Below are 50,242 nucleotides of genomic sequence, written 5' to 3' on the forward strand. Positions count from 1 at the left end.
CGCGCTCCCCCGATCCGGCCTTCCCGCTGCGGCGGGGATTGCTGCCCAGCGCCTGCACGCCCAGGTCGATGCCGACCAGTTCGTGCCGGTCCCGCACGGCGCCGTAGACGATGACGCCCGCCCACCCGTTCTGCGAGAACCGCTGGGCCATGTTGCCTTCACGCGGAGGCACCTCGCCCCGGCCGCGGACACACGCGGCATCCGGCCCGGTGCGGCGGTGCCCCACATGTGCATCCACTCACCGCTAGAGCAGGGGACGGCGTGCGCCGTCGGCCTGTCGGGCGCCAGGGCATTGCGCAACAAGGACGCGTGGTAGGCGCCGCGCGCCACGACCCCCCAGTTGCCGTGACGACAGGCACGCCAAGTCTCCGAGTCATCTTCGCTCGGTCCGTCGTCCGCAGGCCACGGTCCTGGAAAATCCATCCAAAGACTCATGGTTTTTTGCCTTGCAAAGTACCGCTTGAAGGGTTACAGTCGTCGTGTCAGCCATCACAGCGCAGTGAGGATTCGAGAGCGAAGATGACCCAACCCCTCGGGATTACCGACTGCCACGTACACATATTTGAACCGACGAGGCACCCCTACCAACAGCGGCGCTCGTACACTCCTGGTCGCGCGGGAGTATTAGCACTGCACAATCATCTGCACCGGGTGGGGGCGGATCGAGTTGTCCTCGTCCAGCCCAGCGTGTACGGGAGCGACAACAGTGCGATGCTCGGGGCCTTGAAGGAATTAGGCCCCTCGATGGCCCGCGGCGTAGCCGTCATCGACCTAACCACGACAGAAGAAGAACTCGAGATTCTGGCTGCCACCGGAGTACGCGGTTTGCGCCTCAATGTCAGCGCGGACCCCCAGAGGACACCCTTGAACTTCGCTGATGAATTGAGGGCGCTTCTTAACCGCACGGCCCCAAGTTCACTCCTGGTAGAAATTTTTGCTGCGCCTTCTGTTCTCGCGGAGGCGGCGCAGGTTATCTCGGAGTCTCCGGTCCCGGTGCTGCTGGATCATTTTGGGGGCGTTCGCGCTACCCCTACAGGCACCCTCGAAGGAGCCGAGACTGTTCTCGATCTTTACGCGCAGCCGCAGGTTTGGGTCAAACTCTCCGCACCGTATCGCGTGGGCCAGGAGCACGAGGTGACAGATTTGTTGCCGAGTTTCGTCCAGACGCTTACCTCGGTGTCGCATGAGCGTCTGGTCTGGGCCTCGGACTGGCCGCATACCGGCGGCGGGCAGGACCGTGCCATCCGAAACCTGGCTCAGGTTGAACCCTTCCGCAAATATGATGCCGCAGCCTCGGTGAGACAAGTCTCGGAATGGATAGCGGCACCGGAGGCAATCAAAGCAATATTCAAAGAGAATGCAAAATCACTGTATGGCTTTCCTCAAGATTGATTAGAACAAACACTACAATTTATTATAGATCAGCATCAAGGATGAAGATGTCTCAGAATAATCCTCCGGATAATGAAGTGCCCCAAAGGCCCCCCGATGCGATAAAGCACGGGCCTGATTGGCGGTCCCGCTGGTGGAAAATCATGGATCTTGACATGGGAATCATCCCAATTCCCATCTACTTGCTCATGATCATTTTAATGATTTCCTTCACGGCTATCAACGGAGTAACCGGTGAACTGGCCTTTGTTATTGGGATCGCAACAGTCTTCGCATTTACCCTGGGCGAAATTGGCAACCGAGTTCCCGGCATCAGACACATTGGCGGTGGAGCGGTTATAGTCACGTTCCTACCCTCATTATTGGGATATCTCAACCTCATCCCAGCACCGATGGTCGACAGCGTCGGAGACTTCTTCACGAGTAGCAAAATACTCAACCTATTCATCGCCGCCGTCATCGTGGGCAGTATTATTTCCATGAACCGCTCGGTCTTGATCAAGGGATTCGTCAAGATCTTTGTACCACTCGTGGCCGGAACAATATTGGCGGTAATGCTAGGGATGCTATCTGGTCTGATTCTTGGAATAGGTCCGCACGATACCTTCTTCTACATTCTGGTGCCGATCATGGCCGGGGGCGTCGGCGAAGGTGCAATACCATTGACTTTAGGGTATTCTCAAATTAATGGGATTGATCAAGGGGAGCTACTGGCACGCATCTTACCTGCCATCATGGTTGGGAATCTCACGGCAGTGGTCTGCTCTGGTCTTCTGAATCTGCTGGGTCGTCGCGTGCCAAAGTTTAGCGGCGATGGAGAACTCGCACCCACCCCCGTCCGCCTCGATGAAGATCCGGAGGCGAAGCTTCAGGGAGTCGACCTCATTAAGGCAGTGGCCGCCGCGGCCATGGTTGCCGTCTCCCTTTATCTTGTAGGCGTTCTATTCAACGAACTACTTTCATGGCCGGCTCCAGTCGTCATGCTTTTCCTAGCCGTGGCGTTTACTTTGGCTCATCTGGTCTCACCTAGAATCAAGGCCGGTGCCGCTTTCGTATACAAATTCGCCATCACCACAATGGCGTTCCCGGTCCTGTTTATCTTTAGCCTTACCCAGACACCGTGGGAAAGCCTAGTTGCTGGATTCACCCCGGCCAACCTGATTACCATTGTCCTGACAGTCATCGGGATGGTCAGCGGCGGGTTCGTAGCCGCGAGGTTTGTGAAGCTGCACCAAGTAGAAGCCGCCATGGTCACGGCTACCCATAGCGGGATGGGAGGCGCAGGGGACATCGCAATCCTTACAGCAGGAGGACGCATGCAGCTCATGCCCTTCGCCCAAATCGCTACCCGGATCGGAGGCGGAATTACCGTGGCACTAGCCTTGATCCTTTACTCAGTGATTGGGTAAACCTCAGATACGCCCCTACGCTTCATACCTTGGCGAAATTTCACTCATCAGGAAATCTAGGAAAAGGATATTGTCTCATGAAAATTCTCGTACTCCCCGGGGACGGCATCGGACCAGAGATCTCGGCGGCAACCCTCCAGGTCCTAGAACACTTGAACTCCTCTCGGAGCCTGGGGCTGGAATTCGAAACCGAGCAGATCGGCCTTGCGTCGCTCGCCAAGGAATCGACTACCTTGCCACAGCGCGTCATGAACCGCATCCCCAAGGTGGATGGTGTCATTCTGGGCCCCGTGTCCCATTACGACTACCCTCCCCGAGCTGAAGGTGGTATCAACCCGTCAGGCGAGCTGCGTACCGTATTCAAGCTCTACGCCAACGTCAGACCGTGCCGATCACGGGATGATCTCAGCATTCTCAAGAACCCCATGGACCTGGTAATCGTCCGAGAGAACACCGAAGGATTCTACTCGGACCGCAACATGTTCGCCGGCTCCGGAGAATTTATGCCCGATGAGGATTCGGCGTTCAGCATCCGCAAGATCACTGCCCGCGCTAGCGAACGCGTCGCACGCACTGCATTCGAGCTGGCAGCATCCCGAAAGAAGAAGGTCACTGCCGTACACAAGGCCAACGTTCTGAAACTCTCCGATGGCCTCTTCCTTCGACAGGTGCGCAAAGTCGCCCAGGATTTCCCAGAAGTGGAGTTGGAGGAACTCATCGTCGATGCTGCGGCCGCTCATCTGATTCGCAGGCCTCAGACCTTCGATGTGCTCGTAACCACCAACATGTTTGGTGACATCCTCTCCGATGAAGCCTCCGAGCTCTCTGGAAGCCTCGGGTTGGGCGGCTCTCTCAACGCGGGTACTGACATCGCCGTAGCGCAGGCCCAACATGGATCGGCCCCGGATATCCAGGGACAGGGCATTGCCAATCCCACTTCCCTCATCCTTTCCGCAGCGATGTTGCTCGAGTGGCATGGGCGTAGGGCGAGCGATCCTCGACTGATCGCCGCGGCGACGGAGATCGAATCGGCGGTGGAAGCCACGCTGGAGGACCCCGGTGCCCGCACCCGGGATATCGGCGGAACTTGCGGCACCGAAGAATTCTCGAACCGGGTTCTCAAGCACCTCAAGACTTTGGCGAAAAGCTGACCTCCTGGACCAGCCATAAATTTCCATTACGCCTCGTTCGCTTTTTTATATAGAATTTTTGAGAGAAAGAAACAAGATGCCCACTTCAATGAATCCAGCCACCGGCACAGTCCTCGCGGAGTACCCCGACCACACACAGGCTGAAGTAGAAACTCGGCTGGAGATTACGCACCAAGCTTCCTTACAATGGCGGGGGACGCCGGTGGCCGAGCGTGTTCAGCTGCTTACAACCATGGCAATTGAATTGCGCCATAACCAGGAAACTTATGCTCGACTCATTACTGAGGAAATGGGCAAGCCAATCGTCGAAGCCCGTGCAGAAGTAGCGAAGTCTGCTTTGACTCTGGACTACTATGCAGAGCATGCCGAACGTTTCCTCGCCTTCGAACCGATCGAGTCTGATGCTGCCCTGAGCGGAGTTCAATATGATCCGCTTGGTGTCGTGCTGGCAATCATGCCCTGGAACTATCCCTTCTGGCAGTTCTTCCGTTTCGCGGCTCCGGCGTTGGCGGCGGGCAACGCCGCGCTTCTCAAACACGCTGCGAATGTGACTGGATGCGCTTTGGCAATTCAAGAGATTGTTAACAAAGCAATCACTCGAGTCTCTGCGCCATCGGGGCTGTTCAACACCCTCGTCATCCCTTCGTCGGCGGTTAAGGGCATCATTGAGGATCCTCGCGTCGCTGCGGTGACCTTGACCGGATCGACGGAAGTCGGTGCCATCGTGGCGTCCCAGGCTGGCAGCGTCCTGAAGAAGCAGGTGCTAGAGCTCGGAGGATCGGATCCGTTCCTGATCCTCGCCGATGCGGACCTAGAGCTCGCTGCTACGACCGCGGTATCGTCTCGGTTCAACACCACCGGTCAGTCGTGTGTAAATGCCAAGAGGTTCATTGTCGACGAGACCGTCGCCGACGCCTTCGTGGAGCTCTTCGTCGAGAAGACCCGCGCGCTGGTAATCGGTGATCCCTCGGAAGAGGCGACCCAGATCGGGCCGCTGGCCCGCACCGATCTTCGGAACGCTCTACACGAGCAGGTCCTGCGGACCATCGAGCAGGGAGCAGATCTTCGGCTCGGCGGTGAAGCATCGACTGAACCAGGAGCCTATTATCCGCCGACCATCCTTGACCATGTACGTCCCGGCCAGGCCGCCTTCGATGAGGAAACTTTCGGCCCCGTGGCCTCGGTAACGCGAGTTGCCGATGACCGGGAGGCAGTCATGCTGGCCAACAGCAGTGAATATGGGCTAGGAGCGACGATCTTCTCTTCAAACATCAATAAGGCACGCTCTCTGGCGAGCCAGATCGACGCTGGAGCTGTGTTCATCAATGGCAAAGTTGCCTCCGATCCGAGACTTCCATTTGGCGGAATCAAGCGATCCGGATACGGCCGAGAACTTTCTTCCCAAGGAATCCGCGAGTTCACTAACGTCAAGACCCTCTGGATTGGAGGACTGAAATGACCGTTCCTTCCTCGTTCGACAGCCTTATACTGCGTCCGAATGAGTTGCCCTGCAAGGACCGCGGGGGTGGAGCTCGGACCGTCCCGTTGGTGACCTATGCTCGAGGCGGCACCACCTTCCTCAACGGCACAACAATATTCGAGCCCGGAGCCCAGATCGGCCACCATACACATAACGTAGTGGAATCGGTCGTTGTCATTTCGGGCAAGGCTATTGTTGACATCGATGGCCAGCGGGAGGAGTTGGCGACTTTCGATACGACCTTCGTCCCGGCAAACATCCCACATCACTTCGAGAACGCTTCCGAGACCGAAGAGATGCGGATTCTTTGGACATACGCCTCCGTCGACGCGACACGAACTCTCGTCGACTCTGGAGAGCAGGGGCGCATCGACGGAGAAGCAGATGCCAGCGAAGTATCCGATCCTCCGTTGCCGGCCGCTACTGCAGCCGTCATCGAAGTCGTAAACCTGCATGTTCGTCCCGGAGCAGAAAGAGCCTTCGAGACCGCGGTTGCCCAGGCTGGATCAATATTTCAACATGCTGCAGGAGCTCGCACTTTCGAGCTGGTTCGTCAGGTCGAGGACCCGCAGCTGTACCGGTTGAGCATCCGTTGGAGCACTCTCGAGGATCACACCGAGGGGTTCCGAGGCTCGGCCGGTTTCTCAAGATGGCGTGAGCTTGTTACACCTCACCTGTCTTCACCGCCGCAAGCTTCTCACTACTCGCACGTACTGACGGCCTTCTAGGGCAGCGTCTCACGCGAGGGGTGCTCTGCCCCCGCTCACCGTTGGTGGGCGGGGGCAGAGCATCCTGAATTTAATCCTGTCGTGTCGTCTTCTCAGTACCCACCGTTCGCAGATGGCTGGCCAGGAAGCGTGATGCGTCCTTGAGATGCCCGCCCAGTACGAGGTCTGCCAACCGTACGTGTTCAGCACACCTAATCGCGGCACGTCCGGGGACTAGCGTCTTACGGTACTCGATGAGTCGGCGCAGTTTATTGATCCGGGCAATTGACTCTATGAAGAATTCATTGTTGGACCCGGCGATGATTGTTTCATGCAAGTGTGAATTATGGTCGAATAGTTCGGGTCCGGAAACTTGGTGAATGCGCCCATCGACCAACGCCTGCTGCTCGGACCGCTGGGCGAGCAGTTCTCCTCGGTCCACCCGATAGCCAGGTTCGAGAAGCGCCGCCGGTTCCACTAACTGACGAAATCGGTAGCTGTCGGCATAGGATTTCGCGGAGGTCAGCGCCGGAAGGAAACGCCAACCATACCCGGGATTTGGTTCGATCCAGCCTTCTAGAGATATTCGTCGCAGGATATCGGAAATTTCCGAGCCTGAGAGATTGTACCGGCGCATCAATCCCCGCTCAGTCACCTGCTCCTCGAGGATTCCATCCAATCGATCCTGAGCGATAGACGTGTATGCTCGCGCCACCCGTTGTCCAGGATCTTCTAGTGACAGGTCATCCGGTATCCGCGCAACTACATAACCTCGGTCCGTACGGTTAACTACACCAGAATCTTCCAATCCACCTAGAGCTGCCCGGATGGGAGTGCGCGATACCCGTAGCATGTTAGCTAGGGATCGCTCTACCAATCGCGTGCCTTCGTCCCAGCGTTCCTCTCGGATAAGGCTCACGATTTTCGCCTGTAGCGAATCGACCAGGGCCGTGGTGCCCCGTCCTGCGTCGGGAGAACTAGTTGCTGGGATGATTGGACTTGGATCCATAAGCCTTATTTAACCACCTTCCGCCCCAACTCTGCTGCGTCATCGGTTGATTGCGCTTCAGGGTTGGGGCGGGCGGGAGGTCATAAATCTCGTTGATCAGTTTCCCGGTGTATCCGATGGCTTCTTCGAGCTGGAGTGGTCTTTGGCGTCGGGATGCTCTCTAGGGTCTTCTACCTGCGAGCCAGGGGCCGCCGGTACGGCTTCTGCCACCGCTTTGCCTTCCTGTGGATCTCCCGAAGCCGCGAGCCTGGCATCGTCCGTCAGGGATCGTGCAGCGGAGGCGCGGTTTCGCAGCGAAAGCGCAGTGATGACTATGGCACCGACAACAAGGAGTCCGTAGAGAGCGATGGTCAATGGGGATGAGACGAAGAACCAGGCATCGCCTTGCCCAACGCTGATAGAGCGCCGGAACTCGGTCTCGGCCAGGGGGCCAAGAATAACGCCGATCAGCACAGGGGCTAATGGCATGTCGAAGCGCCGCATGAGGAACCCAAGAACTCCGAGGCCGAGGAGTACCGCGAGGTCAAACATCGACCCACTGATGGAGTAGACACCTAGTACTGCCAGAACGCTGATTCCTGCATAAAGACTCGATGAGGGCAATCGCAGCAGCTTCGCCCAGAGGGGGGCAAAAGGCAGGTTCAGTGCAAGCAGCACCAGCAACCCGAGGAACAAACTGGCCAGCAGTGCCCAGACGATGTCCGCGCTGCGCTCAAACAGCAACGGCCCGGGTTGCATGCCGTACTGACGGAAGGCTGCAAGCATAATGGCGGCCGTTGCGCTTGTGGGCAGTCCGATGGCCAGCAAGGCGCCCATGGCACTACCCGCAGTCGCGTTTCCAGCTGCTTCTGGGCCGGCGACGCCTCGAATTGATCCAGTAGATCCGAACTCGGGATCATTGCGGCGTGCAGCGAGCTTGCGCTCAGTAGTGTAGGCCAAGAAGGTTGGGACTTCTGCGCCACCGGCGGGAATTGCGCCGAAGGGAACACCAATGGCAGTGCCGCGGAGCCAGGCGGGCAGGGCCTGGCGGAATTCGGAGAGACGAAGCCAGGGGCGTCCAGAATCAAGGATACGGATTTGGCGTTTGTCCCGATGAATTCGGGATGCGATGAAGAATACTTCGCCTAGGGCCAGGAGGCCGACAGTCACAACGATAATCGAGATGCCATCAAAGAGTTGGGGGATGCCCAAAGTGAAGCGGGCGGTACCTGAGGTGCTATCGATACCAACCAAGGCAATGAAAAGGCCGATGGCCAATGACCCGATGCCTTTCAAGAAAGATTCGGCAACAACCCACGATATGGCTATGAATGCGAAGAATGCAAGTGCAAAATATTCGGCCGGGCCAAATAGTGCCGCCAAGCGCACTATATATGGGGAGAAGAACACTACCAGAGTGGTTGCGATGAGTCCTCCACTGAAAGCTCCCAATGCGCTAGCGGCTAGTGCCTTGGCGGCTCTACCATGGCGGGCCATGCGGTGGCCTTCAAATGATCCAGCAATGGCGGCGGCGTTGCCTGGAGTGTTAAGGAGAATCCCTGCGATCGAGTCCCCGAAGAGGCCTCCGTAGTAGACCCCAGCAAACATGATCAGTGCCCCAGTGGGGTCTAAGGAGAACGTCACTGGGAGCAGCAGAGCCACCGCCATCGCTGATCCTAGACCGGGGAGAACGCCAACGGCTGTCCCTAGAACCGCTCCGATGAGCAACCACAACATGTTCATCGGCGTCAAAGCGGCGCCGAATCCAGCCATCAGGTCTGATAGTTGTTCCATTAGAAGATCACTCCGATCACGCCGGCGGGCAAATTAAGGCCCAAGCCGATTGAAAAGGCGATCTGAAGGATCGCAGAAAAGATGAAGGCGACGACAAGATCACGCACGTAAGCCTTACTACCCAACGCCAGTGTGATCGCATAGTAGAGACCGGCCGCACTGATCAACCACCCCACCGGTTGCAGTAGGGCAAGGAAGACAATGAATATCACGATGACAGCCCCGAGAGTCCGCCAGTCGGATTTCAGAATCAGTTCGGTAGCAGCATCCAGGTCTTCATCCTCATCCGTGGCATCAGTCTTGCTCCTCGAATGAGCGTGAGTCACCTTGATAGCGATTCCGATGCCTGTACCAAACAGGAGAATCGTTACCAAGGCAGGGAACAGTCGTGGCCCAGGCGGCTCATCACCGATTGGCTCCATCACTATAATCCCTATCGTGGCGAAGACAGCCATTCCCACGAGAACGATCGCCAGGGAAAGTTCTCCGAGAATATTTGGTTTATCTCGGAGGTGTTCGGGAGAAGGTGAATCGTGGTTTGATGTATGTGTTCTCGCACTCATTCTCCGGCCTCCTCGAGCAGGCTCTTGGTGTTGGAGACTTCAGCGTCGATGAAATCGTCTAGTTCAGTTCCCGTCATGATGAACTCTTCCCATTGATTACGTTCGACGGCCTGATTCCATTCCTCGGTACCCATCATCTCAGAAAGGATTTCTCCGATTTCATCTTGCTGTTCAGCAGAAATCCCGGGTGGCGCGACAAAGCCTCGCCAGTTCGGCACAACAACGTCAATACCTTGTTCATTGAATGTGGGCATGTCGATACCGTTTACTCGCTCTGGTGCCGTGACGCCGATGCCACGAACTGTCTGAGCGTCAATTTGGTCGCTCATTTCACCGAACCCTGAGACCCCCGCTGCGGCCGTTCCCGACAACAAAGAGGCGAGGACTTCTCCACCGCCGGAGTAGGCGATGTAATTCACGTCGGCCGGATCGATCCCGACAGCGCGGGCAAGGGAGATCACGGCGATATGATCCGAGTTTCCGAGCGCGCCCCCCGCGATGGGGTGGCCCTCCGGATCCTGTTTCCACGCCTCGATAAACTCTTCAGTCGTTTCATATGGTGAATCATCCGGCAGAACGATGACAGAGTAATCGGTAGTGGATGAGGTAATCGGAGTGACGTCGTCAAACGAGAGGGAACTCTGAGTGATTTCAATCCCGCCAACCATCGCAGAGCCGAGAACGAGCAACGTGTCATCCTGGCCCGCCATCTCGGTGAGAGTTTGCATGCCTACGGTGCCGGACGCGCCGGGGACGTTGACGACTTGCACGTTCCCACTGATGCCATTGGCCCGTAACGCCTGCTGTGATTCTCTCGCCAGGGCATCGTACCCGCCCCCGGCTGATCCCGGCACGATCAACGTGAGACTACTCCTGGGCCCGCCTGCCCCCGTGGAGTCAGTGGCATCGACGACGGCGATTGGAACCGTCGCAAGCGTGAGGGCAGCTAGAACTGCGGCTGAGACCTTGAGCTTCATTGCTCCTCCGGTGTCTGTGAGTGGCGACACAGGTGTCGCTTGGTATTATGCAGAGTAAAAGACCAGCTGGGGGAAGTCAATGCCCCGATCTCACGCAACGTCGTCACAGAGCCAAGGACCTTGGTGCCGCCTGCGCCCGATGGGCGACCACGGGAGAGGCGTTGTCAGGGTTAGCTGACTCTCCACACCGGTTCGACTAGCAGGTGAGAGCTATAGGAGTCGCCATCCACCACTCGCGCTCACAGTCCCTAGTTCCACATGAGTCTCCGAAGCCAGGCGGCAAGGACCCGGCTTACGGACGGTGTCTCTATGTCTGAGCTACTTGCGACTGAGCGATTGTGAGCCCGCTCCGCTGCGCTTTCTAACTCAGGGGACAGTCCCGGTGTATCGACTATCCGTTCCAATGGCGTCTCCAACCCCGCCATACCGCAACCCGATGGGGCGCTGCCCGGACTTCCGATTGAAGCCGACTGCGGGTTCATGAAGATCCACTCGAAGTTTGCGGCAGCGGTGATGCCAATGGTCTTCAAGCTGCAGTGCACGCCGGCGATCGTGCTCGGGGACACTCGATCCTTGAATTTCCAGTGGGTCTCCCCACAGTCGTTATCTACGTCGTGACAGGACCATATATCACGCGCTTAGTCTCTAGGCGCGGCAAGCCACAATGCGGCTGAAGCAGGGGTTGCGCAGAACGTCCACAGCATGGCGGATGTGACGGCTAGTTCTTACTAGTCCCAACGCGCCCGCAAGCCAGGCCCACAGCGGGTAACAGGGTTACTGGACGTCGAATGTCTTCTCTCGACGTTCGTTGTTCTCCAACCAGGAGACTTTGAGCCTGGGCTCTTCGACCCCCATCGAATACGCGACCGGTATACGCCATGACGAACCAGCCTGGATCGTGACAGGAGCTGAAGGAGGACTGATCCTCATGAGTCCGGTGTTTGCTTCGCTTTCGAACGTGACATCGACTGCGTCATCGCCACCGTCGTTATGCACGTCGAAGTGGCACTTAGTCTTGTACTTCATCCTTCCTCGCTTATCGACGCCGGTGGCTTCACGTTCCCGCTCGGACTGTACGCGGATACGGACACCCGTCGGCTTCTGCGTCAGAACGGGCGCTCCTAGATCAGCCGCGGCGATATCGTGTTCGACCGCCTTCCACACCTCATGGTTGAGCTGCGCATTGTTATCGAACTCGCCTAGAAGCCCGCGCTGGCCGATATCGGCTCGGAACTGGTTGAGGCCTTCCAACTGCTTAGGATCGACACCGCGGGGCAGCGGAGCCATCGAGAAGTAGACATGAACCGGTTTGTCGCTGTCGACGGCACGCTGAATTTCTTCGACAGTCCCGGATGCTGCGGCAGGAGTTGGAGAACCGAGTCGGCTTCCGAACAGTGCGATGACGATGTCGGACTCGTCAACGCCTTGAGCATTGATAAGTGACTGTGGATGCTCGCCCATGACCGGGACAGAGGAGGTCTCCCACCGCCACGGCATCAGCACGACCTGCTTGTTCTTCGCGTAGGTGCCGTTCCACTCGTAGATAGCCTGCTCAACGGCGTCGCGAGCATCGGGGATATCCGAAGGCGACGCGATCATTACACGCAGTACGGTAGCAACAAAACTCATAGCCCCAAGCCTACGGGCAGGCACTTACACCATGCTGCGTTTGGTCAACCACCGCTGCGGTAGACGCGCGCTCGTGTGCCATCATGCCGCCGTAGAGTTTTCGCGCGCATCCTCCCCCTCTGCGCATATCGCAGACACACACTGGAATAGACCTGGAAAGAGCCCCTGAACAGCCCCGTTCCCGAGGGCCATCGCCCCGGAACCAATCCAAGCGAAAGCAAGGTAGGCGATGTTGAGGTTGGTACTGGCCCGGGGGTCGTTCTCGTGTCCAGGCTGGATATCTACGACGGGACGGCTGTGGCCGGTGCGCATGGTGCGCTCCATTCCGAGCGGATTGGGCAGGGCACGGCGGCGAGAGGTAATAGCTCATCGTGGTAGACCGCTCCCCTGCGGGGTCAAGCGTTTAGAGGCTGTAAAATGCTTCCGACAGGGGGTTACGGTGATGAGCCACTCGCGCGTCACATTTGGTGACGGAGTGGAAGCGCCGGCGCGGGGCCGATACATCAAAAATCGACTTTGAGATGTCGTGCCGGCAGTGGCCGTGGGACGGGGCTCTTAAGCCGTGGGTCGTGGGTTCGAGCCCCACGGGGCGCACCGATGGGGATCCCGTTCCGGCCGTGGCCGGGGCGGGATCTTCGCGCTTAAGCTCGGGATTCCCCCGTTCACGACGCAGCCCGGATGCCGGCGTGGCCCAGCAGATCCCGGGCAGTGCGCAGGTCGCGCAGTGGACAGGACCACCGGCCCGACCGGCCGACTTTGCCCAGGTTTCACCACGCATGGCGATCGCTCGGCCGCTGCGCTGCCCACCGGGCACGGTGCCGAGGCGGGCAGGCTGTGGAGCCTTGACGATGGCGGCATGCTGATCGGCCGGCCCTTGCCCGTCGATGGACCGCCTCGCCGGATCAGGGGGCATCCCGCGCCAGGCGGTATGCCTGCCCGAGGACCTCGATCTGCGCCGCGTTGTAGAGGTCCGGCAGCGACTGGTACAGGGCGCGCATCGCCTCGCGTTCGCGAACATTCCTCGGCCGAGGCGGATTCAGCGTGCTGGGGTGGCTCTCGTGGATCCGGCGCATCACCGGGGCCAGTTGCGCGGCGACGCGGTGGATGACGTCTGCGCCGGCGTCGGCCGGCAGCTCGTTGAAGGCGACGTCGGCGTCCTGATGGTGCTCGGCGATCTCGCGCAGGTCCCGCATGCCCTGTTCATCGTAGAGCAGGGCGCTGATCGCGATCACCGCCCTGTCCGCCCGAGTGAGGCCGCCGGCGATGGATTCGAAGCCGACGGGGACGTCCGGTCCGGTGCGGTGGGCGAGCAGCTCGGCCAGGTCGGCCCGAATCCTCCGCTGGTGTTCGATGGAGGCGGCGAGTCGGGTGTCGAGCGCGCGGACGGTGTCGAAGAACGCGTCGTCCGAGTCGATGGTCGAGCGGATCTCTGCCGTCGACATGCCCAGATCCCGCAGCTGCCTGATCTGGAGCAGGCGGACCAGGTGGGCTGTGCCGTACTGCTTGTAGCCGTTGGCCGCGCGGGCGGGCTCTTCGAGCACGTCGGTCGCGTGGTAGTGCCGGATCGCTTTCACCGTGGTGCCCGCGAGGTCCGCGAGCTGGCGCGTGCTCCAGGCCATCAACGGCCGCCGGGGAGATCAGACATGGCTCCATCCTCGTCGATCGTGAGAGGAAAACGCCGGTGAGGCCTTGACCGTGTCCCCAGGGCACGGTTTCCGATGGTGATGCACGTACCCGTCCTCGCGGAGGAGCAGCACGCGATGCCCGTCATCTGCCCCACCGACGCGACGGCCACCGGAGCCCTGAGCGGCTCGACCAGGCCGCTGCTCGGCACCCTCCAGCGTCGCCCGACCGCCGTATCGGGCCCCGCATCCGTCTTCCGCTCCTCATCACGCCACTCCCGAAAGGCCACCATGACGACGACTCCCGATCCCACCCTCAACCAGCCCTCGAGAGCATCCTCCTCCGTCGACGGGTCCCGTCCCTTCGGCGCGCACCTGTCGATGCGGTGGTGGGTCCCCCTGGTTTTGACGATCATCGTCGTCGCCGCGATCTACGGCCTCCAGCTGCTGTTCGGGGCCCTCGCCGCCATCGTCGAGTTCGGCCTGCTCGGCAAGGATCCCGACGACTCCCCGCTGACCCCCTTGCCCTACCTGGCGACGAACCTCGCGATCATCCTCGTCGCCCCGCTCACGCTCCTCCTGCTCGCCAAGATGGGCCGAGTGCCCTGGCGATCCGCGCTGAGCCTGGGGAGGGCCTTCAGCCGGCGTCGGCTGGCCACGTATCTGGGGCTGTTCGCGGCGCTGATGGTGCTCGCGAACGCGGCGGTCCAGCTGATCAACCCCTCGCCGCTGTCCCTCTTCGCCGTGTCCGGCACGACCATCACCCTGCTGGCCGTGGTCGTGGTGACCACGCCGCTGCAGGCGGCCGCCGAGGAGATCGCCTTCCGCGGGGTGCTCACCGCCTCCTATGCTTCCTGGGTCCGGGCCTCCGGTCCGGCGCTCATCGTCGGCATCACCGGTTCGAGCGTGCTCTTCTCCCTCGTCCACACCAGCACCGATCCGTGGATGATCCTGAACTACCTCGGCCTCGGTGCGAGCACCGCCGTCATGGCCCTGATCAGCCGCGGCCTCGAAGCGCCGATCGCCTTCCACGTGATGAACAATGTCTTCGCCATGGGCATCGGGGCGCTCTTCGCCGAGGGCGATGGCATCGCGCAGGATCGCAGCGCGGGCGCCGGCGGGCCGTACATGCTGGTCTTCCTCGTCGCGGAGCTCGTCGCCGTCGCCGTCGTCTGGCTGCTCGAGAAACGACGACGCCGGAACCTGCGCTGAAGGCCCCAGGGCTCACGCGACCGGCTTCGCTTCGTCCGCGCAGTCCCGAATATGCCGACAACGGGCCGTAGGGGGTGAGAGAGCGCCGGCGAGGCAGCCTTCCCAGACCGACGATGCATGTCGGCCACGCCGCAGAAGGGAACGACGAGCGAGGGCGACGTCGCCGTCGCCGAGCAGAGGGCGCTGCCGCTGAGATGGCCGCAGTCCCGGGCCCGGTCCGGCGCTGGCACCGGCACCGGCATCGGCATCGGCATCGGCATCGGCGCCAGCGGACTGCCCGTGGTGAACAAGACCAGCAGCGGGAGAGGGCTGGGGACCCCCTACCGCACGCCGTACAGCGTGTGTGCCACCAGACGTTCCACGTCGAGATCCGCCAGCGGCACCTTCAGCACCAGGAGCCGGTGATAACAGGCCCCCCAGAGCTGGTCGATGATGATGTCGAGGTCCGCCTCGGCCCGCAGCTGGCCGGCGCGCTGTGCGGCCGTCAGCCGCCTGCGGGCCAGCTCACGCCGGGGAAGGGCGTACGTGCGCGACCACGCCTCGGCCAGGTCCGAGTCCATCTGCGCCGCCCCGATCAGCTCGGAGATCGGTTTGCCGGCGCCCCCGTCGGTCATGAGCCTCGTAAAGGACGTCAGCTGCGCGACGAGATCGGCCCTCAGGTCGCCAGTGTCGGGGAACTCCAGGTGGGGCCGGCTCTGCGTGAAGTACGCCTCCGCGGCCAGCGCCCCCGGGGAGGGCCACCACTTGTAGAGCGTCGTCTTGCTCGCACCGGACTCTCTCGCGATGCGTTCGAAGGTGACCGCCCGCAAGCCCTCCTCCAGCAGCAGGCGCGCCGCGGTCGTCAGCACGTCGGAGCGCACTTCTGCGACGGGGCGTCGGCCGCGGCCGCGACGAGCGGCGGGCGCCCCGGTCATCGCGACCTTTTTTGTGGACGAATCGTTCATTACCTTGCTAAGTTCATAGATGGACGGATCGTCCACATTTTATCGCGAGGAGGAGCCATGAACGGAACGGCAGACCGCGTCGCCATCGTCACCGGGGGATCCGGGGGAATCGGACGCGCCGTCGTCGAGCGCTTGGCGGCCGACGGCACCGCCGTCGTCGTCCACTACGCGGGTAACCGCCAGCGGGCCGAGCAGACGGTTGCCGAGGTCGTCTCCGCAGGCGGGCGGGCCATCGCGGTGGGCGGCGACGTCGCCGACGAGCAGGAGATGGAGTCCGTGTTCGACGCCGCCGAGCGGGAGTTCGGCGGGATCGACGTGCTCGCCCACACCGCAGGGATCATGCCGTTGGCCCCGATCGCCCAGATGGACCTGGAGACCTTCGATCGAGTCCAGCGCACGAACGTGCGCGGGACGTTCGTCGTCGACCGGCTCGCTGCGCGGCGCATGCGACCGGGGGGCGCGATCGTCAACTTCTCGACCTCCGTGACCAGGCTGCAGATCCCCGGCTACGGCGCGTATGCCGCGTCGAAGGGCGCGGTCGAGGCGATCACCCTCATCCTGGCGCGCGAGCTGCGGGGGCGCGACATCACCGTCAATGCGGTATCCCCGGGGCCGACGGCCACCCCGCTGTTCTTCGAGGGGAAGACCGAGGAACAGGTCGAGGGCATCGCCGCGGGCAATCCGATGGGCCGCCTGGGAGAGCCGGACGACATCGCCGAGATGGTCGCGTTCCTGGCCGGTCCGGCGCGGTGGGTCAATGGCCAGGTGCTCCACGTGAACGGCGCGGCCGCATAGTCGGCAGCTGGTTCAGCAGGCCAGTCTCAGCTGGGTTCTCACGCCGTCGGGATCGATCTCGGCGATCTTGGGCAACAGCAGCAACGAGCGGTAGAGGCTGGTCAGCTCCTGCACCTCGAGCTCGACACGAGTACTGGCGATCTTCCGGGCGATGTTGATCGTCGAACCCAGGATCACCTGGGACTCCGTGTGCCTGACCTCCTCGGTGAGCCCTTCGCCGAAGCAGCGATAGGGCACGGAGAGGAGCTTGATCCGCACCGAGCGGATGAACTCCTTGACAATCCCCGCGAACTCCGGGTCGTGAACGACCTCGGACTCGAAGAGCAGCCGGTACCCGTCGTCGCACTGCTTCGCGTAGTCCACGAAGACGGCCAGGATCGGCAGCGTCCGGACGACCTCGGACTGGTCCATGATCAGGAACCGGTCCAGGGCCGCATCGAGGCGGCCCGTGAACTCCCGGGCATGAGCGTTCAACACGACCTCGTACAGCTCGGCCTTGGAATCGAAGGAGCGGTAGAGCATCGGCTTCGAGACGCTCGCCTCGTGGGCGATGTCGTCGACGGTGATCTGGGCATAGCCCGACCCACCGAAACACCGAGAGGCCGCGTCGATGATCCCGCGGGTCATCTGCTGCTTGTTCGTCGTCGAACGCCTACCCATGTCGTGCCCTTCATCCATGTTCCACGCCCAGTTATCCCATATGGTTAATACTTTGGTCTGAGCTGCTGACGAACAGTTGTTCGTCGTGACGACGCGGACGGATGGGTCCGATCTCGACGCCGGGATATGATACTCCTCACGCTCGAGCCCGCGAAGCCTCCGCGTGGCAGCTGTCCGCGAGCTCCTCGCGGAGCGAGTGCCGGATCCGATGCAACGATCGTCACGGCACCCCGGGCCCCGCGCACGGATCGTCCACGACGCCGCATGTCATCCCATGTCCGATCATGTCGCGGAGGTGCATCGCCCCGGACTTGGCCCTACAGTGAGACCCCAGAGCAGGTCGCGCGGTCGGCATCCGCCTTCGCACAGGGACCGGCGCCGAGGACTGGGAGAGGTCATGGCAGACAGCGCGACCGAGCGACGTCGCAGCGGATCCGTGGCCGAGACCGCGGGGCCGGCCGCCGGAGGCGAAGCGTCGGGAGGCGAAACCTCCCCCGGGCGAGGATCCTCGCCGGGAAACGGGACGCCCCCCGACGCCGCCGCCGGTGCCCGCAGCGCCCTCCGACGCTCCCGCCGCCTCCGCCTCGCCCTGCAGGCCGGCGTCCTCGTGGTGGTCCTGCTGGCGTGGTGGCTGGTCACCGCGGTGCAGCTCGTGCCCCCGCTGTACCTGCCCTCCCCCGGCGCGGTGTGGCACGCGTTCGTCCAGGCCAACACCTGCCGCCCCATCGCGGAGGGACTGTCCCGGACCGTCTGCGGGGAGCAGAACTACTACCTCTGGGAGCACCTGGTGGCCTCCCTGCAGCGGATCGGCGTCGGCGTCGGGGCGGCCATCGTCCTGGGCCTCGTCGCCGGCTTCCTCCTCGGCTCCTCCCGGTGGCTGCAGGTCGCCTTCGAGCCGTATCTGAACTTCCTGCGCGCGCTGCCGCCGCTGGGCTACATCGGCCTGCTGATCGTGTGGCTGGGCATCGGGGACACCTCGAAGTTCGTGCTGCTGTTCCTCGCCGCGTTCCCGCCGATCGTCATCGCCACGATCCAGGGGGTCGCCGGCGTCTCCGAGGACCGGGTCAACGCGGCCCGGGCCCTGGGCGCCTCCCGCGGGCAGATCGCCCGGTTCGTGGTGCTGCCGTCCTCGCTGCCCAACATCTTCTCGGGCGTCCGGATCGCCGCCGGGTTCGCCTGGACCACCGTGGTCGCGGCGGAACTGAACAACGGCATCCCCGGCATCGGCGGGCTGGCCTACCTCTCGGGGACGCAGCTGAACACCCCGCTCACCATCGCCTGCATCATCACGATCGGCCTCGTGGCGGTCGCCCTGGACGCGATCATCGTCCGGCTCGGCCGCCTCCTGGTCCCCTGGCAAGGAAAGGCCTGAGCATGCCCCGGACAACGCCGCTCCCCTGGAGACGCGCCCTCGCCGCGGCGGTGGTGCTCGGCACCGCGGTCGTGGCCACCGGCTGCGTCGAGTCGGGCCGCACGGTCCACCCCGACGCCGTCCAGGCCGTCCCCGAGTGCCCCGTGGACCCGGACCCCTCGATCGAGACCACGGCCCGCATCGCCTGGCAGGCCATCCCCAACGGGGACCTCGTGGTCAAGGACCTGCAGATGCTCGAGACCTGCATGCCCAACGCGGACATCTCCTGGTCCAAGTTCGACTCCGGCGGCGACGTCGTGCAGGCCTTCGGCGCCGGGTCGGTCGACGTCGGCCTGGTGGGCTCCAGCCCGGCGGTGCGGGCCGTCTCGCCCCCGCTGGACATCGACCTGCGGATCACCTGGATCCAGGACGTCATCGGGGCGGCGGAGTCGCTGATCGTGCGCGACGACTCGATCACCTCGCTCCGGGGCCTCGAGGGGAAGAGGGTCGCCGTGCCCTTCGGGTCGACCGCGCACTACTCGCTGCTGAGCGCGCTGCGCGAGGCCGGGATCGACGGCTCGGTGGACCTCATCAACCTCTCCCCCGACAAGATGCTCGCGGCCTGGCAGCGCGGCGAGATCGACGCGGCCTGGGTCTGGGACCCCACGCTCTCCGAGCTGAAGGACTCCGGCCAGGTCATCCTGACGAGCGCGGACACCGCGGCGTCGGGCCACCCCACCTTCGACATGTCCGCGGCCCCCGCCGACTTCGTCGCCCAGAACCCCGACTTCATGCGCATGTGGACCGCCGTCCAGGACGACGCCGCCCAGCGCCTGGCCGGGGGCGACGACGCCGCGATCGAGTCAGTCGCGGTGCAGCTGGGCGTCTCCCCCGACGTCGTGCGCTCCCAGACCGAGGGGCTCACCTACCTGAGCGCCCGGGAGCAGGCGGGGCCCGAGTACTTCGGCGGCGCCCTCGGCGAGGTCCTGGAGGACACCTCCGGCTTCCTGCTGGACGTTCGCGAGACCGACGGGGTCGCCCCGGCGGAGACCTACCTGCAGATGCCCTATCCGGACGCGATCGAGGAGGTGGCGGCCCGATGAGCCGTCCCGCACAGCACACCGGCGACGCCGAGGGCGGCCGGCCGCCGTGGGCCGGGGCCACGGACTCCGGGGCCTCGGCGGCCGGGGCCGCGTCCGCCGGCTCGGCGGAGACGCGCCCGACCGAATCCGCGGATCCGCGGTCCCCCGGCGCGGCGGATCCGCGATCCCCCGGCGCGGCCGACGCGCCCGCCCGGAACGAGGCCACCCCGACCCGCGAGCTCGTCCTCGACCGGATCAGCCACCACTACGTGACCGACGCCGGGAACGTGGTGCACGCCGTCGAGGAGACGAGCCTGCAGATCCCGGCCGGGCAGTTCGTCTGCGTCGTGGGCCCCTCCGGCTGCGGCAAGACGACGCTGCTGAAGATGCTCGCCGGGTTCCTCGCGCCGAGCGGCGGCGAGGCGCGGTACGGCTCCGAGGTGATCACCGGGCCCTCGCACCAGCGCGGCGTCGTGTTCCAGCAGGCCAACCTCTACCCGTGGCTGACGATCCGCGGGAACGTCGAGCTGGGCCCGCGCTTCCGCCGGGTGCCCCGCCGGGAGCGGGCCGAGCGCACGGACCGGCTCCTAGAGATGGTCGGGCTGCCCCAGTTCGCGGGCGCCAAGCCGTACGAGCTCTCGGGCGGCATGCAGCAGCGCGCCCAGATCGCGCGCGTGCTGGCCAACCAGCCCGACGTCGTGCTGATGGACGAGCCCTTCGGCGCCCTCGACGCCCTGACGCGCGAGCGCCTCCAGGCGGACCTGCTGCGCATCCAGCGCCAGCGCCGCCAGACGGTCTTCTTCATCACCCACAGTGTCGAGGAGGCCGTGTTCCTGGGCGACCGGGTGCTCGTGATGAGCCCGCGGCCCGGCCGGATCGTGCTCGACGAGCGGGTGGACCTCGCCTCGACCTACGGGCCCGAGGTGGGGGCCGAGATGAAGTCGACGCCGGAGTTCATCGAGATCCGGGACCGCGTGGCGGGGGCCATCCAGGTCGGCTGAGCCCGGTGCGGGGCCCGGCGTCGTCCTCGACGACGGCACCGCCTTCACCGGCGACGCCCTCACCGCTGGCATGATCACCCGGTGCACGGGCGGGCCCCTGTTCGTCGAGGACGCCGAGAGCACCCGCGCGGCAACCGGGGCAGGCACCGGCGTCGTGATGCAGGGCACGAGGACCCGCGCGCCCGCCCACCCTAGACTGGCCCACATGCATTCGACCCCCGCCCCGCCGCGCCCCCACCCGCTGAGGCGCCGCCCCTGGCCCTGGCTGCTGCCCGTCCTCACGGGCGCCGTGGGGGTGCTCCTGGGGGCCCTGCTGACCCTGGTGGGCGTGGTGCTCTCCTCGCCGGAGGCCTCGGGGACCAGCTCGACCACCGCGGACGCCGTCCGGACCTGCGGGCTCGGACACCGGGACGACGTCGGCTTCGGCGCGAGCGGACAGGGCCCCGACCTGCGGATGAACTGGGCGGCCGGGGCGGACGAGGCCGAGGAGTTCGACGTCGCGCGCGGCGACGTGGTGTGCGTGCTCGAACGGCTGGGGGCCACCTCGGCGGACGTCCACCGGCTGCTCGACTCGGACCGGGCCAGCGCCTCGGTGGTGCTGGAGCGCTATCAGGTCACCGCGCACCTGGATGACGAGAGCCACCAGTACGCGGACTTCCAGCCGACCGGGTGACCGCCTGACCGCCCGGCCGCCCGGCCGCCCGGCCGCCCGGCCGCCTAGGATGATGCCTCGCCCTCGAGGTTCCATCCCGGTCGTCGTCGCCCCGGTCGTTCGAGCTCAGGGCCCCTGCCTCGGGGCGCAGCCCCAGCCATCCGCCGGAGCCATGCCGGAACTCGCTCGCGAGGTGCTTGGTATGCTGGTCGAGCCTGGGCCAGATTCCGTGGGCGATGAGGAGGGTACCGGTGTCGACGCAGACCACCCGATCCCGCCGTCTCGCGCGCGGCTGGAGCGTCGCGTCTGTCGCGATCTTCGGGGGCGCGAGCGCTCACGTGGTCGCCGGGGGCCAGCTCCCCAGCACCGCGACCCTCGCCGCATGCTGGGCACTGGCTGGTCTGCTGTGCACCGTCTTGGCGGGCCAGCGGCACCGGGCGACCTCCACGGCCGCGAGCGTCATCGGGTCGCAAGCCGTTCTGCACTGGCTCTTCGAGCGCGCGCCTTCGCCCGCCGGCGCCCCTCTCTCCGGCGAGGGACCGCACGCAGGACATCTGCAGCACCTGGCTTCCAGTCCCGCCGTGCCCATGCAGCACGACGCCCTCGATCCCGTCATGGCCGCGCTCCACCTCGGCGTCGCCCTGGCCACCCTGATGTTCATCCGTCGCGGCGACGCGGTGCTGAGGACGGTCGAGGAGGCCGTCCGGATCGGCTTGGGCCGCCTCTGGCGCGTTCCCGTGCTCCGTTCTCCTCTGCCCCGCGTGCGCTCGGGTCTGATCGCCTCCGCCCCGCGCCTGTTGAGCTCCCTGGCCCGCCCCGGGCCGGTCTCGGTCCGCGGTCCGCCGACTCCATCTCTTCCCTAGTCATACACATTTTCTGCCTCAGGAGCCCGTCACGGTCTCCTGGTGCTTCCTTGACTCAGAGAGATTTGGACCCATCATGACCGCTTTCGTTTCCGCGCGCCGTCTTTCGGCCGCGACCCTGGCACTGACCGCCGCACTGACCCTGGCCGCCTGTGGTTCGGCAGGCGAGGAGCAGGAGTCCGCCGGCTCCAACGCCCCGGCCTCCTCCGACCCGACCGGCCTGAGCGTCTCCGACCCCTGGGTGAAGTCCGCCGACTCCGGCATGACGGCCGCCTTCGGCACGCTCACCAACGACACCGACCACACCGTGACCATCGAGTCCGTCTCCTCCGAGGCGTCCCCCGAGATGCAGCTGCACGAGACCGTCATGGACGACAGCGGCGTCTCGACCATGCGGGAGAAGTCCGGCGGATTCGCCATCGAGCCCGGCGCCTCCCTGACGCTCGAGCCCGGCGGAGACCACTTCATGTTCATGGGGCTGACCTGCTCGCTGATGGCCGGCGACGACGCCGAGGTCACCGTGACCACCGACGACGGCTCCCAGCTGAGCTTCGAGGCCCCGATCCGGGACTACCAGGCCGCCCAGGAGAACTACGACCCCTCCGCCGAGGAGCCCGAGGCCGGCGCGATGGACCATTCCGAACACGACATGGACGGGATGGACCACTCGCAGATGGAGGGCATGGACCACTCCGACATGGAGGGGATGGACAGGGGCGGGGAGGCCTCCGCCACGCCGCTGCCCTCCTGCGGTCAGTAGCCGGGGGACGCAGTGACCAATCGAAAGGACGACCGAACGAGCGCGGGACGTCTGTTCACGCGCCGGAACGCTCTGATCGGTGGGGCCACGGTGACCGCGGGCGCCGTCGCGGCGGGCGGCATCAACGCCGTCCGCCGCGACGGCGGCGGGAACCCGCAGGTCGAGGAAGCCGGCGCCACCGCTCCTCTCGCCGACGCCGTCGTGGGCTTCCACGGGGACCGGCAGGCGGGAATCACCACCCCGGCGCCGGCCTACGGAAACTTCATCGCCGTCGGCCTGCGCGCGGGTCTGGACCGCACGGATGTGCGCCGCATGCTCAAGGTGCTCACGGCCGACGCCGCGGACCTCACCTCCGGGCTGCCCCCGATCGCCGATCAGGAGCCGGAGCTCGCCGAGATCCCGGCCAACCTGACCGTGACGGTGGGGTTCGGCGAACGGGTCTTCGACATCGTGGACCCGGCCGCGAAGCCGGAATGGCTCAAGCCCCTGCCCGCGTTCGAGCAGATCGACCAACTGAGAGAGGAGTACAACGGCGGAGACCTGGTGCTGCAGATCTGCTCGGACGACCGGATGACGCTGGCCCATGCCCAGCGGGTTCTGCTCAAGGGGCTGCGCTCCTTCGGCGAGGCCAAGTGGGTCCAGGAGGGGTTCCGCAACGCCTCCGGCTCGTTGAAGAAGGGGACGACGATGCGCAACCTCTTCGGCCAGGTCGACGGGACGATCAACCCCACCACCGAGGACTCCAGCATGGACGAGGTCGTCTACGGCGACCTCGAGGGCCTGGAGCCGTGGGCCCCGGGTGGGACGTCGCTGGTGATCCGGCGGATCCACATGAACCTGGACACCTGGGACGAGGCGGACCCACCGGGCCGGGAGGACGCCGTCGGCCGCAGGATCTCCAACGGAGCGCCGCTCACGGGACAGCGTGAGGAGGACCCCGCCGATCTGTCCGCTACGACTCCCCTGGGCTTCCCCGTGATCGGTGACTACGCGCACATCCGGCGTGCCACCGCGACGACCCCCGAGGAGCGGATCCTGCGCCGGCCGTACAACTACGACCTCCCGGTCAGCGCTGCCGGCGGGCTGGCGGTCAAGGACTCCACCTCCGGCGGGGTCAGCGACTCCGGACTGATCTTCGCCTCCTACCAGGCGGATCCAGTCAGGCAGTTCCTGCCGATCCAGCAGCGACTGGCCGAGCTGGACATGCTGAACATGTGGACCGTGCCCATCGGGTCAGCGGTCTTCGCCATCCCGCCGGGGTGCTCCCCGGGCGGCTTCGTCGGGGATCTCCTCTTCGAAGATTGACCCCCCGGCGCCTCGCCCGAGGAGGGGATGAGCACAGACGGAACGCCCCCGACCCTTCGTGGTCGGGGGCGTTCTCGTCGTGCTCCGACGCGTCGTCTCCCTGACGCGCCGTCACGAACGCCGGGTCTGTGCCCGCGGGCCCGCCTTCTTCTGACCGCCTCTGTTCCTCAGCTGCCACAGCACGTCGATGACGACGAAGATCGCCAGCGGGATGCCCAGCAGCGGGATGAACAGACCGAGGATCACCGCGGGCACCCCCACGGCGATCCAGGCCCACCACGGTGCCCGCGGCAACCCCGGCTTCGGCGCCTTCGGGCGGGCAAGCGTGGGACGACGCTTGAACCACATCAGGTATCCCCAGATCACCATCGCGCACAGCCCGATCGCGAGAAGGAGCAGCACCAGCTGATTGGCCAGGCCCATCCACAGGCCCATGTGCATGGCGATGCCCCATTCGGCCATCTTCGCCGGCAAGGAGTAGTCGTCGGCGAATGAGACGTAGTCGGTGACCTGCATCGTGGTGGGATCCACAGCGGCCGAGTCCACGTTGGTCGGGAAGTGCCGGTCGTTCTCCTTCACCACCCACGCCACCGCGGGATCGGGCGAGGGCGTGATCTCCAGTCTCGGTGAGTCGATGCCGGCCGCTTGGGCCGAGGCGATCGCCTCGTCGTACCCCCGGCTGACATCGACCATGGGCCCGGTCATCGAGGACATGTCGTGCCCGGCGTGACCGTGGCCGGCATGTCCGGCATGCTCACCTGCCGGAGCGGCCTCGCCGTCCCCCAACGCCGTCGAGGCGGCCGGGGTTTCCCAGCTCAGCGCGGTCCGCAGGTCCGCGACATTGGTCCCGGCGTATTGGGACCAGGTCAATCCGGTCGCGGAGAGGAACCCCATGCCGATCAGCAGCCAGATCCCGGTGGCATAGTGCCAGTTCAGGATCTTCGCCCGGCCCTTCAGGCCACGGACCGGGAGCACCGATTCTCGCAGCGCCCGGCGCTTGGTCCGTCCGGCGCGAATCCGTGAGGTCAACTGCGGGATCCACAGGATCAGGCCGCCCAGGGCCACGACCCAGAGCCAGGAGGCTGCCAGCTCGGAATAGATCCGGCCGGGGTCGCCGAGGTTCAGGCTGCGGTGCAGCTGATCGATCCAGGTCCGCAGCGGCAGCGCTCCCGAGGACCCGTAGGCCGTCAGCTCACCTTGGACCTCGTTGGTGACGGGGTTGACGAAGACCGCGTGCGACTCGGAGGCCTCGGCTTCCTCCGGGTCGATGAACATCACCCGGGTGGTCTCGTCGGGCGCCGGTGCCGGCCGCACCGCGGAGAGCTGCTCTGCCGCGACGTCGCCGGCGCCGCCTGCCGCACGGTCCTGGTCGTCGTAGTACCGGATCGCGGTCGCGACCTGGTCGTCGATGTCGACGTGCTCACCGGTCTGGCTGATGTAGAGCTCGTGGTGGTAGACCGCTTTCTCGATCTGGGGTGAGAGCGCGTAGAGGGCGCCGGTCGCGGCGGCGATCAGGATGAAGGGCCCGATGAGGATGCCTGCGTAGAAGTGCAGGCGCAGGACCATGGCTCTGAACCACCCGCGGTCCCTTCTCGGAGCGCGCGGATCGGTCGTGGGGGGCGGCCCTGTTTCAGGGCGCGGGGAATCAAGGGTTGACATGACAGTTCCTTCTCGCGGTGATGAATGGAGGCCGACGCAGGGGTCACCTGACCCGCGGCACCGTTTCGTGCCGGGCGGGGGTCAGGCTCGCTGGGTCAGCTGAGGGCGAGAAGAGACGGTGGCCCACGAGGTGGGTCGGCGGGATAGACCCGCGGGCGAAGGCGCGGCGGCCTGAGCCGCCAGAAGATCAGTCGAGGGGCCGGACGGGGCAGGGACAGCGGCAGCAGCCGGATGATCCACGGCAGGATCAGGACGGTCAGCACCCACAGCAGAGCCTCGACGTTGGCGACCACGGCTGCGGAGAGCACGGTGCCGAGGACGTGCATCAGCAGCATCGACGGCGCGGAGTGGTCCATGCCCGCCATGGTGGGGTCCGCACCGGCCGCGTCGTGGAGGTGCGTGAGACCGGCTCCGGCGGTGCCCGGTGACGTCATGCCCGCACCGTGCCGCGCGTCGTCCTGCGCGGCGAAGGCAGTCATGGACCCGCCCCCGCTGATCAGCGACGGCCGGCCCTCGGACGGCCGCAGCCCGTGAGAGGCGGCGCTGATGAGGAAGTGCAGGTAGAGCTGACCCGCTGCGAGCACGAAGATGCACCCCAGGAAGCCGATGCGGTGCCGGCTCAGCGCGAGGCAGGCGCCCAAGAGCGGGGCCAGGAGGGCCAGGAACCACGGGGTGATGGACAGCTGACCGCCGCCCGCGATGTGCGCGGTGGTACCGAACCACAGGATGAGGAAGGCCAGGCCCAGGGCCTTCAGCGCGCGCCACATGGCGGAGGGGGGATCCACCACGCGGCGCCGGCTGCAGGTCATGTGGTCAGAGTACTCGCTCGGTCCCCTCACAGGGGGTTATGCGCCGCCATGCCTCGAGGTCACCCGGCGTTCGTCCGGCGCTTCTTCCCCACGTGGTGCGCCACGTAGGCGATGACCCACAGCGCGACGCCGATGATCAGCAGCATGCCCGCGATCTCGTACTGGAGCCAGTCCTCGCGGCTGCGGGCCCACGGCCCGGCGAGGAACAGGCTGGCCACCGCGCCGATGATCGGGATCAGCGTCGGGGCGCGGAAGGCGCCCTGCGGCGTCGGGTCCCGCCGCAGCACGAGCAGGGCGACGTTGACGACCGCGAAGACGCACAGCAGCAGCAGCGACGTCGTGCCGCCGAGCGCGCCGACGATGCTGCTCTCGGAGTCGAGGTTCACGTAGACGACCAGGCCCACCGCCAGCAGCGTGCTGAACAGGATGGAGACCCACGGCGAGCGGCGCTTGGGCAGCACCAGGCCGAAGGCGCGCGGCAGCACGTCCTGCTTGGCCATGCCGTAGAGGAGCCGGCTGGCCATGAGCATGTTGATCAGGGCCGTGTTGACCACCGCGAAGATGGTGAGGAACGGGAAGATCGCGTCCACGGGGATGCCCGGCGCGCCGATCCGCACGACGTCGAGCAGGATGCCGGCGTCCGGGTTCTGGGGGTTGAGCAGGTCACCGGCCGGGATCACCATGATCACGGTGATCGCGACCATGACGTAGATCAGCGCGCACAGCCCCAGGCCGGTGAGCATGATGCGCGGGAAGTCCCGCTTGGGGTTCTTGCACTCCTCGACCAGGTTGACCGAGTCCTCGAAGCCGACCATCGCGAAGAAGGCGGTGGCCGTGGCCATGGTGACGGCCGCGAAGGCGTTGCGGTCGCCCGGGGTCTCGAAGACGACGAGGCGGCCGACGTCGCCCTCGCCGTTGACGATCGCGACGACGCCGATGAAGATCACCACCGCCATGATCCCCAGGGTGACCAGCGTCAGCACCACGTTGAACTTCACGCTCTCGCCCACGCCGCGGAGGTTGATGAGGGCGAGCACCAGGATGATGGCGATCGCGGCCAGCATCGTGGCGGTGGAGTCGGTGGGGACGCCGTCGACGAACTGCCCGACGCCGATGAGCAGGTTCTGCCCGACCAGGGTCGAGGACGTCGCGGCGCTGGTGATGCCGGAGCTCGCGACCGCGAAGGCCACGATGAACGTCACGAAGTGCACTCCGAACGCCTTGTGCGTGTACAGGGCCGCGCCCGCCGCCTGCGGGTACTTGGTCACCAGCTCCAGGTAGGAGAAGGCCGTCAGCGTCGCGATCGCGAAGGCGATGATGAACGGCAGCCAAGCGATGCCGCCGACCTGCCCCGCGACCTTGCCGGTGATCGCGAAGATGCCGGCGCCGATGATGTCGCCCATGATGAGCAGCAGCAGGAGCTTGGGGCCGATGACCTTCTTGAGGCCCGGGCCCCCCTCGTGCACTTCCTCGAGCGCCTTCGTCATGCTCATGATGTTCACCTCTCCTCGGTCGCCGCCGTGCGAGCGGCGGTCGTGGTGCGACGCCTTCGGCGCGGCCCGTTCAATCTACCCGACGGGCGACACTGCGCATGTCAGCGGTGTTTCGGCGGGGTGACGGCCGCGGGGCAGGCGGCACCCCTCACCCCCGGGGCTCCTGCACGTGCTCCGGCCGGAAGCCGATCCCGATGAGGCGCGCGGCGAGCCGCCGCAGCACCGGGGAGAGCGCCCGCAGCAGGACCACGACCCACCGGGGCGCCGCGCGGTCCCCCCGGGGCGAGCGGCCGACGACCCGGTGCCCCATCCGCTGGAGCCGCTGCATCCTGCGGACCGGCGGCTCGCGGCGCGCCTGCAGTGCGGCGAGCCCCTGGTCGGGGTCTCTCCCCTCCGCCAGGTGCGCCGCGACGGCCCGCGAGAGCGCGACGGCGTCCTGGACCGCGTAGTTCACGCCGACGCCGAACATCGGGGACATCGCGTGCGCGGCGTCGCCGATCGCCACGAAGCCCGGCCGGTGCCAGCGCTCCAGGTGGTCCAGCTGCACCGAGAGCAGCTTGACCCCGTCCCAGTCCTCCAGCGTCCCGACGACCGGCTCCAGGTGGGGCGCCGCCGCGACGATGCGCCGCCGGAAGGCGCCGAGCCCTTCCCCCCGGAGCTCCTCGAAGGCGCCCTTCGCGATGACCATGCCCGCCTGGTAGTAGTCGCCGCGGTCGATGGTGAGCACCATGCCCCGGGCGGAGAGGTACGCCAGCGTGGGAGGCGGCGGGTCGGCCGGCTTCGGCAGCCGGAACCACAGGACGTCGATCGGGACGCCGGTCTCCACGGGGACCAGGCCCGCGGCCCGGCGCATGTCCGAGGAGCGGCCGTCGGCGGCGACCGTGAGAGCCGCGCGGACCTCGAGGGCGCCGTCGGGCCCCTCGGCTCGGACCCCGCGGACGCGGTCGCCCTCCACGATCAGCTGCTCGGCCCGCGTGCTCATTCGCAGGTCGAAGCCGGGGAAGGCGGCCCCCTCGGCGGCCAGGAAGTCCAGGAAGTCCCACTGCGGGGCGAGGACGAGGAAGTCGTCCGGCGGGGGCAGCGTGCGGAAGTCCACCAGCGTGAAGCGCTCGCGGTCGACGACGGCGTCCAGCGCGTCCAACCGCGTCAGCGGCAGCTCCAGGAACCGCTCCCGCAGGCCCAGCTCGCCGAGCAGCCCCACGGTGGAGGGGTGGATGGTGTCCCCGCGGAAGTCGCGGAAGAAGTCCGCATGCCGTTCCAGGACGCTCACGCGCAGGCCGGCACGGGCCAGGAGGTAGCCGAGGACCATGCCGGCGGGGCCGCCCCCGGCGATCACGCAGTCCCGCTCGATCCGAGGTGTGGGCATGGGGCGTCCTCTCCCCCGCGGGGCGGGCTCCCCGGGCGCGGCGTCGCCTCCTCGCGAGTACCCTCATCCTGCGATCGGCGCCGGGCCGTGTCAACGGGTGCGGGGCGGCACGAGGCGGGCGTGCGATCCGGACTGGGGTTCGGTCCGGACTGGGGTTCGGTCCGGGTACAGGTTCGGTCCAAGGCGGAGCGGGCACGAGATCGACCGCGAGCGGGGGTCGGCCGCGGTGATCCGGAGCACCTAGACTGATCCAGGCGAACGCGCTCGGCGGCGTCGTCCGCGCGCTGCGGGCGGGCCCGGGCAGGACCAGGAAGGCACCATCGACGTGGAACACGAGGCGACCAGGCCCCAGGAGGCGGCGCGGCGGCGCGTCGTCGTCATCGGCAGCAGCGGCGGGAACCTGCGCAGCCACGGCGGGGACGACCCCGCCCGCCTGATCCGGGACGTCCGGCGCCAGCTCGACGCCGCGGGCTTCGAGCTCGCGGGCGTCCAGTTCGTGGCGGCCTCCTCCTCGATGGACGGGATCTCCGGGACCGCGGACGCGCAGCTGTGGACGGTCGCGGGCGGCGAGCCCGTCGTCGAGGCGGCGGGGACGCTGGCGGAGGTGAACGACGTCGCCCGCGAGCGGGACCGCGCCCTGGCCGGGCGGATCCGCGCCGGGGAGGTCGACGCGCTGATCCTCATGAGCGCCGACCCCGAGGACACGAACTCCCAGAGCGTTGGCGCGGCGGCCGAGCGCGGCGTGCCCGCGGCCGGGACGGGCGGCAGCTCGATCGCCGCGGCGCAGCGGATGGGGCTGCGTCTGGTCTCGGTCTCCGGGACCACCGGGACCAGCAGCACGACCCGCGCCGTCGCCTACGCCTCCGGGCTGGCGCGGCACTGGGGCACCGCGTACCGCCCCTCGCTCGGCGGCGCATCCTCCGGGGCCTCCCCCGACGCCGGGAGCGAGCCCGCCTGGCGGCGCATCAGCATCCGCGGGATCATGGTCGGCTCGATCCCCGCGTTCATCGCGCTCGCCCTGGTCCTCGCGGCGGGCAAGATCCCCGGGCTGGACGCGCTCGCTCCCGTCTTCGAGCTGCTCATCGCGGCGCTGCCCGTGGTGGTCGCGGCGGTCGCGGCGCGGCGGGTCAGCGGGCTCGACGAGGTCGGGCTGGTCGCGGGCGCGGTGGCCGGCATCCTCTCCCAGGAGGGCGGGATCCTCGGCGGGCTCGTGGGCGGCGTCCTCGCGGGTCTGCTCGCGGCGCAGCTCATCCGCTGGACGCTGGCCCTGCGCTTCCCGGCGACGACGGCCAACATCGTCACCGGCGCGCTGGCGGGCCTGCTCCCGGGCCTGCTGGTCTACTTCGTCCTCGCGCCCTTCACCAGCCTGCTCGGGGACGGGGTCAAGCTCGGCATCGAGTGGGCGCTGGACGTGAGCCCGATCCTGGCGGGCGCGCTGGCCGGCGTCGTCATCTGGCCGGCGATCATCGGCGGCGTCTACCACTCGGTCATCCTGCCGCTGGTCCTGCTGGAGATGGGCGAGAAGGGGCACAGCTTCTTCGGGGCGATCGACATGGTCGCGCTCATCATGGTCTCGCTGGGCATCACGCTGGCCAACACGATCCGGCCGCGGACCAGCGGCGAGCGGGCGCTGGCCGGGTCCGGCGCCACGGTCAACTTCTTCTTCGGGACGTTCGCGGAGGCCTCGTACCCGTTCATGTTCGGGGACAGGAGGATCTTCGCGAGCGCGCTGGTCGCGGCGATGGCGGGCGGCGCGGTCGTGGGCGTGACCGGCGCGGAGGCCACCGCCTACCTCCCGGCCGTGGTGGCGCCGTTCATCGCCACCAACGTCCTGGGGATGGTGCTGGCCATGGCGACGTCGTTCCTCCTCGCCCTGGTGCTGACGCTGCTGGTCAACGGGGCGGCGACCCGGCGGGCGCGGCGGGATGCGGAGGCGGAGATTGCGGCCGCGGACGAGGTCGCTCAGCCGCGGACGTAACCGCGGGAGGCTTAGGCGTCTCGCGGTTCCGGGTCCACGGACGTCGTCATCTCGACGTCATCTGCGACGCCGGCGTCGTCTTTATGCTTATCGTCATAACGATAATCGTAAAGACAGGAGGCGCCCCATGTCCCCGGAAGCCCATGCCCCCCGACCGGCCCGCTGGGTCCGCACCGCCCTCGGCGTGGTCGAGACCGTCGCGTGGCTGCTCGTCGCTCTGGTCGCGGTGGTCATGACCACCGCGCTCGTCGAGGGACTGCGGGGCGAGGTCAGCGTCGTCGCCCGCCTGACCGACCCGTCGGCGCTCGACGTCGCGGGGGCTGGCGTCCTGGGCGGGACCCTCGACGTCGCCCTCTCCGGCGTTCCCGTGAGCGCCTCCTGGGCCTACCTCACCAGCCTCGCGGCGGGAGGGGTGCTGTGGATCGCGACGGCCGTCCTCGTGGCGCTTCTCGGGCGCGGCGTGCGCCGGGGCCGCCCGTTCGCGGCCGTACGACCCGGAGCGCTCTACGCCTTCGCGGCGGCCTGGGTGGCCGAGGCGATCGCCGAGCCCATCGTCGTCGCGGTCACCTCGCCCCGCATGGCGGAGAGCGCGGGGGTCTCGATCCCCGGTGCCTCGTTCGGCTACTCCCTAGACACGACGAACGCGATCCTCATCGTCTCGGGACCCGTCGTCGCGATCACCGTGGCCGTCTTCGCCTCCGGGGCGAGGATGTGGCGCGAGCACAGGACCCTGGTGTGACGATGCCCGACTCCTCGACCACCCCGCGCGGGCGCACCGGCCGCGGCGACGCCCCCTCCCCCATCCGCTGCCACCTTGACGAGGTGCTCGCCGCCCGGGGGATGACGCTGACGGAGCTCAGCCGCGAGGCAGGCATCAGCGTCACCAACCTCTCCCTGCTCAAGAACAACCACGTCCGGGCGATCCGGTACAGCACGCTCGAGGCCCTGTGCCGCGTGCTGGACTGCCAACCCGGCGACCTGCTGACCCACCTGGCCGACGGGGAGGACCCCGCATGATGAGTCGTCACCCGGAATCGCGATCCACGGCCGACGCCCCTGCCGGCGTCGCATCAGCTCCCAGCCCCGTCCGGCCCCACGAGCCCGCCGCACCGACCCTCCGCACCACCGCGTTGGCCCTCCTCTGGGTGGCAGCCATCTCGGCGCTGGTCCTCGCGACCTTCATCGCGGCAATGTTCGCGATTCCGAACGCCTCCCAGCACCTGGTCGACGGGCTCGCGCTCACGATCCTGATCCAAGGCTCACTGTCGACCCTCGCGTTGGTGACAGTGGCCCGGCGTCGCGGGGTCCACCTGGCCGCCCTGGGCTGCGTGCGCCCGACCCGGCGCATGGCCCACCTGCTGTGGCAGGTTCCGCTCATCCTGCTGGCGGCGGTACTCGTGCAGGGGATGATGGTCGCGCTGTCAGACGGCGCCGCCGAGGAAGGAGGCACCCAGCTGACCGCAGACCTGGCGGGCGCGAACCCCGCCTTCGCCCTCGCCGGGTTCCTCGGCATCGCACTGGTCACCCCCTTCTGGGAGGAGCTTGCGTTCCGCGGGCTGCTGTTCGGCAGCGTGCGTCATCGCTGGGGAACGACGGCGGCGGTCCTGACCACCTCCATCATCTTCGCTGCGGTGCACCTCTTCCCCCTTCTGATGCCCTACCTGATCGCGCTCGGATGCGGCGCCGCATGGCTCCGGCTGTTCCATCGCAACATCTGGGCGCCCATCTCCCTGCACGTGGTGGTCAACTCGATCGCCGGAGGGGTCGTCCTGACCGCACTCTGATCAGCCCCCCCCCGGTCAGGTCGCCGGGCTCAACCTCCAGGCCGGAAAAGTTTGAGTGGACAACCTGACTAATAGGCAATACATTGATCTGAGTCACACACTGGCACGAGCTAGTGGAGACCGCGGCTCGGGCGCCCGGCCCGGCGAAGGACGCCGTGCCCCGGCGTCTGGCTCTCTTCGCCTCAAGACCTCAGCACCTTCCACCGCCCGTCATCGAGCACCCGTCGAGAGGATCTCCCATGAACACCCGTCCCACCGCCTCGCAGCCCGCTGCCCCCGTCCGCCTCGGCGTGATCGGCACCGGATGGATCGGCAGCTTCCACGCCGAGTCCATCGCCCATCGCATCCCGGGAGCCGTTCTCGAGGCCGTGGCCGACCCTCGCGAGGGCGCCGCCGAAGCGGTCGCCCGCCCGCTGGGCACCCGGAAGGTCTACACCGACGCCGTCGAGCTGATCCGCGATCCCGACGTCGACGGCGTCGTCATCGCCTCCCCCGCCTTCACCCACACCGACCTCGTGGTCGCCGCGGCCGAGGCCGGCAAGGCCGTCTTCGTGGAGAAGCCCATGGCCCTGACCCTCGACGACGCCGACCGGGCCGTAGCGGCGGCGGAGGCGGCCGGCGTCGCGCTCCAGGTCGGCTTCAACCGCCGCTTCGCGACCGACTTCGCGGCCGCCAAGGCCGTGGTCGCCGAGGGCCGCGTCGGGACCCCGCAGCTGCTGCGCTCCGTGACCCGCGACCCGGGTCTGGCCGATCCGGGCTCGGTCAAGCCGTGGACCATCTTCCTGGAGACCCTCATCCACGACTTCGACACCCTCAACTGGCTCAACGCCGGCGCCCACCCCACCGAGGTGTACGCGGCCGCCGATGCCCTGGTCGCACCCGAGTTCAAGGACTCGGGGCTGCTGGACACCGCCTCGGTGACGATCCGGTACGACAACGGCGCCATCGCGACCGCCGAGGCCAGCTTCTCCGCCGCCTACGGCTACGACATCCGCGGTGAGGTCTTCGGCTCGCGGGGCATGGTCACCGCCGGAGACGTGCGCTCGAGCAGCATGCGCCTCTACGGCGCCGAGGGGACCTCGAGCGAGACGACCCGCCTCAACATCGACCTGTTCCGTGAGGCCTACACCGACGAGCTCGCCGCCTTCGCCGAGTCGGTGCGTTCCGGCGTCGTGACCGAGGCCCGCGGGCAGGACGCCCGCGCCGCACTGGCCATCGCCCTGGCCTGCGTCGAGTCCTACCAGCAGAACCGCCCGGTCCAGGTCGCGGGGGTGCACGCGTGAGCTTCACCCTCGCCGCGAACGCGGAGATGCTGTACCTCGACGAGCCGTTCGCCCGCCGCGTCGAGAGGATCCACGAGGCGGGGTTCCAGGTGGAGATCTGGGACTGGACCGCCAAGGACGTCGAGGAGCTACGGGCCACCGGCGCCGTCTTCTCCTCGATGACGGGCTACGTGACCGGCGACCTCGTGGACCCGGCGGGCGCCGACGCGCTGCTGGAGTCCGCTCGCCGCTCGCTGGAGGTCGCCGAGCGCCTCGACTGCCCCCGGCTGAATCTGCACGGCACCGGGTTGGACGGCCGCGGACTGCCGGTGGTCCCGAAGTGGCGAACCTCCGGGACCGACTGGCTGCGCGCCGTCGAGACCCTGCGCCGGGTCGCCGCGCTGGGTGAGGAGGCGGGCCGGGTGTTCACCCTGGAGAACCTCAACACCCGAGTGGACCACCCCGGGACGCCGTTCGCGACCTCCGAGGACACGGTGCGCCTCGTCCAGGCCGTGGACAGCCCGGGACTGCGGCTGAACCTCGACCTGTACCACGCGCAGATCGACGAGGGGAACCTGATCGAGCGCGCCCTCGAGGCGCTGCCGTGGGTCGGAGAGATCCAGGTGGCCGACGTCCCCGGCCGCTGCGAGCCGGGGACCGGGGAGATCAACTACCCCGGGGTCGCCCGGGCGCTCGCGGACGCCGGGTACGAGGGGACGATCGCCCTGGAGGCATGGGCGTCGCGGAGCTCCGACCGCGCCCTGGAGGCCTTCCGGTCCGCCTTCCGCTTCTGAGGCGGCGACGCCGCAGGTCCCGGCTCGTGCCATCATGGGACCCATGAGCGCCGACGCCACCCCTCGAGCCCCCGCGAGCCCGCAGGGCCCACCCACCATGAAGTCCATCGCGGAGCGCGTGGGCGTCTCCCGCCAGCTGGTCTCCATCGTGCTGCGGGAGCAGCCGGGCGCCAGTGAGGAGACGCGGCGGAGGGTCTTCGAGGCCGCCCGGGAGCTGGGGTACCACCCGAACGCCTCGGCGCGGGCCCTGCGAGGCAAGAGGACCCGGCGGGTCGGCGTCGTCTTCACCATGCGACAGCCGTTCGAGGTGGACCTCGTGGAGGCGCTCTTCGGCGCGGCCGAGGCCCGCGGGTTCACGCTCGTCCTCGCACCGCTGACCTCCCGGCGCGGCCACGACGCGGTCATGGGCGAGCTGCAGAGCCAACGGGTCGAGGGAATGGTGGTCCTCGGCGCGGAGCACGGCGGGGCCCGCATCGAGGGGCTGCCGGCCGGCGTCCCCGCCGTCATGCTGGGCGGGCCCACGAGCGAGGAGTCGCTCGACGACGTCCGGGTGGACGACGGCGGCGGCACCCGGCTGGTCGTGGAGCACCTCCTCGCGCTCGGGCATACGCGGATCGCCTACGTCACCGGCGGGGACGGGCCCAACAGCGAGATCCGCCGCGCCGCCTACGAGGACGCCCTGCGAGCGCACGGGCTGTCAGCCTCGTCCGACGTCGTGCCCGGGCACTACACCGAGGAGGGCGGGGCCGAGGCCACCCTGCGCCTCCTGTCCCGGCCCGAGCTGCCCACCGCGGTGGTCGGTGGCAATGACCGGATCGCCATGGGCGTGCTCGGCACCCTCGTCCGCCACGGCCTGCGGGTCCCGGAGGACGTCTCGGTCGCGGGGTTCGACGACGCCTCGCTCTCCCGCCTGCCCTACGTGGACCTGACCACGGTTGGCTACGACCCGGTGAGCCTCGCGGAGCGGGCCGTGGAGGCGGTCATCCGGCGCATCGAGGAGGCCGACGCCGCGCCCGTGGCGCACCGCGAGCCGCCGCACCTGCTCGTCCGTTCCAGTACGGCGGCGCCGCGGCGCCGTTCCGCTTCGTGTGGCGGTTCGGCGGAACGGGACGAGACCGGAACCTAGCCCCCCCCCTCCCGCACCACGGCCACGCAGTCGACCTCCAGGACGACCCGCAGCTTCTCGAGCGCCTGGCGGACACAGGCCGCGACGTCGTCCCGCCCCTACGCGCTGAGCGTGCGCAGCCTCCGCAGCCGGGGCAGGCCGTTCGACTCCCCCGCGCCCCCGGCCTCCGGGGCCTCCGCGATCCGCTCGAGCCGTGCCCGCACCGCCTCCGCGTCCAGGCGCATCCCGATGGCCACCAAGCCCGGGGCCGCGGGCGCGGCACCGCCCTCGGTGAGGTGCAGCTGCGGGCCGACCATGTTGATCGTGCAGGTGCGCACGGCGTCGCCGGCCCGCACCAGGACGTCGCCCTTGAGCCGGTACACGCCGCCGGGCGGGTCCTCCAGGAGGTCGGCGAGCGCGCCGGCGTCCACCGGGTGCGGCAGCGGCACGGTCACGGCGTCGGCGTGGACGTGGTCCCCGGCGTCGTCGGCCGCCCGCAGCAGCTCCGCGATGGGCAGCTGGTCCGGGGCGTCCCGGGCGTTCGCGACGTCGAAGACCAGGTCCGGGTCGATCCGCCCGTGGGTCGTCTCCAGCAGGTGCACGCCGGGGTTGCGCAGGCGCGCCCGCTCGCGGATCCGGGCCAGGATCTCGGGCGCGCGGTCCGGCGGCAGGCGGTCGGTCTTGTTGACCACCACCAGCGACGCCGCGGCGTAGCGGACCGGGGGCATGGTGCCGGTGTCGACCGTCGCGAAGTGCTCGGCGGCGTCGACAACGTCGATCAGCCCGCCGAAGCGCGCCCGCCGGCTCGCGGAGGAGCGGATCAGGTTCACCAGCGCCAGCGGCTCGGCGACGCCGCTGGCTTCGACGATGATCGCGTCCAGCCGCAGCTTGGGGCGGGCCAGCTTCTCGAGGGCGACGTCGAGCCCGTCGGTGTCCGGCATGCAGCACAGGCAGCCGCCCGCGATGGAGGCGGCCTCGTCGACCTGGCCGGTGATCAGTCCGGCGTCGACGTTGATCTCGCCGAAGTCGTTGACGATCACCCCCACGCGCGCGCCGGGGCGGTGCAGGAGGTGGTTGAGCACCGTGGTCTTGCCGGCACCGAGGTGACCGGTCAGCGCGATGACGGGGACCGTGCGGGAGGACATGGGGACATCGTAGCCCCGCACCTCGCCGTGGCCGGGCCGACTCCCGGGGATGTGTGGACGAACGGCCCACCGCACCGTCCCGGATCGCGGTTGGAGACGATCTCCCCCCCCCAGGAGTTCGTGCGGCACGTTGTCGGCCACTGGCGTCCCGACATACGATTCCGGCTCGGCGAGTCCACTCACCTCACCCTCCCGCACCGCCTGGTGATACATTATGTATCAGAGAGGAGATGGATTCATGTCCACCGCACAGAAGACTCGAACTCAGCCGAACCCGGGGGCGGATCAGCCGGCCCTCCACGAGACCGACGTTTCCGACCCTGCCCCCATCCAGCCGACAGAGGCTGAGGTGTGGGCAGACCTCCAGCGCCAGAGAGCCGTCCGCGAGCTGGCCGATCTCGGTATTCGACGTGACATCCTCCTGTTGAGCGACCTGGGCGTCTCCCAGCGCCGTATCGCGCTTCACGTGGGCCTCTCACAGGCGGAGATCTCTCGCCGCCTGGCCCGGCGCACCTTGACTGAGACGAGGCCCTCGCCGAGGGAGATCATGCTGAGACGCCGGGCTGGAATGACGAGCGACCGGCAGATGCTCCACGAGCTGATCCACTTCCCCTACACGGTCAGACTGCCCGAGGACCTCTCCGCCCATGATGGAGCAGCGACGATTCTCGGCACCGCCCGCCAGCTGATGGAGGCCTTCCACGAAGGACTGCTCGACGAACGCGAGTACGAAGAGGTCAGGCGCGCCCTCGCCCAGCATGCAGCGCCATGACCTCCGGCCTACGCGACCGCACCGGCCAGGAGCTCGCGGCATGGCTCGGACGACAGGGTCTGCTCTCGCCATGGACGACGAGGCCGGACGCTACCACGCACATGCGCTACGCCCGCGATGGGATGCTGTACGAACCGTCAAGACTCCGCTTTCACGAGGAGCTGGTAGAACGTCATCGGTCTTCCCATCCTGTCCCGTCAAGGCAGGGGTCTCTGACCGTAGTCGTCACCGCGGGACCTCCAGGGGCGGGGAAGAGCGTGGCCATGCAGTCGTTCCAGGATTTCCGGGGGTTCCGGCACATCGACGCCGATGACTTCAAGGATCTTCTTCTCGAACGGGCACTCGACGATGACCTCCTGTCCCGCTGGACCGAGCACGAGCTGTGCGACGGACGCCCGGTGGCCCCTCGGGAGCTGTCGTCCTACGTTCACGCCGAGTCGACCATCATCGCGAACACGGCTCGCACGGAGGCCCTGAAACGCGGGGAGGACGTGATCGTGCACGGGACCCTGTCCCAGGGGGCACATGCCGACGACCTCCTCGCGGAGCTCGACCACCACCGATACCGTCGTCTCACCGTGGTCGCTGTGGAGGTTCCCTGCGCTGTCGCCTGCCAACAAGCCCTAGACCGCTGGTGGTCCCTGCGCGAGCAGCAGAGCGACCCCCTCGGCGGACGCTTCATCCCACCCGCGGTCATTCGGTCCCATTTCGAGAAAGACGAGAGAGTCTCGATCTGCTCCCGGAACGCACGCGCCCTGTCGGAGAAGGCCGAGGCGCTCGGCTGGGAGGTCGACCTCCGCCTCGTCGCACCCCCGTCTCACCCCGATGAGACCCACCGCACGGGCCGCCGCATGACGCCGCATGACGCCGGCCCGCCCCGCGCGTGACATAAGAATTCAAGAACGGCTCGGGCGTGGTGCGCGCACGTCGCCGATTGCTACCTTGGACGCTGACAAGGATCAAGAGATCCAGGCGCGAAGCTCTGGCTGGCCTGGGCGGCAACCCTCTCACCGTGGTGGGGTGCCCCAGATGACGATCCGACCGCTGCGCCCCCGCACGCGGTAAGTGCGGTGCGTCCTCGAGCCTCGGACGCGCCCCGACGCCGAGGAGCCCGACCATGAGTCCGTCCCCCGCCCACGCCGCCTCCACCGCACCGGCGGCGCCCGCCGCGCCCGCGACGACGCCCGCGGCCCCTGCAGCCTCCACCGCGCCGGCGGCACCCGCGGTCCCCGCCGCCCACCGGATCCTGGAGCGGCCGGCCACGCCGCACACGCCATGGGGCGCTCCCTCCTCGCCGGGGGAGCTCGCCCGCTGGGACGACGTCGCCCTCCGCGTCGGCGAGCAACTGGCCGCGGACGCCGTCGAGCGCGACGCCGCCGGTCAGGACCCGAGCGCCGAGCTGCGGCTGCTCAAGGACTCCGGCCTGGTGGACCTGATCATCCCGCGCGAGTTCGGCGGCGGGGGCGGCACCTGGGAGGCCGGGCTGCGCGCGGTGCGCCTGCTCTCCCGCCACGACGCCTCGATCGCCCAGCTGCTCGCCTACCACTACGCCAACGTCTCCGCGGTGGCCTTCTACGGCGGCGCCGAGGTCCAGGAGCGCCTCTTCCGCGCCTCCGCCGCCGGCTCCTGGATCTGGGGCGACGCCGTGAACCCCGTGGACCCGGCCTTCTCCCTCACACCCGAGGAGGCCGGCGAGGGTTTCCGCCTCAACGGCCGCAAGCGGTTCTGCACCGGCGCCTCGGTCGGGGAGGTCACGCTGGTCAACGCGGAGATCGCCGCGGGTCCGCTGGCCGGGACCACCGCGGCCTTCGTCGTGGGCCGCGAGCGCCCCGGCGTCCGCTTCGACGAGGCGTGGGACTCCCTCGGACAGCGCCTGTCCGCCTCGGGCGGGGTGACCTACGACGACGTCCGCGTCCTCCCGGAGGACCTCGTCGGCCCGGTCGGCGAGGTGCCGTTCTCCACCCTGGTCACGCCGCTGATCCAGCTCGCCTTCTCCAACCTGTACCTCGGGATCGCCGAGGGCGCGCTGCAGCGCGGCCGCGAGATCACGCTGGCCCGCCGGAACTCCTGGTTCCTCAGCTCGGCGGAGGACTACGCGCACGACCCCTACGTCGAGCGCCTCTACGGCGAGCTGCTGGCCAAGCTCAAGGCCGGGCTGGCCCTGGCCGACGGCCTGAACCGCCGCTCCGCGCACCACCTCGGCCGCGGCGGGGGGCTCACCGCCGCGGAGCGCGGGGAGTACGCGGTGGAGATCGCCGCGCTGAAGATCGTGGCGACCGACGTCGGCCTGGACACCACCCAGCGTATTTACGAGGCCACCGGCGCCTCCTCCGCGACGCCGGGCTCCGGCCTGGACCTGTTCTGGCGCAACGTGCGCACCCACACCCTGCACGACCCGGTGGACTACAAGCGCGCCGAGGTGGGCGCCCACTTCCTGCGCGGCGAGCTCCAGCCGATCTCGCTGTACACCTGATCGCCGGCGCGGGGCCTCTCGTCCCGCCCGAGTCGCCACCCGCCGACCCGCCATCCGCAGAGGAACGACAGACCATGACCGACCCCGTGTCCATCCACCGCATCCGCGAGCTCCTGCCCGTCATCGCCGAGGGCGCCGTCGAGCGCGAGCGGAACCGGGTGCTGCCGCACCTGGAGATCCGCGCGCTCGCCCAGGCGGGCCTCGGCGCCGTGCGCCTCCCCCGCGAGGACGGCGGCGCCGGCCTGACCTGGGAGGAGACCACCGACCTGCTGATCGACCTCGCCGCCGCCGACTCGTCGATCGTCCAGGCCCTGCGCGGTCACTTCACCCTGGTCGACGACGCGCTCGAGACCTCGGCGCTCAGGCGCCACCGGAGCCCGGCGGCCGTCGCGCAGGCGGAGCACGTGCTGCGCTTCGCGGCCGATCGCGGGCTCGCCGGCAACGCCTGGACCGAGCCCGGGGCCGGCGGCACCGCCACGACCGCGACGCCGGCCGAGCGGGGCGGCGTCGCGGGCTACCTCCTCAGCGGCACGAAGTACTACACGACCGGCAGCATCTTCGCCGACTGGGCCGACGTCACGGCCCGCCACGCCGGGACCGGGGAGGCGCTCGACGTCGTCGCGCCCCTGACCCCGGCCGCCGGCGCGCCGGAGGGCAGCGTCACGATCAGCGACGACTGGTCGGGCTTCGGGCAGCGCCAGACCGGTTCGGGAAAGGCCGTGTTCGACGAGGTCTTCGTGCCCGCCGGCCAGGTGAAGCCGTTCGCCGAGCGGATCGGGTACCAGACGGGGCTGTACCAGCAGTTCCTGCTGACCGTTCACGCGGGCATCGCGCAGGGCGTCGTCGACGACCTCGAGGTCCGGGTCCGGAACCGCACGCGCAACTACTCGCACGCCAACACTGAGCTGGTCCGTCACGACCCGCAGATCCTCCAGGTCGCGGGCGAGCTCGAGGCCGCGGCGTTCACCGCCCGCACGCTCGCGCTGCGGACCGCGCGACTGCTCGACGAGGCCATCGACGGCGAGCGGGCGGGTTCCGTCGGGAGCGACGAGTCGTCCGTGGCCGCGGGAGGCGACTCGTCGGTGCCCGTCGGAGGCGACGAGTCGTCAGCGCCCGCCGCGGGCGAGTCGCCGGCACCCGCCGAAAGCGATGAGTCGTCGATCCCCGCCGAAAGTGACGAGTCGTCGATTCCCGCCGCGCCCGCCCACATCCTCGCCTTCGAGACCGCGACGGCGAAGGCCCAGGTGGCCCTGAGCGCCATCGTGCCCCGGGCGGCCACGCAGCTCTTCGACGCGCTGAGCGCCTCGGCCACCGACACCGGGCTCGGCCTGGACCGGCACTGGCGCAACGCGCGCACCGTCGCCAACCACAACCCCTGGATCTACAAGGCCCGCCAGCTCGGCGACCTGCTGGTCAACGACCGGCAGCCGCTGCTGGTCTGGGAGGTCGGAATCAACAAAGGAGCCGGACATGCCTGAGCACGCCGCACCCTCGACCGCGCGGGCCACCCCGCGCGTGCGCTTCAACGCCTTCGACATGAACTGCGTCGGCCACCAGTCCCCCGGGCTGTGGCGGCACCCCGAGGACCGCTCGGCGTCGTACAAGGACCTCGGCTACTGGACCGGGCTCGCGCAGACCCTGGAGAAGGGGCTCTTCGACGGGATCTTCATCGCCGACGTGCTGGGCACCTACGACGTCTACGGCGGGTCCAACGCCGCGACGCTGAAGGCCGGCACCCAGGTCCCGGTCAACGACCCGCTGCTGCTGGTCTCCGGGATGGCGGCCGTGACCGAGCACCTGGGCTTCGGCGTCACGGCCGGCACCGCCTACGAGCACCCCTACTCCTTCGCCCGCCGCCTCTCCACACTGGACCACGTGACCCGCGGGCGGCTCGGCTGGAACATCGTGACCGGGTACCTGCCCTCGGCGGCGCGGAACTTCGGCAACGCCGACCAGCTCGAGCACGACGAGCGCTACGCCCACGCCGAGGACTACCTCCAGGTGGTCTACAAGCTGCTCGAGGGCTCCTGGGAGGACGACGCCGTCGTGCGCGACGCCGCCTCCTGCACCTTCACCGACCCCGCGCGCGTCCACGAGATCGACCACGCCGGCCCGTACTTCACCGTGCCCGGCATCCACCTGTGCGAGCCGTCCCCGCAGCGCACTCCCGTGCTGTTCCAGGCGGGCGCGTCCCGGCGCGGCACCCGCTTCGCGGCGGAGAACGCCGAGTGCGTGTTCGTCGCGAGCCCGACCAAGAGCCACCTGCGCGAGTCGGTCGCCAAGCTGCGCGACGCCGTCGAGGCGGCCGGGCGGCCCCGCGACTCGATCCGGATCTACAACCTGCTGACCATCGTCACCGGGCCCACCGACGAGGCGGCGCACGCGAGGCACCGCGAGCTCCAGGGGTACGTGGACCACGAGGGCGCCCTGACCCTGATCTCCGGGTGGATGGGGCTGGACCTGTCCGGCTTCGACCTCGACGAGCCGATCGGCAACGTGCAGTCCAACGCGATCCACTCGGCGATCGAGACCTTCCAGAAGGTCAACGAGGACGGCAAGCCCTGGACGGTGCGGGACATCGCGGAGTTCGTGGGCATCGGCGGGTTCGGGCCGCGGATCGTCGGATCCGGGGAGTCCGTGGCGCGCGAGCTGATCGAGTGGGCCGAGGAGACCGGCGTCGACGGCTTCAACCTCGCCTACGCGATCACGCCGGGGACGTTCGAGGACGTCGTCGAGCACGTGGTGCCCGCCCTGCAGCGGCTCGGCGCCTACCCCGAGGGGTACGAGGAGGGCACGCTGCGGCACAAGCTCTTCGGCGCGGGCGACCGGCTGCCCGAGGGGCACCCCGGCCGGAACGCCGGTGAGGCGGTGCGGGCGGCCGCGGCCGCCGCCGGGTCGCGGCCCTCCGCCGACGAGTCGCAACCTTCCGCCGACGAGTCGCGGACCTCGACCGGCGAGTCGTCAACCGCCTCCCGCCCGGCCGCCGTCTGCCCGCCCGATGTTCGCCCGGCAGTCTCCCGCGGATCCGTCGCCGCCGCGAGCGGGGCCCGGGCATGAGCGCGGGCACGGGACAGACCTCCGCCACGGCGTCGGGGCCCGACGCCGGCCGGGCCGGGACCGCCCCGGACGGAGCCGCCCGGAACGGGACCGCCCGGAACGGGACCGCCCGGAGCCGCAAGCTCGGCTGGGCGCTGACCGCGCTGACCGTGTTCATGGTCGGCGACGGCATGGAGACCGCGTTCCTCTCCCCCTACCTGGACGCCCTCGGGTTCGACGCCGGCCGCGTCGCCCTGCTGTGGAGCGCCTACGGCGCCAGCGCGGCGATCGCCGCCTGGGCCGCCGGGGCCCTCGCCCAGGCCTGGGGCGCCAAGCGGGTCATCATGACCGGCGCCGCGATCTGGCTCGCGATGCACGTGGTGTTCCTCGTCTTCGGCGTCTCGGTGGGCAACTACTCGCTGATGCTGCTCTCCTTCACCGTCCGCGGCGCGGGCTACGCGATGTTCGCCTTCGGGTTCCTGGTGTGGGTCAACGACGAGGCCGACCCGCGGACCCTCCACAAGTCGGTGGGCTGGTACTGGTTCGCCTACGCGCTGGGCCTCGGCGTCGTCAGCTCCTACGTCGCCGGGTTCACGCTGCCGGTCATCGGGCAGCTGGGGACGCTGTGGCTGGCGCTGGCCTTCGTCGCGGCCGGATCGGCCGTCGCGCTGTTCAAGGTGCCGGGGGCCGTGCGGCGGCGGGTCCCGCTGGCCGAGAGCCTCGGGGCCCTGGTCAAGGGGATCACCGTGGTCCGGGACCATCCGCGGGTGGGGATCGGCGGCGTCGTGCGGGTCATCAACACCACGAGCTTCTACGCGTTCGTGGCGTTCCTGACCACCTACATGGTCCGGCAGATCGGGTTCAGCGACACCGAGTGGCAGCTGATCTGGGGCACGATGCTCTTCGCGAACGTGCTCGCCAACATCGTCGCCGGGTACGGGGCGCACTACCTGGGTCCGCGGCAGATTATCACGTGGGCCGGCGGCTTCGGCTGCTTCGTGACGGTGCTGGCCCTGTACTTCGTGCCGACCTGGATCGGGCCGAACTTCTGGGTGACCATCGCGATCGCGGTGCTCTACGGGCTGGCCCTGGGCATGTTCGTCCCGCTCAGCGCGCTCATCCCGCAGCTGGCCGGCGCCTCGAAGGGCTCGGCCATCGCGGTGCTGAACCTCGGCGCGGGGGCCAGCCAGCTCGTGGGGCCGCTGCTGGCCGCGCTGGTCCCGGCGCTGGGCATGACGCCGGTCGTGTGGGTCATCGCGGTGCTGTACCTGGTGGGGATGGTGCTGACGCAGTTCCTGAAGCAGCCGACGACGTCGGGCGCTCCGTCCGCCGCCTGATCCTCGCGGAGTCGGGGGCGGCCCCGCGCCGCGTCTCCGGCCCGGCCGGGATACCCTTCTGGGAGACAGAGGGCCGCCCCGAGGCGGGGCCCGCCCCGAGACGAAGGCTGAGTGACCGTGCATCGACTGACCGGCTGGTGGGACGAGCACCAGGTCCCGCTGTACCTCGCCGCGATGCTCGTGGGCGTCGCGGCGGGGCTCGGTGCGCCGGGGATCGCGCCCGCCCTCGAGGCCTCCATCAACCCCGTCCTCGCGCTGCTGCTCTTCGCGACCTTCCTGGGCGTGCCCCTGACGGAGGTGGGCAGGGGCCTCACGGACGCGCGGTTCCTGCTCGCGGTCGCCGCGGCCAACTTCTTGGCGGTGCCGCTGATCGCCTTCGGGCTCTCGCGCCTCGTGGCCGGGGACCGCGGCCTGCTGCTCGGCGTCCTCCTGGTGCTACTGACTCCCTGCGTCGACTACGTCATCGTCTTCACAGGGCTCGCCGGGGGCGCCCGGGCGCGCCTGCTCGCGGCCACGCCCCTGCTGATGCTCCTGCAGATGGCCCTCCTCCCCCTGTACCTCCTGCTCTTCGCGGGGCGCGAGGCGCTCGGGGTGATCGACGTCGGGCCCTTCCTGGAGGCGTTCCTGGTGCTCATCGTGGTCCCGCTTGCCGCGGCGGCCGGGGTCCAGGCCCTCGGCCGGAGGCACCGGGCGGGGTCCGCGGTGGAGGCCGTCATGGCGGGTGCGATGGTGCCGCTGATGATGGCGACGCTGGCCGTGGTGATCGGCTCCCAGATCACCGGGGTGGGCGGGCAGGCCGGGCAGCTGACCCGGCTGATCCCCCTGTACGCGGCGTTCCTCGTCCTCGCCGTGGCGGTGGGCCTCGCCGCCGGGCGGATCGCCCGGTTGGACGCGGCGGCCCGCCGCGCCGTCGCCTTCTCCGCCGCGACGCGCAACTCGCTCGTGGTCCTGCCGCTCGCCCTGGCCCTGCCGGAGCCCCTGGCCCTCGCGCCGCTCGCGGTGGTGACGCAGACCCTGGTGGAGCTGCTGGGCATGGTGATCCTGGTCCGGCTGATGCCGCGGCTCGTCCCGCACGGGGCTGCCGCCGCGCCCGGGTGAGCCGGGTTTGCTCCCGCTTCCGCCCCTCTCCCTGTGCCGGGGCCGAGGCCGGGCCAGCGCCAGTGCCAGTGCCAGTGCCAGTGCCAGTGCCAGTGCCAGTGCCAGGATCACCCCAGAGCCATCGACCGCATGCCATCGCCCGTGCGCGGCGTCGCGCGGAATCATGCGCAGAATCGCGCGGGATCATATGCAGAGCTGCTCACTGCTAGCGATTTTCGGAGCTTTGGTTCCGGAGATCCCGCGCTCGCACGGGGCCCGATCCGCAAGCCCACGCTCGAGATGACCGGAACGGAACCTCCGAAAACGCCTAGTTCTCGACAAGGGTGATAACCGGAAATCTCGGCTTCCGGCGTCGGACGCCGCCGGATCGCACCGTCCCTCCCGCCGGTCTGCCACTGAGCCACGCCGCGCCGCACCGGGCCGCGCCGAGCGGCCACCCGGGCAACACCCGACGCCCCCGGCAGTGCCACGTGCCGCACCGGGCCGCGGTGACGCGGAGTGGCATCCGCCCCCGGTGCTACACGACGGCGCCCAGCCACAGCCCGAGCCCGGCCGCCGCCGTCGCGGTCACCAGGACGCCCAGACCGTTGGCGACGCCGGCCGCCCACCTCCGCTGCTGGAGCAGGCGGACGGTCTCGAAGCTCGCGGTGGAGTAGGTCGTGTAGCCGCCGAGGAACCCCGTGCCGAGGACCAGCAGGAGCGCCTCGGGCAGCACCCGGGACCCGACCAGCCCCGTCAGGAGCCCCAGCAGGAACGAGCCGCTCAGGTTGATCAGCACGGTCCCCCACGGGATGGCCCCGGTGGTCCGCGCGCGCACGACGCCGTCGAGCACCAGGCGGCACACCGCGCCCGCTCCCCCGGCGGCGGCCATCAGGACGAAGGCGAGCGGCGTCATCGGCGGTCCTTCCCGGGGGCGGAGGGGTACGCGTCGGAGTCGGGGTCCACGGACGCATCCGAGACGGGGTCGGTCAATGCGCTCGCGTCCGACACCGGGCCGGGGAGCGCGCTCGCGTCCGGCCCGAAGGGCTTCGCCGGGTCCTGCCGGTGATCTGCGCCCGGAGGCTGCGGCGGGGCCGCCCCCGGCGCGGCCCGGCACCCTCGGCGGGGCCCGCCCCAGGCCGGCGGACCAGCGTCGCCGCGGCCATGCCGAGCCACGTCGCGACGCCGCCCGCCAGCAGCGTCGCCAGCGCGTAGGCGAGGCCGGGCCCCGGCGATCCCGCGCCGATCAGGCCCGCCGCGTCCGTCGCGAGCGCACTGTAGGTGGTGTACCCGCCGATCAGGCCCGTTCCGAGGCTGAGGCGGGCGGCCCGGCGTCGGCCCCGGTCCGGCCCGCCGCGGGCGAGCGCGTCCAGGAGCAGCCCCAGCGCGAACGAGCCGGTCACGTTGATGCCCAGCACCGCCCAGGGAACGCCGTGCCCCGCCGGGAACGCCAGGACCAGCGCCTCCCGGGCCGAGACCCCCAGCGCCGCGCCGAGGAAGACCAAGGCCATCGAGGACGGACGCAGGTGGACCGGCAGCTCCCGGGCGGCCGCCTGCCGCCCTGCGCCCCGGGCCGGCGCCTTCCGACCCGCCGCGACTCGCCCTGCCTCGGCCGCTTTCCGACCCGCCGCCGATCGTCCTGCCTCGGACGTCTTCCGGCCCGCTGCCATTCGCCTTGTCTTAGACGCCTCCCGCCCCGCCGCCACTACTCGCCCCGTCCCAGGGGGAGACCGCTGCGGTCGGCGCGGGGGTCCAGGGGGATCACCACGACCGGGCGGCGCTGGGTGTGGGCGAGCTGGACCGCGACGGAGCCGTTGAAGAACTCGCGCAGCGACCCCTTGACCCCGGCCTCCCGGGTGCCGACCACGATCATCGAGGCGTCGACGTCGTCCGCGAACCGGGTCAGCCGCCGGGCAGCCCCGCCCGCGAGCGCGCGCACGGACCAGGACACCGAGCGGCACTCCATGACGGAGGCGATCGCGGCGCGCAGGCGGGGGTCGAACTCGACGGCGTCGTCGCCCGCGGCGTCGGGGTCGATGGGGCGGGCCGCGAGCCCCTCGTCGGTGCCGGGGGCGTCCGAGTAGCGGGAGGCGTCCACGCTTACGCAGATCAGCTCGGTGCGGAAGTGCTCGGCGAAACCGGCCGCCTCGGCGACGACCGCGAGCGGGATCCCCGGCACCACGCCCACGACGACGGGGCCGGGGTGATGCTCGTTCCGCTCGTGGGGTCCGGTGGTCATCGGCTCTCCTACCTTTCGGGCGCGCTCGGGCCATTCGGGTAGGGACTGTCGTCGATGACTCGAGGTTGGGTACGGCGAGCCCCACCGCCGTGACGGTCCGTGCCCGCCTTCCTCCAGTCTTTCACGCGCGCCATCCCCGCGCGAGCCCCGGTGTCGGTCGCTTTCCTTCCCGAACCCCTAGGCACGCGGGCCCTGCCGTGCTACCGTGGAGGCTGCTTTGGCTAGCATGGCCGATCCGACGGCGAACCGTCCTGGATCCTGCCGCGGCCCGAGGCGACGTCTTCCCCATCGCGTGAACGGTGGAGGTTTCCGCCTCGCACTGACACCAGCACGCGACGCCCGACGAGGGGCGCACCGTGCAATGCACGAACAGAAGTCCCAGAGATACCCATGAACACGAACGCGCCCGCGACCTCCGAGGTCGTCTGGCACCAGGCCGACTACACCGTCTACTCCGGCACCCGCGACGGGGAGTTCGCCGGATACATCACCACCACCGACACCCACTGCTCGCTGCACGGCCAGTACGGCCAGCACCTGGGCGACTACGGCACCCTGGGCGAGGCCCAGGACGCCATCGAGCACTCCCGCCGCCAGCACCACCGCACCCGCCGACGCCGGGGCCCTCGCGGCACCGGCCGTGGGGGCCGCCGGGGGCGCGCGGAGGCGGGCTTCTCAGCCCCGCACGGGCGCCCCCGTCCGCACCGACTCCTCGGCCGCCAGGGCCAGCCGCAGCGCGCCGGCGCACTGAGCCGGCGGGGTCAGGCTCTCCGCCTCGCCCCGGAGCATGCTCACGAAGTGGTCCGCCTCGGCGCGGAAGGCCCGGGCGAAGCGATCGGTGAACTCCTCGTGGGTCTGGGCGGGCGGCTGCGTCCCGGGCTCCGTGGAGACCACCGGCGTCAGCCCGTCCAGGCCCGTGGCGTAGGCGCCGTCGCTGCCGTAGACCTCGGTGCGCACGTCGTGCCCGGCCGCGATGTTGCGGGCCGCGCTGATCACCGCCTGCGCGCCCGAGCGGAAGGAGAGGATCGCGGTCGCGGTGTCGAGGTCGCCGTGCTCGGCGTAGGCCGGCTCGTCGATCGCGGTCCCGGTCGCGTAGACGGCCTCCACCTCCTCGCCCAGCAGCCACGGCACGGTGTCGAGGTCGTGGATGACCAGGTCGCGCCAGATTCCGCCCGAGGGCCCGATGTAGTCGGCCGTCACGTGGTGGTGGTCGTGGCTCACGGCGTGGACGAGCCGGATCCGGCCCATCTCCCCGGTCCGCACCCGCTCGCGCAGGTCCCGGTAGGCGGGGTCGTAGCGGCGGTGGTAGGCCATCATGATCGGCACCGGCGAGGCCTCCAGCTCGGCGACCAGCGCGTCCTGCTCCTCGAGCTCCAGCGCCAGGGGCTTCTCCACCAGCAGCGGCACGCCGGCGGCCACCGCCTCGCGGACCAGGCCGGGGTGGCTCGCGGTCGAGGTGGCGATCACCAGGCCGTCCAGGCCCTCCAGGTGCCGGCCGTCGGCCAGCCGCCGAGAGACCCGGGCACGCCCCGGTGCGTCCTCGGCCGCCGGGGCCGACGCCGCCGCGACCTCCTCC

General features: G+C 68.5%; 46 protein-coding genes, 1 pseudogene and 1 riboswitch. Of the genes and pseudogenes, 28 read left to right on the forward strand and 19 right to left on the reverse strand.

What is annotated here, in order from left to right:
- Nucleotides 1-151: RraA family protein (locus tag NBM05_RS10185; protein WP_507237315.1), on the reverse strand; the 151-nt coding region annotated here is incomplete at its 3' end.
- Nucleotides 152-519: 368 nt separating this feature from the next.
- On the opposite strand from NBM05_RS10185, the gene NBM05_RS10190 reads away from it, so the two are divergent.
- From NBM05_RS10190 to NBM05_RS10210, 5 genes are all read left to right on the forward strand, one after another.
- Nucleotides 520-1,392 (forward strand): amidohydrolase family protein, encoded by an 873-nt coding sequence (locus tag NBM05_RS10190; protein ID WP_254166968.1) that lies wholly within the window; start codon nt 520-522, stop codon nt 1,390-1,392.
- Between the two features lie 47 nt (nt 1,393-1,439).
- Entirely contained in the window at nt 1,440-2,801 is a 1,362-nt protein-coding gene (locus NBM05_RS10195) for a 2-hydroxycarboxylate transporter family protein (RefSeq protein WP_254166970.1), read from the forward strand.
- A 77-nt stretch (nt 2,802-2,878) separates the two neighbouring features.
- Nucleotides 2,879-3,952, forward strand: coding sequence for an isocitrate/isopropylmalate dehydrogenase family protein (locus tag NBM05_RS10200; RefSeq protein ID WP_254166972.1), 1,074 nt, complete (start codon nt 2,879-2,881; stop codon nt 3,950-3,952).
- Between the two features lie 88 nt (nt 3,953-4,040).
- On the forward strand, nt 4,041-5,411 hold the full coding sequence (locus tag NBM05_RS10205; protein WP_254167040.1) for an NAD-dependent succinate-semialdehyde dehydrogenase: 1,371 nt from the start codon (nt 4,041-4,043) through the stop codon (nt 5,409-5,411).
- On the forward strand, nt 5,408-6,160 hold the full coding sequence (locus tag NBM05_RS10210) for a cupin domain-containing protein (RefSeq protein ID WP_254166974.1): 753 nt from the start codon (nt 5,408-5,410) through the stop codon (nt 6,158-6,160). Before NBM05_RS10205 ends, NBM05_RS10210 begins: the two co-directional genes overlap by 4 nt.
- A gap of 70 nt (nt 6,161-6,230) precedes the next feature.
- On the opposite strand, the gene NBM05_RS10215 is transcribed toward NBM05_RS10210, so the two are convergent.
- The 7 genes and pseudogenes from NBM05_RS10215 to NBM05_RS10240 form a co-directional block, all read right to left on the reverse strand.
- Entirely contained in the window at nt 6,231-6,794 is a 564-nt protein-coding gene (locus tag NBM05_RS10215) for an FCD domain-containing protein (RefSeq protein ID WP_254166975.1), read from the reverse strand.
- A 129-nt stretch (nt 6,795-6,923) separates the two neighbouring features.
- Nucleotides 6,924-7,148: pseudogene (locus NBM05_RS15905) on the reverse strand (GntR family transcriptional regulator); the annotation flags it as partial.
- Between the two features lie 96 nt (nt 7,149-7,244).
- A complete protein-coding gene (locus tag NBM05_RS10220) occupies nt 7,245-8,921 on the reverse strand; it encodes a tripartite tricarboxylate transporter permease (RefSeq protein WP_254166976.1) in 1,677 nt (558 codons plus the stop codon).
- Nucleotides 8,921-9,484 carry a tripartite tricarboxylate transporter TctB family protein gene (locus NBM05_RS10225; protein WP_254166977.1) on the reverse strand — a complete coding sequence of 188 codons (564 nt, stop codon included), beginning with the start codon at nt 9,482-9,484 and terminating at the stop codon, nt 8,921-8,923. Before NBM05_RS10225 ends, NBM05_RS10220 begins: the two co-directional genes overlap by 1 nt.
- Nucleotides 9,481-10,461, reverse strand: a complete 981-nt coding sequence (locus tag NBM05_RS10230) for a Bug family tripartite tricarboxylate transporter substrate binding protein (protein ID WP_254166978.1) — start codon at nt 10,459-10,461, stop codon at nt 9,481-9,483. The genes NBM05_RS10225 and NBM05_RS10230 overlap by 4 nt, the downstream gene beginning before the upstream one ends.
- A gap of 774 nt (nt 10,462-11,235) precedes the next feature.
- Nucleotides 11,236-12,090, reverse strand: coding sequence for a DUF4062 domain-containing protein (locus NBM05_RS10235; protein ID WP_254166979.1), 855 nt, complete (start codon nt 12,088-12,090; stop codon nt 11,236-11,238).
- Between the two features lie 902 nt (nt 12,091-12,992).
- The gene (locus tag NBM05_RS10240) at nt 12,993-13,709 is read right to left on the reverse strand and encodes a MerR family transcriptional regulator (RefSeq protein ID WP_254166980.1); all 717 of its coding nucleotides are present in this window, start codon (nt 13,707-13,709) and stop codon (nt 12,993-12,995) included.
- Between the two features lie 105 nt (nt 13,710-13,814).
- Between NBM05_RS10240 and NBM05_RS10245 the strand changes: the two genes are divergently transcribed.
- Complete coding sequence (locus NBM05_RS10245; RefSeq protein WP_254166982.1) at nt 13,815-14,924, forward strand: CPBP family intramembrane glutamic endopeptidase; 1,110 nt, start codon at nt 13,815-13,817, stop codon at nt 14,922-14,924.
- 320 nt (nt 14,925-15,244) lie between these two features.
- Here NBM05_RS10245 and NBM05_RS10250 read toward each other — a convergent pair whose 3' ends face one another.
- The gene (locus tag NBM05_RS10250; protein ID WP_254166984.1) at nt 15,245-15,904 is read right to left on the reverse strand and encodes a TetR/AcrR family transcriptional regulator; all 660 of its coding nucleotides are present in this window, start codon (nt 15,902-15,904) and stop codon (nt 15,245-15,247) included.
- Nucleotides 15,905-15,925: 21 nt separating this feature from the next.
- On the opposite strand from NBM05_RS10250, the gene NBM05_RS10255 reads away from it, so the two are divergent.
- The gene (locus NBM05_RS10255; protein ID WP_254166986.1) at nt 15,926-16,663 is read left to right on the forward strand and encodes an SDR family oxidoreductase; all 738 of its coding nucleotides are present in this window, start codon (nt 15,926-15,928) and stop codon (nt 16,661-16,663) included.
- Nucleotides 16,664-16,675: 12 nt separating this feature from the next.
- Here the strand turns inward: NBM05_RS10255 and NBM05_RS10260 are convergent, their stop codons facing one another.
- Nucleotides 16,676-17,323 (reverse strand): TetR/AcrR family transcriptional regulator, encoded by a 648-nt coding sequence (locus NBM05_RS10260; protein ID WP_254166988.1) that lies wholly within the window; start codon nt 17,321-17,323, stop codon nt 16,676-16,678.
- Between the two features lie 397 nt (nt 17,324-17,720).
- Here NBM05_RS10260 and NBM05_RS10265 point away from each other — a divergent pair, with 397 nt between their 5' ends.
- From NBM05_RS10265 to NBM05_RS10295, 7 genes are all read left to right on the forward strand, one after another.
- Nucleotides 17,721-18,695 (forward strand): ABC transporter permease, encoded by a 975-nt coding sequence (locus tag NBM05_RS10265; protein WP_254166990.1) that lies wholly within the window; start codon nt 17,721-17,723, stop codon nt 18,693-18,695.
- 2 nt (nt 18,696-18,697) lie between these two features.
- Complete coding sequence (locus tag NBM05_RS10270; protein WP_254166992.1) at nt 18,698-19,777, forward strand: taurine ABC transporter substrate-binding protein; 1,080 nt, start codon at nt 18,698-18,700, stop codon at nt 19,775-19,777.
- Nucleotides 19,774-20,757 carry an ABC transporter ATP-binding protein gene (locus tag NBM05_RS10275; protein ID WP_254166994.1) on the forward strand — a complete coding sequence of 328 codons (984 nt, stop codon included), beginning with the start codon at nt 19,774-19,776 and terminating at the stop codon, nt 20,755-20,757. The genes NBM05_RS10270 and NBM05_RS10275 overlap by 4 nt, the downstream gene beginning before the upstream one ends.
- A 205-nt stretch (nt 20,758-20,962) precedes the next feature.
- The gene (locus tag NBM05_RS10280; RefSeq protein WP_254166996.1) at nt 20,963-21,430 is read left to right on the forward strand and encodes a hypothetical protein; all 468 of its coding nucleotides are present in this window, start codon (nt 20,963-20,965) and stop codon (nt 21,428-21,430) included.
- Between the two features lie 230 nt (nt 21,431-21,660).
- Nucleotides 21,661-22,272, forward strand: a complete 612-nt coding sequence (locus NBM05_RS10285) for a hypothetical protein (RefSeq protein ID WP_254166998.1) — start codon at nt 21,661-21,663, stop codon at nt 22,270-22,272.
- A 76-nt stretch (nt 22,273-22,348) separates the two neighbouring features.
- Complete coding sequence (locus tag NBM05_RS10290; RefSeq protein WP_254167000.1) at nt 22,349-23,032, forward strand: copper chaperone PCu(A)C; 684 nt, start codon at nt 22,349-22,351, stop codon at nt 23,030-23,032.
- Nucleotides 23,033-23,044: 12 nt separating this feature from the next.
- Nucleotides 23,045-24,337: a Dyp-type peroxidase gene (locus tag NBM05_RS10295; protein ID WP_254167001.1), complete on the forward strand. Its 1,293-nt coding sequence runs from the start codon at nt 23,045-23,047 to the stop codon at nt 24,335-24,337.
- A 111-nt stretch (nt 24,338-24,448) separates the two neighbouring features.
- Here NBM05_RS10295 and NBM05_RS10300 read toward each other — a convergent pair whose 3' ends face one another.
- The 4 genes from NBM05_RS10300 to NBM05_RS10315 form a co-directional block, all read right to left on the reverse strand.
- Nucleotides 24,449-25,903, reverse strand: a complete 1,455-nt coding sequence (locus NBM05_RS10300; RefSeq protein WP_254167003.1) for a PepSY-associated TM helix domain-containing protein — start codon at nt 25,901-25,903, stop codon at nt 24,449-24,451.
- Nucleotides 25,904-26,091: 188 nt separating this feature from the next.
- Nucleotides 26,092-26,805 (reverse strand): hypothetical protein, encoded by a 714-nt coding sequence (locus NBM05_RS10305; protein ID WP_254167005.1) that lies wholly within the window; start codon nt 26,803-26,805, stop codon nt 26,092-26,094.
- Between the two features lie 59 nt (nt 26,806-26,864).
- Nucleotides 26,865-28,298 (reverse strand): APC family permease, encoded by a 1,434-nt coding sequence (locus NBM05_RS10310; protein ID WP_254167007.1) that lies wholly within the window; start codon nt 28,296-28,298, stop codon nt 26,865-26,867.
- Between the two features lie 148 nt (nt 28,299-28,446).
- On the reverse strand, nt 28,447-29,664 hold the full coding sequence (locus NBM05_RS10315) for an FAD-dependent oxidoreductase (protein WP_302183880.1): 1,218 nt from the start codon (nt 29,662-29,664) through the stop codon (nt 28,447-28,449).
- A 325-nt stretch (nt 29,665-29,989) separates the two neighbouring features.
- Here NBM05_RS10315 and NBM05_RS10325 point away from each other — a divergent pair, with 325 nt between their 5' ends.
- The 7 genes from NBM05_RS10325 (at nt 29,990) to NBM05_RS10355 (ending at nt 36,608) form a co-directional block, all read left to right on the forward strand.
- Nucleotides 29,990-31,642, forward strand: a complete 1,653-nt coding sequence (locus NBM05_RS10325; protein WP_254167009.1) for a hypothetical protein — start codon at nt 29,990-29,992, stop codon at nt 31,640-31,642.
- Nucleotides 31,643-31,769: 127 nt separating this feature from the next.
- Nucleotides 31,770-32,381, forward strand: a complete 612-nt coding sequence (locus tag NBM05_RS10330; protein ID WP_254167011.1) for a hypothetical protein — start codon at nt 31,770-31,772, stop codon at nt 32,379-32,381.
- Between the two features lie 2 nt (nt 32,382-32,383).
- The gene (locus NBM05_RS10335; RefSeq protein WP_254167044.1) at nt 32,384-32,659 is read left to right on the forward strand and encodes a helix-turn-helix domain-containing protein; all 276 of its coding nucleotides are present in this window, start codon (nt 32,384-32,386) and stop codon (nt 32,657-32,659) included.
- A 128-nt stretch (nt 32,660-32,787) separates the two neighbouring features.
- On the forward strand, nt 32,788-33,426 hold the full coding sequence (locus NBM05_RS15680; RefSeq protein WP_254167013.1) for a CPBP family intramembrane glutamic endopeptidase: 639 nt from the start codon (nt 32,788-32,790) through the stop codon (nt 33,424-33,426).
- Between the two features lie 239 nt (nt 33,427-33,665).
- A complete protein-coding gene (locus tag NBM05_RS10345) occupies nt 33,666-34,709 on the forward strand; it encodes a Gfo/Idh/MocA family oxidoreductase (protein ID WP_254167015.1) in 1,044 nt (347 codons plus the stop codon).
- A 26-nt stretch (nt 34,710-34,735) separates the two neighbouring features.
- Nucleotides 34,736-35,482: a TIM barrel protein gene (locus tag NBM05_RS10350; RefSeq protein WP_254167046.1), complete on the forward strand. Its 747-nt coding sequence runs from the start codon at nt 34,736-34,738 to the stop codon at nt 35,480-35,482.
- Between the two features lie 43 nt (nt 35,483-35,525).
- Nucleotides 35,526-36,608 carry a LacI family DNA-binding transcriptional regulator gene (locus tag NBM05_RS10355; protein ID WP_254167017.1) on the forward strand — a complete coding sequence of 361 codons (1,083 nt, stop codon included), beginning with the start codon at nt 35,526-35,528 and terminating at the stop codon, nt 36,606-36,608.
- A gap of 98 nt (nt 36,609-36,706) precedes the next feature.
- Here NBM05_RS10355 and NBM05_RS10360 read toward each other — a convergent pair whose 3' ends face one another.
- Nucleotides 36,707-37,732 (reverse strand): CobW family GTP-binding protein, encoded by a 1,026-nt coding sequence (locus tag NBM05_RS10360; RefSeq protein WP_254167019.1) that lies wholly within the window; start codon nt 37,730-37,732, stop codon nt 36,707-36,709.
- Nucleotides 37,733-37,970: 238 nt separating this feature from the next.
- Here NBM05_RS10360 and NBM05_RS10365 point away from each other — a divergent pair, with 238 nt between their 5' ends.
- The 7 genes from NBM05_RS10365 to NBM05_RS10395 all read left to right on the forward strand — a co-directional run bounded on the left by NBM05_RS10365 (nt 37,971) and on the right by NBM05_RS10395 (nt 46,448).
- The gene (locus NBM05_RS10365) at nt 37,971-38,504 is read left to right on the forward strand and encodes a hypothetical protein (RefSeq protein ID WP_254167021.1); all 534 of its coding nucleotides are present in this window, start codon (nt 37,971-37,973) and stop codon (nt 38,502-38,504) included.
- A gap of 122 nt (nt 38,505-38,626) precedes the next feature.
- Nucleotides 38,627-39,391 carry a zeta toxin family protein gene (locus NBM05_RS10370; RefSeq protein WP_302183888.1) on the forward strand — a complete coding sequence of 255 codons (765 nt, stop codon included), beginning with the start codon at nt 38,627-38,629 and terminating at the stop codon, nt 39,389-39,391.
- Between the two features lie 70 nt (nt 39,392-39,461).
- Nucleotides 39,462-39,578, forward strand: a riboswitch (SAM riboswitch).
- A gap of 43 nt (nt 39,579-39,621) precedes the next feature.
- Nucleotides 39,622-40,977 carry an acyl-CoA dehydrogenase family protein gene (locus NBM05_RS10375; protein ID WP_254167025.1) on the forward strand — a complete coding sequence of 452 codons (1,356 nt, stop codon included), beginning with the start codon at nt 39,622-39,624 and terminating at the stop codon, nt 40,975-40,977.
- 74 nt (nt 40,978-41,051) lie between these two features.
- The gene (locus tag NBM05_RS10380; RefSeq protein ID WP_254167027.1) at nt 41,052-42,455 is read left to right on the forward strand and encodes an acyl-CoA dehydrogenase family protein; all 1,404 of its coding nucleotides are present in this window, start codon (nt 41,052-41,054) and stop codon (nt 42,453-42,455) included.
- A complete protein-coding gene (locus NBM05_RS10385; RefSeq protein ID WP_254167029.1) occupies nt 42,448-44,034 on the forward strand; it encodes an LLM class flavin-dependent oxidoreductase in 1,587 nt (528 codons plus the stop codon). Before NBM05_RS10380 ends, NBM05_RS10385 begins: the two co-directional genes overlap by 8 nt.
- Nucleotides 44,031-45,350 (forward strand): RbtT/DalT/CsbX family MFS transporter, encoded by a 1,320-nt coding sequence (locus NBM05_RS10390; RefSeq protein ID WP_254167031.1) that lies wholly within the window; start codon nt 44,031-44,033, stop codon nt 45,348-45,350. Before NBM05_RS10385 ends, NBM05_RS10390 begins: the two co-directional genes overlap by 4 nt.
- Before the next feature lie 174 nt (nt 45,351-45,524).
- Complete coding sequence (locus NBM05_RS10395) at nt 45,525-46,448, forward strand: bile acid:sodium symporter (RefSeq protein ID WP_254167048.1); 924 nt, start codon at nt 45,525-45,527, stop codon at nt 46,446-46,448.
- A gap of 517 nt (nt 46,449-46,965) precedes the next feature.
- Here the strand turns inward: NBM05_RS10395 and NBM05_RS10400 are convergent.
- From NBM05_RS10400 to NBM05_RS10415, 4 genes are all read right to left on the reverse strand, one after another.
- On the reverse strand, nt 46,966-47,343 hold the full coding sequence (locus tag NBM05_RS10400; protein WP_254167032.1) for a fluoride efflux transporter FluC: 378 nt from the start codon (nt 47,341-47,343) through the stop codon (nt 46,966-46,968).
- A 73-nt stretch (nt 47,344-47,416) separates the two neighbouring features.
- The gene (locus NBM05_RS10405) at nt 47,417-47,938 is read right to left on the reverse strand and encodes a fluoride efflux transporter FluC (protein ID WP_254167034.1); all 522 of its coding nucleotides are present in this window, start codon (nt 47,936-47,938) and stop codon (nt 47,417-47,419) included.
- A 194-nt stretch (nt 47,939-48,132) separates the two neighbouring features.
- Entirely contained in the window at nt 48,133-48,666 is a 534-nt protein-coding gene (locus NBM05_RS10410) for a universal stress protein (RefSeq protein ID WP_254167036.1), read from the reverse strand.
- Nucleotides 48,667-49,341: 675 nt separating this feature from the next.
- Nucleotides 49,342-50,242, reverse strand: a 901-nt coding sequence (locus NBM05_RS10415) for a Gfo/Idh/MocA family protein (RefSeq protein WP_254167038.1), incomplete at its 5' end; no start/stop codon positions are given.

It is taken from the genome of Rothia santali, assembly GCF_024199905.1.
In the GTDB taxonomy this organism is placed as follows: domain Bacteria; phylum Actinomycetota; class Actinomycetes; order Actinomycetales; family Micrococcaceae; genus Rothia; species Rothia santali.

Bases quoted from the DNA above. Each gene is read 5' to 3' on its own strand.
- NBM05_RS10330 (WP_254167011.1), top strand. From the start codon at position 31,770: ATGTCCCCGGAAGCCCATGCCCCCCGACCGGCCCGCTGGGTCCGCACC.
- NBM05_RS10405 (WP_254167034.1), bottom strand. From the start codon at position 47,938: ATGGCCTTGGTCTTCCTCGGCGCGGCGCTGGGGGTCTCGGCCCGGGAG.
- NBM05_RS10255 (WP_254166986.1), top strand. From the start codon at position 15,926: ATGAACGGAACGGCAGACCGCGTCGCCATCGTCACCGGGGGATCCGGG.
- NBM05_RS10190 (WP_254166968.1), top strand. From the start codon at position 520: ATGACCCAACCCCTCGGGATTACCGACTGCCACGTACACATATTTGAA.
- NBM05_RS10290 (WP_254167000.1), top strand. From the start codon at position 22,349: ATGACCGCTTTCGTTTCCGCGCGCCGTCTTTCGGCCGCGACCCTGGCA.
- NBM05_RS10200 (WP_254166972.1), top strand. From the start codon at position 2,879: ATGAAAATTCTCGTACTCCCCGGGGACGGCATCGGACCAGAGATCTCG.
- NBM05_RS10385 (WP_254167029.1), top strand. From the start codon at position 42,448: ATGCCTGAGCACGCCGCACCCTCGACCGCGCGGGCCACCCCGCGCGTG.
- NBM05_RS10300 (WP_254167003.1), bottom strand. From the start codon at position 25,903: ATGGTCCTGCGCCTGCACTTCTACGCAGGCATCCTCATCGGGCCCTTC.
- NBM05_RS10360 (WP_254167019.1), bottom strand. From the start codon at position 37,732: ATGTCCTCCCGCACGGTCCCCGTCATCGCGCTGACCGGTCACCTCGGT.
- NBM05_RS10245 (WP_254166982.1), top strand. From the start codon at position 13,815: ATGCACGTACCCGTCCTCGCGGAGGAGCAGCACGCGATGCCCGTCATC.
- NBM05_RS10375 (WP_254167025.1), top strand. From the start codon at position 39,622: ATGAGTCCGTCCCCCGCCCACGCCGCCTCCACCGCACCGGCGGCGCCC.
- NBM05_RS10400 (WP_254167032.1), bottom strand. From the start codon at position 47,343: ATGACGCCGCTCGCCTTCGTCCTGATGGCCGCCGCCGGGGGAGCGGGC.
- NBM05_RS10365 (WP_254167021.1), top strand. From the start codon at position 37,971: ATGTCCACCGCACAGAAGACTCGAACTCAGCCGAACCCGGGGGCGGAT.
- NBM05_RS10225 (WP_254166977.1), bottom strand. From the start codon at position 9,484: ATGAGTGCGAGAACACATACATCAAACCACGATTCACCTTCTCCCGAA.
- NBM05_RS10240 (WP_254166980.1), bottom strand. From the start codon at position 13,709: ATGGCCTGGAGCACGCGCCAGCTCGCGGACCTCGCGGGCACCACGGTG.
- NBM05_RS10270 (WP_254166992.1), top strand. From the start codon at position 18,698: ATGCCCCGGACAACGCCGCTCCCCTGGAGACGCGCCCTCGCCGCGGCG.
- NBM05_RS10275 (WP_254166994.1), top strand. From the start codon at position 19,774: ATGAGCCGTCCCGCACAGCACACCGGCGACGCCGAGGGCGGCCGGCCG.
- NBM05_RS10230 (WP_254166978.1), bottom strand. From the start codon at position 10,461: ATGAAGCTCAAGGTCTCAGCCGCAGTTCTAGCTGCCCTCACGCTTGCG.
- NBM05_RS10355 (WP_254167017.1), top strand. From the start codon at position 35,526: ATGAGCGCCGACGCCACCCCTCGAGCCCCCGCGAGCCCGCAGGGCCCA.
- NBM05_RS10370 (WP_302183888.1), top strand. From the start codon at position 38,627: ATGCTGTACGAACCGTCAAGACTCCGCTTTCACGAGGAGCTGGTAGAA.
- NBM05_RS10335 (WP_254167044.1), top strand. From the start codon at position 32,384: ATGCCCGACTCCTCGACCACCCCGCGCGGGCGCACCGGCCGCGGCGAC.
- NBM05_RS10205 (WP_254167040.1), top strand. From the start codon at position 4,041: ATGAATCCAGCCACCGGCACAGTCCTCGCGGAGTACCCCGACCACACA.
- NBM05_RS10350 (WP_254167046.1), top strand. From the start codon at position 34,736: ATGCTGTACCTCGACGAGCCGTTCGCCCGCCGCGTCGAGAGGATCCAC.
- NBM05_RS10280 (WP_254166996.1), top strand. From the start codon at position 20,963: ATGCATTCGACCCCCGCCCCGCCGCGCCCCCACCCGCTGAGGCGCCGC.
- NBM05_RS10310 (WP_254167007.1), bottom strand. From the start codon at position 28,298: ATGAGCATGACGAAGGCGCTCGAGGAAGTGCACGAGGGGGGCCCGGGC.
- NBM05_RS10315 (WP_302183880.1), bottom strand. From the start codon at position 29,664: ATGCCCACACCTCGGATCGAGCGGGACTGCGTGATCGCCGGGGGCGGC.
- NBM05_RS10220 (WP_254166976.1), bottom strand. From the start codon at position 8,921: ATGGAACAACTATCAGACCTGATGGCTGGATTCGGCGCCGCTTTGACG.
- NBM05_RS10195 (WP_254166970.1), top strand. From the start codon at position 1,440: ATGTCTCAGAATAATCCTCCGGATAATGAAGTGCCCCAAAGGCCCCCC.
- NBM05_RS10410 (WP_254167036.1), bottom strand. From the start codon at position 48,666: ATGACCACCGGACCCCACGAGCGGAACGAGCATCACCCCGGCCCCGTC.
- NBM05_RS10305 (WP_254167005.1), bottom strand. From the start codon at position 26,805: ATGACCTGCAGCCGGCGCCGCGTGGTGGATCCCCCCTCCGCCATGTGG.
- NBM05_RS10345 (WP_254167015.1), top strand. From the start codon at position 33,666: ATGAACACCCGTCCCACCGCCTCGCAGCCCGCTGCCCCCGTCCGCCTC.
- NBM05_RS10390 (WP_254167031.1), top strand. From the start codon at position 44,031: ATGAGCGCGGGCACGGGACAGACCTCCGCCACGGCGTCGGGGCCCGAC.
- NBM05_RS10235 (WP_254166979.1), bottom strand. From the start codon at position 12,090: ATGAGTTTTGTTGCTACCGTACTGCGTGTAATGATCGCGTCGCCTTCG.
- NBM05_RS10395 (WP_254167048.1), top strand. From the start codon at position 45,525: ATGCTCGTGGGCGTCGCGGCGGGGCTCGGTGCGCCGGGGATCGCGCCC.
- NBM05_RS10265 (WP_254166990.1), top strand. From the start codon at position 17,721: ATGGCAGACAGCGCGACCGAGCGACGTCGCAGCGGATCCGTGGCCGAG.
- NBM05_RS10260 (WP_254166988.1), bottom strand. From the start codon at position 17,323: ATGGGTAGGCGTTCGACGACGAACAAGCAGCAGATGACCCGCGGGATC.
- NBM05_RS10210 (WP_254166974.1), top strand. From the start codon at position 5,408: ATGACCGTTCCTTCCTCGTTCGACAGCCTTATACTGCGTCCGAATGAG.
- NBM05_RS10380 (WP_254167027.1), top strand. From the start codon at position 41,052: ATGACCGACCCCGTGTCCATCCACCGCATCCGCGAGCTCCTGCCCGTC.